Source organism: Paenochrobactrum sp. BZR 201-1 (assembly GCF_044987585.2).
Taxonomy (GTDB): Bacteria; Pseudomonadota; Alphaproteobacteria; order Rhizobiales; family Rhizobiaceae; genus Paenochrobactrum; species Paenochrobactrum pullorum.
In genome coordinates, this window is record NZ_JBJDRZ020000037.1 from 1 (window position 1) to 52,894 (window position 52,894).

At 47.3% G+C, this 52,894-nt stretch carries 51 protein-coding genes; 33 read left to right on the top strand and 18 right to left on the bottom strand.

The features are described from left to right. Positions 1 to 89: 89 nt before the first annotated feature. Together ACI0FR_RS15280 and ACI0FR_RS15285 are read right to left on the bottom strand one after the other, a co-directional pair. Entirely contained in the window at positions 90 to 650 is a 561-nt protein-coding gene (locus tag ACI0FR_RS15280; protein WP_404907103.1) for a TetR/AcrR family transcriptional regulator, read from the bottom strand. Between the two features lie 31 nt (positions 651 to 681). Next, positions 682 to 2,124: an NAD(P)/FAD-dependent oxidoreductase gene (locus ACI0FR_RS15285; protein WP_404907101.1), complete on the bottom strand. Its 1,443-nt coding sequence runs from the start codon at positions 2,122 to 2,124 to the stop codon at positions 682 to 684. Between the two features lie 545 nt (positions 2,125 to 2,669). Between ACI0FR_RS15285 and ACI0FR_RS15290 the strand changes: the two genes are divergently transcribed. The 3 genes from ACI0FR_RS15290 (at position 2,670) to ACI0FR_RS15300 (ending at position 8,029) form a co-directional block, all read left to right on the top strand. Next, positions 2,670 to 3,164, top strand: coding sequence for an RNA polymerase sigma factor (locus ACI0FR_RS15290; protein WP_374834097.1), 495 nt, complete (start codon positions 2,670 to 2,672; stop codon positions 3,162 to 3,164). 94 nt (positions 3,165 to 3,258) lie between these two features. Continuing rightward, entirely contained in the window at positions 3,259 to 4,221 is a 963-nt protein-coding gene (locus ACI0FR_RS15295) for a FecR family protein (protein WP_461667974.1), read from the top strand. 178 nt (positions 4,222 to 4,399) lie between these two features. Next, positions 4,400 to 8,029 (top strand): TonB-dependent receptor domain-containing protein, encoded by a 3,630-nt coding sequence (locus ACI0FR_RS15300; protein WP_404907098.1) that lies wholly within the window; start codon positions 4,400 to 4,402, stop codon positions 8,027 to 8,029. A gap of 92 nt (positions 8,030 to 8,121) precedes the next feature. Here the strand turns inward: ACI0FR_RS15300 and ACI0FR_RS15305 are convergent, their stop codons facing one another. The 3 genes from ACI0FR_RS15305 to ACI0FR_RS15315 all read right to left on the bottom strand — a co-directional run bounded on the left by ACI0FR_RS15305 (position 8,122) and on the right by ACI0FR_RS15315 (position 10,299). Further along, complete coding sequence (locus ACI0FR_RS15305; RefSeq protein WP_374834101.1) at positions 8,122 to 8,322, bottom strand: hypothetical protein; 201 nt, start codon at positions 8,320 to 8,322, stop codon at positions 8,122 to 8,124. 332 nt (positions 8,323 to 8,654) lie between these two features. Next, complete coding sequence (locus tag ACI0FR_RS15310) at positions 8,655 to 9,206, bottom strand: methylated-DNA--[protein]-cysteine S-methyltransferase (protein ID WP_374834103.1); 552 nt, start codon at positions 9,204 to 9,206, stop codon at positions 8,655 to 8,657. A gap of 187 nt (positions 9,207 to 9,393) precedes the next feature. Next, a complete protein-coding gene (locus ACI0FR_RS15315) occupies positions 9,394 to 10,299 on the bottom strand; it encodes a LysR family transcriptional regulator (RefSeq protein ID WP_374834105.1) in 906 nt (301 codons plus the stop codon). Between the two features lie 251 nt (positions 10,300 to 10,550). Between ACI0FR_RS15315 and ACI0FR_RS15320 the strand changes: the two genes are divergently transcribed. The 17 genes from ACI0FR_RS15320 (at position 10,551) to ACI0FR_RS15400 (ending at position 28,985) form a co-directional block, all read left to right on the top strand. Continuing rightward, complete coding sequence (locus ACI0FR_RS15320) at positions 10,551 to 11,741, top strand: ABC transporter substrate-binding protein (RefSeq protein WP_404907105.1); 1,191 nt, start codon at positions 10,551 to 10,553, stop codon at positions 11,739 to 11,741. Positions 11,742 to 11,755: 14 nt separating this feature from the next. Next, positions 11,756 to 12,538, top strand: coding sequence for an ABC transporter ATP-binding protein (locus ACI0FR_RS15325; RefSeq protein WP_374834107.1), 783 nt, complete (start codon positions 11,756 to 11,758; stop codon positions 12,536 to 12,538). 1 nt (position 12,539) lies between these two features. Next, positions 12,540 to 13,241, top strand: a complete 702-nt coding sequence (locus ACI0FR_RS15330) for an ABC transporter ATP-binding protein (RefSeq protein ID WP_374834109.1) — start codon at positions 12,540 to 12,542, stop codon at positions 13,239 to 13,241. A 1-nt stretch (position 13,242) separates the two neighbouring features. After that, complete coding sequence (locus ACI0FR_RS15335) at positions 13,243 to 14,130, top strand: branched-chain amino acid ABC transporter permease (protein ID WP_404907095.1); 888 nt, start codon at positions 13,243 to 13,245, stop codon at positions 14,128 to 14,130. 1 nt (position 14,131) lies between these two features. Then, positions 14,132 to 15,130: a branched-chain amino acid ABC transporter permease gene (locus tag ACI0FR_RS15340; RefSeq protein WP_404907093.1), complete on the top strand. Its 999-nt coding sequence runs from the start codon at positions 14,132 to 14,134 to the stop codon at positions 15,128 to 15,130. A 75-nt stretch (positions 15,131 to 15,205) separates the two neighbouring features. After that, positions 15,206 to 16,801: a GMC family oxidoreductase gene (locus ACI0FR_RS15345; protein ID WP_374834115.1), complete on the top strand. Its 1,596-nt coding sequence runs from the start codon at positions 15,206 to 15,208 to the stop codon at positions 16,799 to 16,801. A gap of 11 nt (positions 16,802 to 16,812) precedes the next feature. Beyond that, complete coding sequence (gene mmsB, locus ACI0FR_RS15350) at positions 16,813 to 17,700, top strand: 3-hydroxyisobutyrate dehydrogenase (RefSeq protein WP_404907090.1); 888 nt, start codon at positions 16,813 to 16,815, stop codon at positions 17,698 to 17,700. Further along, positions 17,693 to 19,672, top strand: coding sequence for an acetoacetate--CoA ligase (locus ACI0FR_RS15355; RefSeq protein WP_404907089.1), 1,980 nt, complete (start codon positions 17,693 to 17,695; stop codon positions 19,670 to 19,672). The genes mmsB and ACI0FR_RS15355 overlap by 8 nt, the downstream gene beginning before the upstream one ends. Positions 19,673 to 19,676: 4 nt before the next feature. Further along, on the top strand, positions 19,677 to 20,468 hold the full coding sequence (locus ACI0FR_RS15360; protein ID WP_404907087.1) for a 3-hydroxybutyrate dehydrogenase: 792 nt from the start codon (positions 19,677 to 19,679) through the stop codon (positions 20,466 to 20,468). 322 nt (positions 20,469 to 20,790) lie between these two features. Next, positions 20,791 to 21,999, top strand: coding sequence for an ABC transporter substrate-binding protein (locus ACI0FR_RS15365; RefSeq protein ID WP_404907085.1), 1,209 nt, complete (start codon positions 20,791 to 20,793; stop codon positions 21,997 to 21,999). Between the two features lie 75 nt (positions 22,000 to 22,074). Beyond that, complete coding sequence (locus tag ACI0FR_RS15370; protein WP_374834125.1) at positions 22,075 to 22,929, top strand: branched-chain amino acid ABC transporter permease; 855 nt, start codon at positions 22,075 to 22,077, stop codon at positions 22,927 to 22,929. A 3-nt stretch (positions 22,930 to 22,932) separates the two neighbouring features. Continuing rightward, complete coding sequence (locus tag ACI0FR_RS15375) at positions 22,933 to 23,910, top strand: branched-chain amino acid ABC transporter permease (protein ID WP_374834127.1); 978 nt, start codon at positions 22,933 to 22,935, stop codon at positions 23,908 to 23,910. Position 23,911: 1 nt separating this feature from the next. Further along, positions 23,912 to 24,706, top strand: a complete 795-nt coding sequence (locus ACI0FR_RS15380; protein ID WP_404907083.1) for an ABC transporter ATP-binding protein — start codon at positions 23,912 to 23,914, stop codon at positions 24,704 to 24,706. Further along, complete coding sequence (locus tag ACI0FR_RS15385; protein WP_374834131.1) at positions 24,703 to 25,410, top strand: ABC transporter ATP-binding protein; 708 nt, start codon at positions 24,703 to 24,705, stop codon at positions 25,408 to 25,410. The genes ACI0FR_RS15380 and ACI0FR_RS15385 overlap by 4 nt, the downstream gene beginning before the upstream one ends. Before the next feature lie 33 nt (positions 25,411 to 25,443). Continuing rightward, complete coding sequence (locus ACI0FR_RS15390; protein ID WP_404907081.1) at positions 25,444 to 26,700, top strand: M20 family metallo-hydrolase; 1,257 nt, start codon at positions 25,444 to 25,446, stop codon at positions 26,698 to 26,700. 9 nt (positions 26,701 to 26,709) lie between these two features. After that, positions 26,710 to 28,194: a M81 family metallopeptidase gene (locus tag ACI0FR_RS15395; protein ID WP_404907079.1), complete on the top strand. Its 1,485-nt coding sequence runs from the start codon at positions 26,710 to 26,712 to the stop codon at positions 28,192 to 28,194. A gap of 11 nt (positions 28,195 to 28,205) precedes the next feature. Beyond that, positions 28,206 to 28,985 (top strand): FadR/GntR family transcriptional regulator, encoded by a 780-nt coding sequence (locus ACI0FR_RS15400; RefSeq protein WP_374834137.1) that lies wholly within the window; start codon positions 28,206 to 28,208, stop codon positions 28,983 to 28,985. Positions 28,986 to 29,034: 49 nt separating this feature from the next. Here ACI0FR_RS15400 and ACI0FR_RS15405 read toward each other — a convergent pair whose 3' ends face one another. Then, positions 29,035 to 30,492, bottom strand: coding sequence for a metal-dependent hydrolase family protein (locus ACI0FR_RS15405; protein ID WP_404907077.1), 1,458 nt, complete (start codon positions 30,490 to 30,492; stop codon positions 29,035 to 29,037). Positions 30,493 to 30,707: 215 nt separating this feature from the next. Between ACI0FR_RS15405 and msrP the strand changes: the two genes are divergently transcribed. Together msrP and msrQ are read left to right on the top strand one after the other, a co-directional pair. After that, positions 30,708 to 31,655, top strand: coding sequence for a protein-methionine-sulfoxide reductase catalytic subunit MsrP (gene msrP, locus ACI0FR_RS15410; protein WP_404907075.1), 948 nt, complete (start codon positions 30,708 to 30,710; stop codon positions 31,653 to 31,655). Further along, positions 31,655 to 32,275: a protein-methionine-sulfoxide reductase heme-binding subunit MsrQ gene (gene msrQ, locus ACI0FR_RS15415; RefSeq protein ID WP_374834143.1), complete on the top strand. Its 621-nt coding sequence runs from the start codon at positions 31,655 to 31,657 to the stop codon at positions 32,273 to 32,275. The genes msrP and msrQ overlap by 1 nt, the downstream gene beginning before the upstream one ends. 15 nt (positions 32,276 to 32,290) lie before the next feature. Here msrQ and irrA read toward each other — a convergent pair whose 3' ends face one another. Beyond that, the gene (irrA, locus tag ACI0FR_RS15420) at positions 32,291 to 32,758 is read right to left on the bottom strand and encodes an iron response transcriptional regulator IrrA (protein WP_404907072.1); all 468 of its coding nucleotides are present in this window, start codon (positions 32,756 to 32,758) and stop codon (positions 32,291 to 32,293) included. A gap of 145 nt (positions 32,759 to 32,903) precedes the next feature. Then, a complete protein-coding gene (locus ACI0FR_RS15425; RefSeq protein WP_374834147.1) occupies positions 32,904 to 33,458 on the bottom strand; it encodes a GNAT family N-acetyltransferase in 555 nt (184 codons plus the stop codon). A gap of 129 nt (positions 33,459 to 33,587) precedes the next feature. Here ACI0FR_RS15425 and ACI0FR_RS15430 point away from each other — a divergent pair, with 129 nt between their 5' ends. From ACI0FR_RS15430 to ACI0FR_RS15455, 6 genes are all read left to right on the top strand, one after another. Beyond that, the gene (locus ACI0FR_RS15430) at positions 33,588 to 34,274 is read left to right on the top strand and encodes a TetR/AcrR family transcriptional regulator C-terminal domain-containing protein (RefSeq protein ID WP_374834149.1); all 687 of its coding nucleotides are present in this window, start codon (positions 33,588 to 33,590) and stop codon (positions 34,272 to 34,274) included. 59 nt (positions 34,275 to 34,333) lie between these two features. Further along, positions 34,334 to 34,648 carry an ArsR/SmtB family transcription factor gene (locus ACI0FR_RS15435; protein ID WP_374834151.1) on the top strand — a complete coding sequence of 105 codons (315 nt, stop codon included), beginning with the start codon at positions 34,334 to 34,336 and terminating at the stop codon, positions 34,646 to 34,648. Then, positions 34,645 to 35,001, top strand: a complete 357-nt coding sequence (locus ACI0FR_RS15440) for an SRPBCC family protein (protein WP_404907069.1) — start codon at positions 34,645 to 34,647, stop codon at positions 34,999 to 35,001. Before ACI0FR_RS15435 ends, ACI0FR_RS15440 begins: the two co-directional genes overlap by 4 nt. A gap of 42 nt (positions 35,002 to 35,043) precedes the next feature. Then, positions 35,044 to 35,646, top strand: a complete 603-nt coding sequence (locus ACI0FR_RS15445; protein WP_374834155.1) for an ATP-dependent Clp protease proteolytic subunit — start codon at positions 35,044 to 35,046, stop codon at positions 35,644 to 35,646. 364 nt (positions 35,647 to 36,010) lie between these two features. Next, a complete protein-coding gene (locus ACI0FR_RS15450; protein ID WP_404907067.1) occupies positions 36,011 to 36,322 on the top strand; it encodes a YjhX family toxin in 312 nt (103 codons plus the stop codon). Positions 36,323 to 36,429: 107 nt separating this feature from the next. Next, the gene (locus ACI0FR_RS15455) at positions 36,430 to 37,275 is read left to right on the top strand and encodes an alpha/beta fold hydrolase (RefSeq protein ID WP_404907065.1); all 846 of its coding nucleotides are present in this window, start codon (positions 36,430 to 36,432) and stop codon (positions 37,273 to 37,275) included. A gap of 156 nt (positions 37,276 to 37,431) precedes the next feature. On the opposite strand, the gene ACI0FR_RS15460 is transcribed toward ACI0FR_RS15455, so the two are convergent. From ACI0FR_RS15460 to ACI0FR_RS15485, 6 genes are all read right to left on the bottom strand, one after another. Further along, the gene (locus ACI0FR_RS15460) at positions 37,432 to 38,226 is read right to left on the bottom strand and encodes an SDR family NAD(P)-dependent oxidoreductase (protein ID WP_374834161.1); all 795 of its coding nucleotides are present in this window, start codon (positions 38,224 to 38,226) and stop codon (positions 37,432 to 37,434) included. Between the two features lies 1 nt (position 38,227). Then, positions 38,228 to 39,538 carry a TRAP transporter large permease gene (locus ACI0FR_RS15465; protein WP_374834163.1) on the bottom strand — a complete coding sequence of 437 codons (1,311 nt, stop codon included), beginning with the start codon at positions 39,536 to 39,538 and terminating at the stop codon, positions 38,228 to 38,230. Between the two features lie 61 nt (positions 39,539 to 39,599). After that, positions 39,600 to 40,127, bottom strand: a complete 528-nt coding sequence (locus tag ACI0FR_RS15470) for a TRAP transporter small permease (RefSeq protein WP_404907062.1) — start codon at positions 40,125 to 40,127, stop codon at positions 39,600 to 39,602. A 67-nt stretch (positions 40,128 to 40,194) separates the two neighbouring features. After that, entirely contained in the window at positions 40,195 to 41,283 is a 1,089-nt protein-coding gene (gene dctP, locus ACI0FR_RS15475; protein ID WP_374834167.1) for a TRAP transporter substrate-binding protein DctP, read from the bottom strand. Between the two features lie 55 nt (positions 41,284 to 41,338). Continuing rightward, complete coding sequence (locus ACI0FR_RS15480) at positions 41,339 to 42,856, bottom strand: class I adenylate-forming enzyme family protein (protein ID WP_404907060.1); 1,518 nt, start codon at positions 42,854 to 42,856, stop codon at positions 41,339 to 41,341. Between the two features lie 11 nt (positions 42,857 to 42,867). Next, positions 42,868 to 44,040 (bottom strand): acetyl-CoA acetyltransferase, encoded by a 1,173-nt coding sequence (locus tag ACI0FR_RS15485; RefSeq protein WP_374834171.1) that lies wholly within the window; start codon positions 44,038 to 44,040, stop codon positions 42,868 to 42,870. Positions 44,041 to 44,144: 104 nt separating this feature from the next. Between ACI0FR_RS15485 and ACI0FR_RS15490 the strand changes: the two genes are divergently transcribed. Continuing rightward, positions 44,145 to 44,720 carry a LuxR C-terminal-related transcriptional regulator gene (locus ACI0FR_RS15490; protein WP_404907058.1) on the top strand — a complete coding sequence of 192 codons (576 nt, stop codon included), beginning with the start codon at positions 44,145 to 44,147 and terminating at the stop codon, positions 44,718 to 44,720. Between the two features lie 49 nt (positions 44,721 to 44,769). Here ACI0FR_RS15490 and ACI0FR_RS15495 read toward each other — a convergent pair whose 3' ends face one another. From ACI0FR_RS15495 to ACI0FR_RS15510, 4 genes are all read right to left on the bottom strand, one after another. After that, positions 44,770 to 46,443, bottom strand: a complete 1,674-nt coding sequence (locus tag ACI0FR_RS15495; protein WP_404907056.1) for a dipeptide ABC transporter ATP-binding protein — start codon at positions 46,441 to 46,443, stop codon at positions 44,770 to 44,772. Next, a complete protein-coding gene (locus ACI0FR_RS15500; RefSeq protein ID WP_404907054.1) occupies positions 46,440 to 47,321 on the bottom strand; it encodes an ABC transporter permease in 882 nt (293 codons plus the stop codon). The genes ACI0FR_RS15495 and ACI0FR_RS15500 overlap by 4 nt, the downstream gene beginning before the upstream one ends. Next, positions 47,321 to 48,295, bottom strand: a complete 975-nt coding sequence (locus ACI0FR_RS15505; protein WP_374834179.1) for an ABC transporter permease — start codon at positions 48,293 to 48,295, stop codon at positions 47,321 to 47,323. Before ACI0FR_RS15505 ends, ACI0FR_RS15500 begins: the two co-directional genes overlap by 1 nt. A gap of 107 nt (positions 48,296 to 48,402) precedes the next feature. Further along, the gene (locus ACI0FR_RS15510) at positions 48,403 to 49,110 is read right to left on the bottom strand and encodes a creatininase family protein (protein ID WP_404907052.1); all 708 of its coding nucleotides are present in this window, start codon (positions 49,108 to 49,110) and stop codon (positions 48,403 to 48,405) included. 183 nt (positions 49,111 to 49,293) lie between these two features. Between ACI0FR_RS15510 and ACI0FR_RS15515 the strand changes: the two genes are divergently transcribed. The 4 genes from ACI0FR_RS15515 to ACI0FR_RS15530 all read left to right on the top strand — a co-directional run bounded on the left by ACI0FR_RS15515 (position 49,294) and on the right by ACI0FR_RS15530 (position 52,704). Beyond that, positions 49,294 to 49,872, top strand: coding sequence for a MarR family winged helix-turn-helix transcriptional regulator (locus tag ACI0FR_RS15515; RefSeq protein ID WP_374834183.1), 579 nt, complete (start codon positions 49,294 to 49,296; stop codon positions 49,870 to 49,872). A gap of 21 nt (positions 49,873 to 49,893) precedes the next feature. Further along, positions 49,894 to 51,471, top strand: coding sequence for an ABC transporter substrate-binding protein (locus ACI0FR_RS15520; protein ID WP_404907049.1), 1,578 nt, complete (start codon positions 49,894 to 49,896; stop codon positions 51,469 to 51,471). A 127-nt stretch (positions 51,472 to 51,598) separates the two neighbouring features. Then, positions 51,599 to 51,820, top strand: a complete 222-nt coding sequence (locus ACI0FR_RS15525) for a hypothetical protein (RefSeq protein ID WP_404907047.1) — start codon at positions 51,599 to 51,601, stop codon at positions 51,818 to 51,820. 188 nt (positions 51,821 to 52,008) lie between these two features. Beyond that, positions 52,009 to 52,704: an aspartate/glutamate racemase family protein gene (locus ACI0FR_RS15530; protein ID WP_404907045.1), complete on the top strand. Its 696-nt coding sequence runs from the start codon at positions 52,009 to 52,011 to the stop codon at positions 52,702 to 52,704. The last annotated feature ends 190 nt before the right edge of the window (positions 52,705 to 52,894 follow it).

Here is a 52,894-nt window from a genome sequence, read left to right on the forward strand (position 1 = left end):
TGCTCGCTCTAGCGTTTTGTTTTTACGCATGTCTTTATCCCAAAACCGGTGCCCACTTTTGGGAGACATGCTCTAGAGTACGGGTAATATCAACCCGCATTCTGCATCGCATTTTGAAGTGTTTCTTGCGCATGGCTGACTACAGAAATCCACTCTTGATGATTGCAGTCAACAAGGCCGAGTCCACGCAGAAAAAATAGCCCTTCAATTGCCAGAATGGCTTGTCGGATATCACGACCCTGCTTGGTATCGTTTTGAAAATACTTAAAAATAGCCCGATAAAATTCCCTGGCCGGCTCCGAGACTGTCGAAGCATTCGAGAGAGCTGTCATCAATAATGAGGCAGTGCGTAAATGGGTTTCTTCCTGACTTTGGATTTCGGCAATATAGGCTGTCAGCATAGATGCGTCAGAGCGATCTTTAGGATTGGATTTTGCCTTCCACGAGAGAATGAAGCGGTTTAACTCACGCGCCAGCGCCGCTTCAATCAACGCATCTTTCGTCGGAAAAGCATAAACAAGCCCGCCCTTGCTGACGCCGGCTCTTTCGGCGACAGCATCCAGTGTAAAGCCTCGTCCCATGCTTTCAGCAATGATTTCTTCTGCTGCATCAAGAACGCGATCTTTATCTATTTCTCTCGGGCGGGCCATAAATACATTTCTTTGTTATATCAGCTCCAAATCAGTGTCTGAACACAAATTCCGAGCCGTCAGTAAAGCGGTTCAGACGATAAATTGACGGATCAGCTGTGGTTTTTTCTCCGGCAATCATCTGTGCGATCATTTCGCCCGAAGCAGGTGCGGTGGTCAAGCCGTTTCCGGAAAAGCCTGTGATGACAAAAAGTCCGGGAATATCGGATGTTTCATCAATATATTGGGTGGAATCCGGTGTGGCATCAATCATACCGGCCCATTTTTCCCGAACAACAGCTTGTTCATATTGCGGATAGGCTTTGCGTAAACTGGCCAGAGCGCGATCCGTTTCCTCATTGTCAACGCGGGCTGAAAGCATGCGCACATCTTCAAAAGGTGTTATTTCATCGGCATTCCAACTGGATTTTAAGTGTAATGACGCGAATAAGTCACTTGAAGCACGGACATTGATCAATCCGCCAGCATTTTTAAGTGCTGGTAAAAAATCAAATAAATATCTGAAACTATCTTTTGTGATCGGTGAATTATTGCTTGAAACACCAACAGCGGTTTCACCATTGGCCATATGACGCCATGCAAAATCCGGACCGTAGCCCGCACCGGGCAATGCATTATCTATGCGGCCGAGACGTTGCATCGAAGAATTAATAGCAAGCTGCGGCAGCTTTATGCCCAGATTTCCGGCAAAAAGTGAAGACCATGCACCACCTGCAATTACGACTGCTTTGGTTTTGATATCGCCGTGTTCTGTATGAACGCCAGCCACCCGTCCGCCTTCGCGCTCGATTGTCCGTGCCGCAACCGGTGCAAAAATTTGTACACCTTCGCGCATCGCGTCTTTGGCAATACGAGAAACAGACCAGACCGGTTCGGCGGTACCGTCACTTGCTTGGTAAAGAGCGCCACGATATTTTTCAGAGGCGCCCGGAATTAACGCATCAAGTTCGCTGCCGGTTACCACGCGTGCATCCATTTGAGGTTGCACTTGCAATGCGCTTGTCAGCCATTCGCGGCTTGCATCAACTTCTTCATCTGAACCAAGAAGTGAATAATTACCTGATTGGCGAAAGCCAATATCTTCTCCAAAACGTGCTGCAAAGCCCTGCCAAATTTCTTTTGAACGGTTGCAGAGTTCTAATTTGCCCAAGTCCCAGCCATTGGAATAAATCCAGCCAAAGGCACGGCTTGATTGCTCACCTGCGATAACGCCTTTTTCAAGCACCACAGTGTTTAAACCGCGCTCATTCAAAAACAGGGCGGTAGACAATCCGGCTATGCCGCCACCTATAACAACAACATCGGCACTTGCCGGAATATCTGTTCTGGTGGCGACAGATTCTGCCAGCGGTATATCGGATGGTGCACGCCAGCCATCAGTAGAAGCAAACAGACTTCCACCCGCGCCGCCAAGCACAGCACCGCCTAAAAATAAGCCGCTGCTTTTGAGGAATTTTCTTCTGGATATCGACATAAATAACTCCTTGAGTGCGTCAAAGGGCACTTGGAAAAACGCTTAATATGAATGTTGCTCATATATGACTGACCAGTCGAAAATGCAATTATAAATATTTTTGCGACCTGAAACGTCAATTTTGATAAGTATTTTTAAAGTTTGATACGTTGAATTTATAGACTGAAACAGTAGATGGTTTAAATGTATTTTTATTTAACCAATTGAAAACAAATCGTTTTTTAAAGATCTTCGCAAGTGTCGTTGTGCTTTCTTATTTGCATTATCAAAAAAGTGTGACGTATCAGGCACAGCAGCAGCCGGAAAGAAATGAATGCTTTTTTCTTGTGTTGAAATGTCATCCGTTATCAGATTAAACATGATAAAATAGGTCAACAAATATTAAGTAATGGATGCTATTTCTTTGCAAAACAGGTGATTGGGCAAAACCGGATGGTGCGTGTAATTACATTCTTTCTTTCGGTCGTGTGGCGCGACTTTTCGTAATTTCTAATGCGCGGAGTTTGCTGTCATTTCATATTGAGATGAGTGTTTAAGGTGCAATGATGATTGTACGCAAGAGAGAGTTCGAGACACTTTATCTGGACGAACAACCCGGCTTGTTGCGTCGTGCTATGCGACGTCTGGGCTCTGCCGCTGTCGCAGCCGACTTGGTGCAGGATGTTTTTTTAAGGCTTTGGGAGCGCCGCTCTGAGCCATTGGTGGATGAAGCCGCTTATCTCAATAAATCTGTCAAACACGCTATCATTGATCATATTCGTGCCGAGCGCGTTCGTCAGGATCTATCTGTTAATATATTGCCTGAGCAATATGCTGCTCCGGTTGCAACCCCTTTGGATATCGTGGTTCCACGTGATGAAATGCGCCATATGGATGATGTTATCCGCGCATTGCCGGAGCGTACAAGACATATATTTTTACTCAATAAAGTACATGGTTGCAAATATAGTGAAATTGCCGAAGTGCTGGGCATATCACGTAGTGCCGTTGAAAAACATGTTGCCCGCGCGATGTTGGCTTGTCGTAACGTAAGAGAGTAATTTTCCGGGTGCCTTTGTGGCTGAATGGGTTTAAAAGACAAAATCCGGGTCAGCAGCCATCATTGAAAGCGAGAATATCTTGCCGCAAGCAGAATTGAAGCGGATAAATCAGGAAGCGATAGCTTGGTTTACTCGTATGAACGGTGAACCTTCACCGGCTGATCGGCGAAATTTTGAGAATTGGCACCAAGCCAGTCCGGCCCATGCCAGTGCTTATCAGGAAGTTGTGACAACATGGTCTTCGGCTGATATGCCGGGCGCTGAGGTGGCAGCAGAAGAAGCTGATCAGCTGAACCAGTATTTACTGGCAGTGCAAGCTGTGCGGGTGCGGCGCAACAGGCGCAATGTCTTGGCAGGAACAGCGGCCAGTCTTTTTGTTTTGTTCGCTGGTTTTCATATTTGGCTCGACCATCCGCATTTTTTACAAGATTTGAGCGCTGATTATGTGACCGCTCGTGCCGAGCGCCGCACAATTTTATTGTCTGATGGCAGTCAGGTAACCTTGGATGCTGACAGTGCATTGGCATTTAAAACAAGCGATGGATTGCGTCACGCACAGTTGTTGCGTGGTATGGCTTATTTCGATGTTAAGTCCTCTTCAACACCGTTCGAGGTGGAAGCCGCTGATGGCAAAACCCGCGTGACGGGAACTGCTTTCTCGGTTGAAGTTCACGAGCAGGATGTTGTCGTCAATCTGGAACGCGGTGCGGTCACTGTTTCATCGGCCTCACAAGATCAGCAGGCACATTTAACACCTGGTCAAAGTGTAAATTATAATAAAAATGGTGTAGGTTCTGTTCAATCTGTACTCATTGATGATGCATTGGCCTGGCGTGAAGGCCGCCTTATATTTGATAATTTCCGTTTGCAGGATGTGATCGAACAAATCGGACGATATCATAATGGCCGTATTGTTATGATTGGATCGTCGCTTGCTGAATATCGGGTGTCCGGCAATTTGCCGATTGATGACACAAAAGCCGCACTCGCCTCTTTACAAGCAACAGTTGGATTTAAAATTTACGAATTAGGCTCACGTCTCATGGTGATAAGATAATAAATATTTAATATAATCAATATGTTATAAAGTTGATGAAAAAATACATATTTTTTTGATGTGTACTTTGCCTCTCTCAAACGTGGAGACTTATGAGAGGCAATAGAATGCGAGCCATCCGCACACCTCTCGATTTATTTACACGAGAAGGGTTGCGTTGATGAAAAAGAGCTTTTGTATGAGGGGACGGCTAGGCCTCCTGCTGACCAGCACAATGTTGGGCGCAGGCCTCTTCATGGCAATGGATGCGGTGCCTGCAAATGCGCAGGCAAGCATACAGCAGCAATATAATTTTAATATTCCTGCCAAGCCGGTTCGTCAGGCTCTGAATGACATTTCGCGCATAACAGGAATTTCTGTTGTTTATAGTGATGCTGCGGCAGGAACTACAAGCGGCAAGGCCGTTTCAGGCTTGATGACACGTGAGGACGCGATCCGGACATTGTTGTCGGGCAGCGGTTACACTTATTCCTTCTCGAACGGCAATACAGTTACCATTCATAATAAGGCGCAACAAACCAGCGGCGCTACAATTTCAGAAGATGGTGTAACGGTTCTTGACACGATTGTGGTGACTGGCGACGAGGCCAATATTTATAGTCCTTATGAAACAGCGGGCGCAACCAGCTATATTACCTCACAGGAGATTGAGCGTTTTCGTGGCTCAAGTCCGGCTGATATGTTCCGTGGTACTGCAGGCGTCATGTCCGGTGAAGCGCGCAATGGCGCCGGTTCGATTGATGTCAATATTCGTGGCATGCAAGGGATGGGCCGCGTTGCCACCACGATTGATGGTGCTGAAAATGCTGTAACAGTTTATCAGGGCTATCAGGGCGTATCCAACCGCACCTTTGTCGATCCTGACTTTATTGGCGGCATTGATATTAATAAAGGCGCCGACAGTGCTTCATGGGGCAATGCTGGTTCGGTTGCCATGCGTACTGTTAGCGCAGAGGATATTGTCAAACCCGGCGATAGTTGGGGACTGCGCCTGAAAGGTGAAATCGGCAGCAATGCTTCATCGCCGAATGCAGGTGATAAAGCCGGTTATCTCTGGCCCTACGCGCCATGGGATCCAATGGGTGCGGTTCCGGTGGAATCGACTACCGGTATGGATCGCCCGTCCGCTTTGTCGCCAAGGCGTGCGTCAGGTAGTGTTATCGGCGCTTATCAGGGCGAGGACTTTGATCTTCTGGCTGGTTATGCCCGCCGCAAACAAGGCAATTATCATGCCGGTAAATATGGCCCGTCTGTTGATCCCGTCAACAAAGGCCGTCAGCAATATTGCCCTAACGGGGTGTGCAATCCGAATGGCACTACCTATTGGGACAATTATTATGAGAACGAAGGCCTTGTAAATTATCGCGGTGGTGAAGAGGTTCTCAACACCCAGCTGGAAACAGAATCCTGGCTTGCTAAATTGACGGCCCGTTTTGCAGATGATCACACAATTCAACTGGGATATACCGGTTTTCGCAGTGAAGCGGGTGACCGCCTTGCCTCGCGCTTAAATGGTAAAAACGGACAATCAGAACAGCAGGCACAAACCGCAGGCACCAGCCTTGATACGGTGACAGCACGTTATCGTTGGAACCCTGAAGATAATGATCTTTTTGATCTGAAAGGTAATCTCTACTGGTCTCATTTGGAACTGCGCAATCCGGTGCGTGGTGGTCGTGGATTAACGCCTGAGCAAATCGGTCTGCCATCCGGTTTCCGTGTTGGTTCAAATTCCGATATGTGGGGTGCTGATTTCAGCAACTTGTCCAGGTTTGCCACCGCTTATGGTGATATCGATTTGACCTATGGCTTGTCCTATCGCGGTGAGGATACACGCGCCAGCCGTCATACAGCAGTATTGGAAGCATGGAACTCAGCACGCGATGCGATACGTCATGAGGCAGCAGCCTATACAAAAGCGGCATGGAAGCCGGTTGATTGGGCAACAGTCAATGCAGGCCTGCGTTATTCGCATTTCTGGTCGAAGGATCGCTTCGATCCATATGAGCGCGATGATATTGCCACGCGGGTGTTAGGTTTCAAAACCAATGATGGCGGTTTCAGTCCGTCGGTCGGCCTGACATTGGAACCGTTCGATGGCACACAATTCTATGTCAATTATTCAAACACCATGCGTGCGCCAAGCGTTATTGAATCTGTATCCGCATTCAATAGTGTGACAGCCAATGCGGATGTAAAGCCGGAGCGCTCCAGCAACTGGGAAATCGGTACCAATCTGATGCGCGACGACATCTTCACCGATGATGATCGCGGAATGTTGAAGCTTGGTTATTTCAACTGGAATGTTAAAGATTATATTTCCCGTTCCATGAAAGCGAGCGGCCCTTTAAGTCTCAATATTGAAAACATCGACAGGGCGCGGTTCTCAGGTCTTGAACTTTCCGCACGCTATGAGGTTGATGGTTTTACAGCTGATCTTTCGGCCAATTATTTCCTTAATGTGGAATATTGCCGAACTTTGAATTCCTGCGAAAACAAATCGCTTTATGGTGACTATGCCACCAATCACGTGCAACCGGAATATACTATTGACCTGACCCTTTCACAGAAATTGCTGGAAGAGAGATTGACAGTTGGTGGTCGAATTTCACATATCGGGCCGCGTGCGATCGGCCATGGCGATGTAACTGCACAGGGTGCTTCCGAGTTCATCTCAATGGTCAATTGGAAACCATATACGCTTGTCGATGCTTTTGCAGAATATAAGGTCAGCGATAATCTGACCGCTGCCGTGCGTGTCGAAAACCTGTTTGACCGTTTCTATGTTGATCCTTTGGGGCTTGTGACACAACCAGGGCCTGGGCGTACATTTTATGCCAGCCTGACCGGTACACTGAGAGGAGATCAAACATTTAGCGGGTTAAACTCACCGCTTGCAGGTTTGTTTGGCAAATCCGGCAATTCAAATAATCAGGTTCAGGCTATTGACTGGACGGGGCTCTATGCGGGTTTCCATACAGGCGGATTGTTTGGTCATACAAAAGGCACGACCACAACGCTGGATGGTTCGGACAATAAAGCTGCCAATCGTGAATCTGCCGATCTGAAAATTGGGGGTGCTATGATCGGGATGCAGGCCGGTTATAATTGGCAGTTTGAAAATGGTGTCGTACTTGGCTTTGAAGGAGACTGGAGCAAAGTTTACAATGCTACCGCCTCCAGAAAGACCTTGGCACTTGATCCAGTTCTGGCGAAAAACGGTCATGTTAATGCCAGCACAAGCTATGATATTGACTGGACGGCGAGCCTGCGTCCAAAGCTTGGCTATGCATTCAATAATCGCTTCTTGGCCTATGCGACGGGTGGCCTTGCGCTGGCACGTGAAACCCAGTGGCGTGACCAATATGTATCAGATATGCAAGATGAGAGCCGGCCGTATGGTGAGAAGACCACTGTCGCTTCTACCGACAAAGCATCTACTACACGTCTTGGCTTTACGCTTGGTGGCGGCCTTGAATACGCTTTGAGCGATAATTGGTCGGTGAAAGCGGATTATGCTTATAGTCACTTCGGTAAAAACAGCTTCAAGTTTAAAACGGCAAGTGAGGGCACAGGACTTAACTATACCACCACTGAAGTGGTGGGATGGGAAGAAATACCGCCAATGTTTGCACCTGATGATCCAATGTGCTCCGAGGCCGGTTGGGAGTGGGCATGTGAACCGGAGAAGAGACCGATTAGAGAGACAACGGAACATACAGGTTCGTCCAATGTTAAAAACGGACGTAAAGCTTCCAATTCATTGGATATGCATACATTCAAAATCGGTTTGAACTATCGCTTCTGATATTCAAAAAACTTTTGTTCAAACGGGTTATGATTAGTTGAAAAACAAAAAAAGGCGGCATGGTAGCCGCCTTTTTTAATATTTTAGTTCAATTAAGCTGCGCTGAAAGAACCGGAGAAGTGACCGCACCAATCATTGGCGGTTACTACTGGCCACAAACCACGGGAGTTGGCTTCTGGCTGTGATACAGGTGGGTTGAAACGGCAAAGACCGGCGCTTTCAACCACTTTTTCAGTATTTGCAACGTGATCTTCATAAAAAGAACAAGCTTTACATGATGCAGAGTTTGACATGAGATATTCCTTTTATTGCTTAATAAGTATTCGAATTAAAGTTGAGACTGCCACTCAATGTTTTAGAATTATTCTAAATAATGAGCTTGTTTGCAAGTGTTTTTTATCGTCTGCGACAGTTTGGAACAATTCTAATGACGGGAAAACGGTGTTTAAAAACATGATGTTATGACACATGTTTAGTGAAGATGTGGAAATTATTACTATTTTTCGCCTGACTATAAATTGGAGTTTTACACTCCAAAATTATAAGCGCTAAAATTCTTATTGCTTAATCTATCGCTATTATAAACTGGTATGGCAGCAATGGACTTTGATAAATCCAATAAGCATTAATCTAAAAATGAAAACAAAGTCGGCGACTCGTCTATGGGCACGGCTTTTTCGTGGGTGAGCAGCCATTTTTTGCGTGTTAAACCGCCTGCATATCCTGTTAACGTACCATTACTGCCGATAACGCGGTGACAAGGCACAAACAAACTGACAGGATTGAGACCATTGGCAAGCCCGACAGCACGAGCGGCATTGGGCGTACCGAGTTTGGCGGCCAGTTCGCCATAGCTCCATGTTTTACCAACAGGAATTGTCCGTAAAGCTGCCCAGACACGTTGCTGAAACGGGGTGCCGCCACAATCGACCTCAACATCTTCAATGGCGTTAAGATCGCCATGCAGATAGTTTTCAATGTGGGTGTCAACGAAATGTTTGTCTTGGCTTATGGTTAAGGTCACATCATCACCGAAGCGGCGCTTTAATAATCGTGTCAGACGTGCGTCTGCGGGGCCAAAATCAAGCGCCACCAGAATGTCGTTTCGGGTCACATAATAAAGCGGGTCAAGCACGGTGCCTGTTTGGAGATGATGCAATATCAGTTCGTTACTCATGGCGTCCTCAATGGTTTTTCTGCTTTTATCATCATAAATCAGCATGATTAAAGTGACGCTTTGATTCTAAATAACAGCTTATAAAATTAGTAATTGTTACTGTTTGCGACTATGGGCAGGTCAAAAATTCTTATTTTAGCTCATCAATAAGTATAATATTTGCCTTTTAAGCAGCGCCCCAAAGCCGTCATCTGCGCCGGTTGAAAAAGTCTTTATTGGAGCGCATTGAATGTAAGATAAAATTCATAATTGAATCAACCCGCTGCGCATTGGCTATATCATTGTGACAAGTTAACCAATAGCCTCTTTTGAGCTCTACTTCATCAGGCAAAACAATTTCCAGCTCCGGAAAACCTTGCGCGATAAAGTAGGGCAGGACACATAAACCACGATTGCAAAGGGCAGCTTTTAATTGTGCGCTGATGCTGGTTGACTGAAAGTTGGGACGCAAACCGGGCAAGACATCGCGCATGTAATCCAACCCCGGAGAAAAGACGAGATCCTGCACATAACCAATGAAAAAATGCTGCAACAAGTGCTTTTTCTGGGTAATAGGCGGGTGTTTTCTCAAATAAGCGCGTGTGGCATAAATATGCAACGTATAATCAATAATTTTCTTGTTAATGTAAGGCCCGGCCTTTGGCGGATCAAGCGTAATCGCAACGTCAGCCTCTTTGCGCGAAAGAGCCATAATCTGTTGAATTGTAAGGAGTTCTACTGCAATATGCGGGTGCATTTCAGCAAATGCGGCAAGTTTCTCGACGAAGAAAAAGTTGGAAATTCCTTCTGGCGCACTCAGGCGTACGAGGCCGCGTAATTGGCTGACACTGTCGGAAATTTGTGCTTGTAAACGCTCCGCCTCTGCTTCGATTGTTTCGGCTGTATCAACTAATCTGCGTCCGATGGTGGTCAGCTCATAACCGCGGGGATTACGCTCGAATAATTTGGCTTTTAAAGCAAATTCAAGTTGTTCAATGCGTCGGGAAACCGTGACATGAGTTGTGCGTAAATTACGTGCGGCAGCCGATAATTGACCGGTGCGTGCAACGGCCAGAAAATATTGCAGGTCGTTCCAAGAAAACGCAGTCGTCATGTTTTAATCTTTCCTCCCCAGTGACAGGTTCTGTACAAAAATGAACAGAACCTGTTCGCATTCTGATCAGAGCCGGCTCTTGTGTCAACGCACCATTTGCTCAAACTTAAGTCGTCTGGCACCGCTGAACGGGAGTGGTCATATTAAGATTTTACAAAGCTAAGCTCGGCCTTGGTTTTTTTAAAAAGCTTATAGGCGAGTTGCCATTTTTATCTCTGGGAGGAGAAAATATGAAAACTGCAAAAATTTTTATGTCGGCCATGATGGCTTTGGCTGCAAGCACCAGTGTTTATGCTGCTGATATTTCAGACGGCAAGGTCAAAATTGGCATTTTGAATGACCAATCCGGCGTCTATGCAAGCTTTGGCGGTAAATATTCTTATGAGGCGGCCAAAATGGCTGCGGAAGATTTTGGCGGTACGGTTTTGGGCGCGCCGATTGAAGTTGTGACGGCTGACCACCAAAATAAAACTGACGTTGCTTCTAACATTGCCCGCCAATGGTATGATACCGAAGGTGTTGACGCGATCATGGAGCTGACGTCGTCTTCTGTTGGTCTGGCCGTTCAGGCTCTGAGTAAAGAGAAGAAGAAAATCACTATCAATACTGCCGCCGCGACCAATGAACTGACCGGCGCGCAGTGCAGCCCTTACGGTTTCCATTGGGCATTTGACACCAACTCACTGGCTTATGGTACCGGTGGCGCCTTGGTTCAACAAGGTGGTGACAGCTGGTTCTTCCTCACAGCTGATTATGCATTTGGTTATTCGCTGGAGAACAGCACCTCTGAATTCGTGAAAGAAAAAGGTGGTACTGTCTTAGGTGCAGTTCGCCATCCACTTTCAACGGCTGATTATTCATCCTTCCTTTTGCAGGCGCAAGCCTCTGGCGCTAAAGTTATCGGTCTTGCCAATGCCGGCCTTGATACATCCAACGCTATTAAACAGGCTGCAGAATTTGGCATCACTGCCGGTGGACAGCGTCTGGCCGGTCTACTTTTCACTATCGCAGAAGTTCATGGTCTTGGCCTTGAAGCCGCACAAGGATTGACCTTGACTGAAAGCTTCTATTGGGATCGTGATGATGAATCGCGTGAATTCGGCAAGCGTTTTCTTGAGCGTACCGGTGCGATGCCGAACATGGTGCATGCCGGTACTTATTCCGCAGTTCTGAGCTATCTCAAAGCGATTGAAAAAGCTGGTACTGATGATGCGGATGCAGTAGCGAAAGCGATGAAAGAACTGCCGGTTAATGACGTTTTTGCCAAGAACGGCCGCGTTGCAGAAAATGGCCGCATGATCAGCGATCTCTATCTGCTGGAAGTGAAAAAGCCTGCTGATAGCAAAGGTGCATGGGATTATTATAATGTTCTGGCCACAATCCCTGGCGAAGAAGCTTATCTCGATCCGGCAAAAAGCGGCTGCTCCTTGGTATCGAAATAAGTGAGGTTGCTTTGATGATGAATGCAGCTTTGGATAAACATGAGAGCCCCCGTATTGTGCTTTCAGCCAAAGGCCTGACTAAGGTTTTCGGTGACTTTGCGGCGGTCAAAAATGTTGATCTTAATGTGGAACATGCCCGCGTACATGCATTGATCGGACCTAATGGTGCCGGAAAAACCACTGTTTTCAACCTGCTGACGAAGTTTCTTCAGCCCAGCAGCGGAACCATTGTTTTTGACGGCATAGATATTACCAACGCGCGACCTGACAAGGTCGCGCGTATGGGGCTTGTCCGTTCATTCCAGATTTCGGCCGTTTTTCCACATTTGACATTGCTGGAAAATGTGCGCGTTGCACTGCAGCGCCCTAATAAACTGGCAACGCAGTTCTGGCGCCCTTTGTCTTCGCTTAACAGTCTTAATCAACGCGCAGAAGAGCTCTTGTCATTGGTTGGCTTAACCAACGAAACCAATACTTTGGCGGCCGATCTTTCTTACGGGCGCAAGCGCGTTTTGGAAATTGCCACCACTTTGGCGCTCGATCCGAAAGTGTTGCTTCTGGATGAGCCGATGGCGGGTATGGGTGGCGAGGATGTCGAGCATGTCGCAAACCTCATTCGTGAAGTGGCGAAAACGCGCGCAGTTTTGATGGTGGAGCATAATCTGAAAGTCGTGGCGGATATCGGGCATAATATTACCGTGTTGCAGCGCGGGGAAATTCTGGCTGAAGGCAATTACGCGGAAGTGTCGGCAGACCCGCGCGTTCGCACAGCCTATATGGGAACGGAGGAAGACTAAAATGGCAGCACTCCTCGAAGTTTCCGGCCTTGAGGCATGGTATGGCGAAAGTCAGGCGCTTTATGGTGTTGATCTCCATGTCAATGAAGGCGAAATGATCACAATTCTTGGTCGTAATGGTGTGGGTAAAACCACCACTTTGCGTACCATTATGGGCATTATTCGCAAGCGTAAGGGTGTGATTAAACTGGGCGGCAAGGATTTAATGTCCGTGCCTTTGCATCGCACTGCCCGTTACGGTATGGGATTTGTGCCGGAAGAACGCGGAATTTTTGCAACCCTGACAGTTGAAGAAAACTTGAAGCTTCCTCCTGTTGTTGCCAGCGGCGGCATGAGCCTGGACGAGATTTACGAGCTTTTCCCAAATCTTTTGGAACGTCGCAACAGTCCCGGCACCAAATTGTCGGGTGGTGAGCAGCAAATGCTGGCAATGGCACGCATTTTGCGCACAGGTGTCAAACTTTTGTTGCTGGATGAGCCGACAGAAGGACTTGCTCCGGTGATTGTACAGCGCATTGGCGAAGTACTTTTGAAACTTAAAGAGCGTGGCATGACTGTGGTGCTGGTGGAGCAAAATTTCCGTTTTGCGCGCAAAATCGCCGATCGCTTTTATTTGATGGATCACGGCCAGATGGTCAGTGATTTTCCGGTTCATGAGTTGTCTGATCGTATGGACGAACTCAATAAAGTGCTGGGGGTTTGATATGACAATGATCTTCGGCGTACCTATTCAGGCATTGCTGGGCCAGTTGCTGGTCGGGCTGATCAATGGTTCTTTTTACGCGCTCTTGTCGCTTGGGCTGGCGGTTATTTTCGGCCTTTTGCGGGTGATCAACTTTGCACATGGCGCGCAATATATGCTCGGTGCATTCGTGGCCTATTTGGGTCTGCAATATTTCGGCATGAATTTTTGGGTGGCATTGGTCGTCACGCCAATTGTTGTCGGTTTGTTTGGCGCATTTGTTGAGCGCTTTATGCTCTCACGCCTTTATGATCTCGACCATCTCTATGGGCTATTGTTTACTTTCGGTTTGGCACTTGCGGTGGAAGGTACTTTCCGCTGGCTCTATGGTGCAGCAGGACAGCCTTATTCTGTGCCACCGCAACTTGCAGGCGGCACGAATTTAGGCTTTATGTTCTTGCCGAATTATCGCGCCTTTGTGGTCGTGGCATCTATTGTCGTCTGTATCGCTACATGGGCATTGATCGAAAAAACGCGCCTTGGCTCTTATTTGCGTGCAGCTACAGAAAACCCGACCCTCGTGCAGGTTTTTGGTATTAACGTGCCGGTATTGCTGACGCTGACTTATGCCCTCGGTGCCGGTCTTGCAGGCTTCACCGGTGTGCTTGCCGCACCAATTTATCAGGTTTCGCCATTGATGGGCACCAACCTGATCATCGTGGTGTTTGCAGTCGTGGTTGTCGGCGGTATGGGTTCCATTATGGGTGCAATTGTCACCGGCTTTATGCTGGGTGTCGCAGAAGGGCTAACGAAGGTTTTTTATCCGGAAGCTTCCAATATTGTGATCTTCGTGATCATGGCGATTGTTCTTCTTATCCGCCCTGCGGGTCTGTTCGGAAAGGACGCCTGATATGTCTAACACTCTTGATGCAACATCGGTGCAGCAACACGCAAAACAGGCATCATTCAGTCCGGTAAAAACACTGTTGATCCTCATTGGTCTGGCGCTTTTTCTGGTCGCACCAATGTTTGTCTACCCGATCTTTCTGATGAAGCTTTTAACCTTTGCGATGTTTGCCTGTGCATTCAATCTGCTGCTCGGTTATACGGGGCTCTTGTCTTTCGGTCATGCGGCTTTCTTTGGTGGTGCTGCTTATTTCACCGGTTATGCGGTGAAGGAGTGGGGCATTACACCGGAGCTGGGCCTTGTCGTCGGCATGACGGGGGCGGCCATTCTAGGGCTTGTGATCGGCTTTTTCGCAATCCGGCGTCAGGGCATTTATTTTGCGATGATTACGCTGGCATTGTCGCAAATGTTTTACTTCTTCTGTCTGCAAGCGCCCTTTACCCGTGGTGAAGACGGTTTGCAGGGTATACCGCGCGGCTTTTTGTTCGGGCTCCTCGATCTCAATGTTCAGCTCAACATGTATTACACCGTGCTGGGGATTTTCATCTTGGCTGTTTTCGTGATCTGGCGCTTTATCAACTCGCCCTTCGGCATGATATTGAAATCGATCCGCGAGAATGAGCAGCGCGCTATTTCGCTCGGCTATAATGTGCAGATGTATAAGCTTGGCGCTTTCGTGATGTCGGCCACATTGGCAGGTCTTGCAGGTGGTCTTAAAGCTCTGGTGTTCCAGTTTGCAACGCTTACCGATGTGACATGGCAGATGTCGGGTGAAGTGATCCTGATGACATTGCTTGGCGGCATCGGCACGATGACCGGGCCGATCTTCGGAGCAGGACTTGTTGTGACATTGCAAAACTATCTGGCAACATCCGACATACCGGTGACGATTATCACGGGCGTCGTGTTTATGGCCTGTGTGTTGGTATTCCGTCGTGGTTTGGTGGGCGAGTTCTACGCATCAAGGCTTGGTCGGATGCTTGGTTTTGAACACCGCAAGTAAGTTTTAAATTGCTGAAACAGAATATCTCCGCCCGCGTCTTGGCTGACGCGGGACAGGGGAGGTGTGGAGAAAATTATGGGCGAATATGACTATATCGTCATCGGAGCGGGTAGCGCGGGTTGCGTTCTTGCCAACCGCCTGTCCGAAAATCCCGAAAACCGCGTATTGCTGTTGGAAGCGGGCGGCAATGATAATTATCACTGGGTGCATATTCCTGTCGGTTATCTCTATTGTATCAACAATCCACGCACGGATTGGTGCTTTAAGACTGCTGCCGAACCAAATCTGAATGGTCGCTCGCTGCTCTATCCGCGCGGCAAAGTACTGGGTGGCTGCTCCTCCATCAATGGCATGATCTATATGCGCGGGCAGGCGATGGATTATGATATTTGGCGCCAGCTTGGCTGCGAAGGCTGGGCATGGGATGATGTGCTGCCTTATTTTATGAAGTCTGAAGATCATTATCGCGGCAAAAGCAGCCATCATGGTTCAGGCGGTGAATGGCGTGTCGAGAAAGCGCGTGTGCGTTGGGATGTATTGGACGCGTTTCAAAAAGCGGCCGGTGAAATTGGTATTCCGGCAACGGATGATTTCAACCGCGGCGACAATGAAGGGGCTGGCTATTTTGATGTCAATCAGCGTTCCGGTTGGCGTTGGAATACGGCAAAAGCTTTTTTGCGCCCGGTTAAAAACCGTAAGAACCTGACTATTCTAACCAAAGCGCAGGTCAAGCGTTTGGTGCTGAAAGATGGGGCGGTTATGGGGGTCGAGTTTCACCATCAAGGCAGCTTGAAAACTGAGACTGCACGTAAGGAAGTTATTCTTTCTGCCGGTGCGATTGGTTCGCCACAAATTCTCGAACTTTCCGGCATTGGCAATGGTGCAGTTTTGCAAAAAGCTGGTGTTGACACCAAAGTAGAAGTTAAAAATGTCGGCGAAAACCTGCAAGACCATTTGCAATTGCGCATGGTTTATAAGGTTTCCGGCGTTCAGACGCTCAATGAAAAGGCTTCCTCGCTGATCGGTAAAGCCAAGATCGGGCTGGAATATGCAATGAAACGCTCGGGGCCGATGTCGATGGCACCAAGTCAGTTGGGCGTTTTCACCAAATCATCGCCTGAAAAACAAACCGCTGATTTGGAATATCATGTCCAGCCGGTTTCGCTGGATAAATTTGGCGATCCGGTTCACACATTTCCGGCCATTACTGCGAGCGTTTGTAATTTGCGCCCTGAAAGCCGTGGATCGGTGCATATCAGCAGCCCTGACTTTAAAGTGCAGCCGGATATTCGCCCTAATTATCTTTCCACCGATGAAGACCGGAAAGTTGCGGTGAGCGCCATTAAACTGACGCGTGAAATCGTGAAGCAACCGTCTTTTGCAAAGTTTAAACCGCAAGAATATCTGCCCGGAATTGCTGCGCAAACGGATGAGGAACTGGTGAAAGCCGCAGGGAATATCGGCACGACGATTTTCCATCCGGTCGGCACTTTGCGCATGGGCAGCGATGAGGAAAGCGTCGTGGATGCCCGTTTGCGTTTCCGCAAGCTCAAAGGTTTGCGCGTGGTCGATGCCTCCGTCATGCCACGCATAACGTCTGGAAACACAAACTCTCCAACCATCATGATCGCGGAAAAAGCCGCCGACATGATCCTTGCTGATAACCGTTAAAGGAATTCAGAATGTCTAAAATTGCTTTTATCGGCCTTGGTAATATGGGATTGCCAATGGCACTCAATCTGACCAAAGCAAATCATGATGTGGTTGGTTTTGATCTTTCTGAAGTAAGCTGTAAAGAGGCTGAAAAGCTCGGCATTAAAATTGCGAACTCCGCTGAACAGGCTGTATTATCCGCCGATGTGGTCATCACGATGTTGCCAAAGGGCGAGCATGTTTTATCGGTTTATCAATCGGTAAAATCATCATTGCAATCCAATGCTTTGTTGATTGATTGCTCAACCATTGATGTTGCAAGCGCTAACAAAGCCCATGCACTGGCAGCTGAAGATGAGCATTTATCGGTCGATGCGCCGGTATCGGGCGGCACCGGTGGTGCGCAACAAGGAACACTAACTTTCATGTGCGGCGGTACGGATAAAGCTTTCGCACTGGCAGAACCGATTTTAAAAGCGATGGGCAAAAAGATTGTTCATTGCGGAGATAATGGTGCGGGACAAGCCGCAAAAATCTGCAACAATATGATCCTCGGTATTTCGATGATTGCGGTTTCAGAAGCTTTTGCCTTGGGCGAAAAACTTGGCCTTTCGCATCAAGCGCTGTTTGATGTGGCATCCACGTCATCGGGCCAATGCTGGGCGCTGACCTCTTATTGTCCAGTTCCAGGTCCCGTGCCGACTTCTCCTGCCAATAATGATTATATTCCAGGTTTCGCAGCAGGATTGATGCTTAAAGATTTGCTGCTTTCGCAAGAAGCAGCTCACCAAGTTGAAGCCTCAACGCCACTTGGTGCCAATGCGGCTGAACTTTATCAGCGCTTTACAAATGACGGTAATGGCGCACAAGATTTTTCAGGCATCATCAAAATGCTGAGAGGGCATGCTGATGAATGAAGCAGGTGATAATCGGATTGTTTGGCAGCCTTCGAAAAAGCGTATTGAGGCTTCATCGCTTTTTAATTTCGCACAAAAAACGCATGATCAGCATGGCTGTGAGCCGGATGATTATCAAGGGCTGCTTGATTGGTCGATGACAGAGCCGGAAGCATTTTATAATGCGCTCTGGGACGAGTTGGAGATTATCGGCGATAAGGGTGAGCGTGCCATTGCCCCATCTTATAATATCAAGGATGTATGTTTTTTTCCGGAAAGCCGTTTGAATTATGCGGAAAATCTCTTGCGCGAACCAGATGAGCGGCTGGCCATTATTGCACATCGTGATGATGGCACAAGACGCGAGATTTCCCGCAAAGAACTTTACGATAAAGTGTCAAGTCTGGCGCAAGCCTTGCGAAAAATGGGGGTTGTCAAAGGTGATCGTGTCGGGGCGATTGTTACCCATGATATTGAAGCGATCATCGGTTATCTGGCCACCAGCAGTTTAGGGGCTATCTGGTCATCCTGTTCACCGGATTTTGGCCCCGCCAGTGCATCTGATCGCCTAAGCCAAATTACGCCAAAAGTTCTGATTGCGGTTGCGTCTTATCAATATGCAAGCAAAACAATTGATGTGCTACCGACAATTCGTGAAGTCTGCGCAACTGCCAAACCGGAACAGCTCATTTTAATCACTGAGCAAATGCCTGAATTATTTCACGGCGTAACGACACATCAGTTTGATGCTCTGTTGCAGCAATATAGTCCGCGTAAAATTGATTTTGTGCCGATGCCGTTTAATGCGCCTTTGGCTATTTTATATTCCTCAGGTACAACGGGCGTGCCGAAATGCATTACCCACTCTGCCGGTGGCTTGCTGTTGCAGCATCTGAAAGAGCTGAAACTGCAAAGCGATATTCGCGCCAATGAGCGCTTTTTCTATTTCACCACCTGCGGCTGGATGATGTGGAACTGGCAGGTGTCGGCTTTGGCTTTGGGGGCAACGCTCGTCACCTATGATGGCAATCCGGCCTATCCGACGCAATCACGGCTGATTGATCTGATTGATGCGGAGAAGATTGCAACATTTGGCACATCGGCGAAATTCATTGATGCCTGCAACAATGCTGGTCTCACTCCGCTTGAGAGCCATGATCTTTTATCATTGAAAACCATTCTTTCAACGGGTTCCACACTCATTCCGTCTGCTTTTGATTATATTTATCAAAAGTGGAAAGGCGATGTGCATCTGGCTTCGATTTCTGGTGGCACTGATATTTGTGCTTGTTTTCTAGGTGGCAATCCGCTGCAACCCGTGTGGCGCGGTGAATTGCAAGGTGCAATGCTGGGTATGGATCTCGACGTGGTTGATGAGGAGGGGAGAAGTCTTCCTCGTCCTGCAATGGCGCAAGAGAACGGACAAGCCGGTGAACTCGTATGTCGCAAAGCGCATTTATCAATGCCGGTGAAATTCTGGGGCGATGAGGACGGCTCCCGCTATCATGCGGCTTACTTTGAGCGTTTTTCTGGTCTTTGGGCACATGGAGATTTTGCTGAAAAGCGTTTTTCTGGTGGTTACATCATTCATGGTCGCTCCGACACAACCCTTAATCCGGGTGGGGTGCGCATTGGAACATCTGAAATTTATCGTCAGGTGGAAACTATTGATGTGGTTGAAGAGGCGGTAACAGTTGGTCAGGATATTCATGGTGACCAGCGCATTGTCTTGTTTGTGAGGTTGAAGCCTGATGAGGCTTTAACGGATGAACTGCGTCAGACAATTCGTACGCGCATTCGCTCTGGTGCCAGTCCGCGTCACGTGCCAGCAAAAATTATTGCAATAGAGGCTATTCCACATACGCGCTCCGGAAAAATTTCTGAAATTGCCGTGCGCGATACCATCCACGGGCGTGCAGTGAAAAATCTGGACGCGCTGATGAACCCTGAAGCACTTGAGCTTTATAAAAATATTGCTGAACTGAAAGACTGAGAATATGGCCGATCATCAAGAACCTAAAATTGCGCTTATTACCGGCTCTACCAGTGGAATTGGTTTGGCGATTGCCAAGCGATATTGTGAAGTTGGTTTTCAGGTGGCGATGCATGGGGTGGAAACACCTGAACAAGCGCAGCCTGCACTTGAAGCTGCGGGGAAAGCGGCAAGGCATCAGCCGGTTTATTTTCAGGCGGATTTGAGTGATGATGCACAAAGCGCTGGCCTTGCACCAGCAGTTATTCAACAGTTTGGGCGCATTGATATTCTGGTCAATAATGCGGGCATTCAAAAAGTACAGCCGATAGAAGAATTTGATTATGCGGATTTCAACCGCATTATACAGATCTCGCTTGATAGTAGTTTTCACACTATTCATGCGGCCTTGCCATTGATGAAAAAGGCAGGTTGGGGACGTATCATCAACATTGCCTCAGCGCATGGCTTACGTGCCTCTGTTAATAAAGCACCTTATGTGGCAACCAAACATGCGGTGGTTGGTTTGACCAAAGCGGTCGCGCTGGAAGCCGCAGAATATGGTATTACCTGCAATGCGATCTGTCCGGGTTTCGTGCTGACACCTTTGGTTGAAAAACAAGTGCGTGATCAGGCCAACGCGCACGGTCTTAGTGAAGAAGAAGCCACTCGTAATGTGATTTTGGCAGGACAGCCAACCAAGCAGTTTGTTGGTACCGATGAAATAGCGGAAATGGCTTTTTATCTTTGCGGTGATTGGGCACGCTCCATTACAGGAACTACAATTTCCATTGATGGCGGTTGGACAGCCAAATAGGTGGTTTAAGCGAAAAGTTAAAAAAATCTGGCGCAGTCTTATTCGAATATCATATAAATCTAATATTTATATAACTGCGCCAGCATTATTTTAGTATTTATTAAAATGAAAAGAATCTCATTTAAATAGAAATAAATAACACATAAAATTTATCGTATGACCCGTCAAAATTATACGATTTTAATTGAATAAAGGTAGTTTATTCAATTACTTACGCCGATTGTGCAACCTCTGATTTCTCCCTATAGACAGCCTGTATAATCTATGCGTATAGTTATAACGATCTCTACTAAAGAGATGCTATAAAAGGGAACAATTTGGTATGATATCAAGACGTCAATTCTTGACCTATTCTGCTTTGGCTGGAACCACACTGGCTATGCCAGGTCTTATTCGCAGCGCATGGGCAGCGACGGATACATTAAATATTGGTATTCCTGTGCCTATTTCCGGTCCTTTTGCGGCTAACGGAAAATACGCTTCAATGGGCGCTATTATTGCGTCAGAAGAGGCAGAAAAGAAGCACGGTATCAAAGTTAAAACATTCGATATGGACACAGAAGGCAAACCTGCCACTGCTGTTCGTAAAATGCAGGATGCGATCGAGCAAAATGGGATCAAACTGTTTGCCGGTGGTATTTTGTCTTCTGAATCACTTGCCATGGGCAAAGAGGCTACGAAGGCGAAAGCAACTTTCTTTACCACAGCCGGCGCGGATGAACTGACAGGCGTGGATTGCAATGCCGGTACTTATCGCTGGAGCGTGCCGACATTTGGTGCGATTGAACAGACGGTGCGTCCGATCATCGAACAAATGCCGGAAGTGAAGCGTTGGTACACCATCACCCCACAATATGTGTTTGGTGACGGTCTGCTTAATGCAGCTAAAAACGTCTTTAAAGAAAAAGGCGCGGAGCATGTCGGCAACAGCTATCATTCTCTGACAGAAAAAGAATTCAGTGGTTATCTGACCAATGCGATTGCGGCCAAACCGGATGCATTGCTGATTTTGAATTTCGGTGCGCAATCTTCTGATACATTGCGCCAAGCCATCAGCTTCGGCCTTAAAGATCGTATGAAAATTGTGGTCGCATGGGCGTCCGGTCTTGAGCAATTTGAAGGTTTGGGCCCTGATTTAAGCGAAGATGTTTATTTCGGCGCACAATATTGGCATGGTGTGGATGCACCTGCCAATAATGAATTGGCTGCTCTGACCCAGGCCAAATATGGCGAGACACCGAACTATTCGCTGGCCGGCTCATATTTGATGACCAAATTGTTGATCGATGCAGCTGTGCAGGCTGGCAGCACCGATGGTGAAGCCATTGCAAAAGTGTTGAACGATATGAAATATGCCGGTCTTACCGGTGAAGAACTTATTCGTGGCGGCGATCATCAGGTCATCAAAGATTATTACCTTCTGAAAGGTAAAGCCAAATCCGCAATGAAGGATAAGGTTGATTATGCTGATGTTGTGTCAGCGGGTAAATCATTCCTCGACCCGGAAGCTGCCGGTTGCAAAATGGGCTGATGCCTTTTGCAAGATTAATAAGGTGCGGGCAGATATATTGCCCGCCCGGCTTTATTCATTATCAGGAGAATTCTGGTGATTTATTTATTCCAGATGCTGAACGGCATCGGGCTGGGGATGCTTTACTTCCTGCTCGCCGTCGGACTTAGCGTTATTTTCGGACTATTGCAGTTTGTAAACTTTGCCCATGGTGCATTTTATCTGTTGGGCGCTTATCTGGCTTATGATCTGGTTGAACGCGGTTTCAGTTTCTGGGTAGCAATGCCCGTTGCAACAGTGATTGTGGCAGCACTGGCAGCAATAACTGAAGCATTATTGCTGCGCCGTATTTATAAACTGCCACATACATTCCATATTCTGGTGACTGTTGGAATGGCGCTAGCCATTCAGGAATTTGTCATCATTATTTGGGGACCTTTGGGCGGCAGTGTTTCTGCACCGGCTGCATTAAGCGGTGTCTTCATCTGGGGTGATTTTATTTACCCGCAATATCGTATTTTTGTGATTGTCTTTACAGCTATTCTCGCGGCCCTGTTGTGGTGGTTGCTTGAGGGTACACGCCTTGGCGCGATCGTACGCGCCGGTTCGGAATCCTCCGATAATATGGCGCTGCTTGGTTATAATACATTGCGCATCAATACCGCTATTTTTGCACTCGGTGCTGGTCTTGCCGGGCTTGCCGGTGCGCTTGTGGCTCCAATTCGCGGTGTTGAACCGTTCATGGGTATTGATGCTCTTGGCATCGCCTTCGTTGTGGTCGTGATTGGCGGTATGGGCAGTTATACCGGTGCCTTGGTTGCCGGTATTCTGGTTGGCGTGTTGCAAAGTTTGATGGCTACGATATGGCCGGAAGGTGCGCGTCTGATCATTTATGTCGGTATGGCACTGGTTATTATTTCAATGCCGCGCGGCCTGTTCGGGAGAGCATAAATCATGAAAACCCTGAACAATCCTTATTTTCAGTTTTTACTTGCCGTTGCGGCTGTTCTGATCATGCCGATCTTTATGAAATCCGGTATTCTCGCAACGGAAATCCTGATTTTTGCGCTTGCTGTAACAGCTTGTAACTTGCTGCTTGGCTATACCGGCCTTTTATCCTTCGGGCAGGGGATTTTCTTTGGTTCCGGTAGTTATATCGCCGGTATCCTGCTCACCCGCACCGGCCTTCCGGTAGGCGTTATGTTGCCGATAGCAATAGTGAGTGGTGCAGCCTTGGCCACTTTGGTCGGTTGGTTTGCCATTCGCAGACAAGGTGTTTACTTTGTAATGCTGACGCTCGCCTTCTCACAGTTGTTTTTCTTCCTCGCTTATACTTTCAGCGATATTACCGGTGGTGATAACGGTCTTCTGGATGTACCGCGCCCAAGCTTTGGCGGAACTGTGCTTTCATCGACATGGTCATATTACACCTATGTCGCGATTATCTTCCTCGTGGTTTTTGCTCTTCTTTTACGTGCAATTCAATCCACTTTCGGCCGTACGCTGATTGCCATTCGTGAAAACGAAGAACGCGCCATTGCGGTTGGTTTCCCGATCAAAGCGTTTAAAGTGGCAGCTTTTGCCATCTCCGGCGCGGTCACTGCATTGGCAGGCGCATTGCATGCGATGTTGATTGGTGTCGCACCACTGACAAGCATTGAACACCACACCAGCGAAATGATCCTGATTATGACCATTATCGGCGGCAGTACCAGTCTGATTGCTTCCGTTATTGGTGCCGCAAGCTATCTGCTCTTGGCTGATTGGCTTTCGGTGATCTGGCCGCGCTGGCTGCTGTTGTTGGGATTGGCACTGATCGTTGTTTCGCTTTTTGCACAAAAAGGTCTCTGGGGTCTGTTGGAAAAATTAGTGGCGGCACTCACTTCAAAAGAGGAAAGCGCAAAAAAAACAGATGCAGGCGAGGAGAAGTGACATGAGTGCAATGCATCAACCAAACTCTGCCACTCAAGTAGCTCTTGAAACAAAAGGCGTTGGCATCACTTACGGTAAATTCGTGGCTCTGGCGGATGTTGATCTGTCGATCAAAGCCAATAGTGTGCATTCGATCATCGGCCCAAATGGTGCTGGTAAAACGACCCTCTTTCATGCTCTGACCGGACGTGTGAAGGCCTCTTCAGGCTCAATCCATCTTTACGGAAAAGATATTACGCCAGCATCTGCCGAAGAGCGCGTACAGCTTGGCGTTGCCCGTTCTTTTCAGGTGACCAGTCTTTTCCCGACGCTGGATGTCTATGAAAATTTGCGTCTTGCAGCGCAGGGCAAAACGCCTTGGGCTGCGCTGGCACCATGGCGCAGTGCCGATAGCAATGTGGAAACACGCGAAACCGCAGAATATGTGATGGAGCGTTTGAACCTCACTCATGTGCGTTCGCGTGCGGCTGGTGAACTTTCCCACGGCCAGCAAAGGCGTTTGGAAGTCGGCATGGCAATGGCCTCCAAGCCGCTTGTTATCCTGATGGACGAACCGACATCCGGCATGGGGATTGATGATATTGAAGATATGAAGCGGCTGATCAAAGATTTAGGCCGCGATCATACTGTGCTGTTTATCGAGCATAATATGGGCATTGTAATGAATATCAGCGATACCGTGACGGTAATGAGGGCAGGGCGCAAACTGGTTGAAGGCCCACCGGCATTTGTGCGCGACGATCCGGAAGTGCAACGTGCTTATCTTGGCAATATGATCACGGGAGATATCGCATGAGTGCTTTTCTTCAGGTAGATAATATTCATAGTTACTACGGCAAAAGCCACATCATTCAAGGCGTCTCGCTGGAAGTGAATGAGGGGGAAATTGTCACGCTTCTTGGCCGCAATGGTGCTGGTAAAAGCTCGACGCTGAAATCGATCAGTGGCTTGCTGACACCAGCCAAAGGCAAGATCACGCTGGGCGGAAAAAACATGGCAGGCTTGCCTGCCTATAAGGTTTCGCAGCAAGGCTTGGCATTGGTGCCGGAAGATCGCGGCATTTTCAGCATGCTGAGCGTTGAAGAAAATCTTCAGATTTCCCAGCGTAAAAATTCACCCTGGTCGATGGCCGATATTTATCAGATTTTCCCGCGCCTTGAGGAGCGTCGGAAAAATGGTGGCAGTCAGCTGTCGGGTGGTGAGCAGCAGATGCTCTCGATTGCGCGTGCGCTGCTCAATAATCCCAAGCTCTTGATGCTGGATGAGCCGGTCGAAGGTTTGGCACCTGTCATCGTTGAGGAAATCGTCAGCCAGATCCAGAAAATCCGTGCTGCAGGCGTACCTATTTTGCTTGTTGAACAGAATTTGGCGGTTTGTACGGCATTGGCCGACCGCCACTATATTCTGGAGCTGGGACGTATTGTTTATCACGGAACTGCACAGGAATTTATTGCCGATACCGATGCACGCGACCGCTATTTAGGTGTGAAAGCGAATTAACATGCCGTGTTTGCCGAAGGAGGCACACTTTCTATGTCTAATATGATTGTCGATGAAAACCGCTTATGGAACAGCCTGATGGAAACCGCCAAAATGGGCGGTCTTCCAAATGGCGGTGTAGCACGATTAACGCTCACCGAGCATGATAAAAATGTCCGAGATTGGCTGACAGCCCAATGTGAAAAACTTGGCATGAGCGTTAAAGTTGACGAAGTTGGTAATATGTTTGCACTACGTGAAGGGCGTAATAATACACTTGCTCCTATCGCGATGGGCAGCCATCTGGATACGCAGCCGACCGGCGGCAAATTCGATGGTATCTTGGGTGTTTTGGGTGGTTTGGAAGTTCTGCGCACATTGGATCAGAGTGGCTATGTCACCGAAGCGCCATTAATGTTGGTCAACTGGACCAATGAAGAAGGTTCCAGATTTTCGCCTGCCATGCTTGGTTCTGGGGTGTATGCTGGTGTTTACAGCCGTGATTATGCCGATAATCGTGAAGATGTTGAAGGCGTGAAGTTTGGCAACGCTTTGGATGATATTGGCTATCGTGGCGAAGCAACAAAGCAAGAAACAGCATTTGGAGCTATGTTTGAACTCCACATCGAGCAAGGGCCTATTCTGGAGGCAGAAGAAAAGCTGATCGGTGTTGTTCAGGGCGTGCAGGGCATGCGTTGGTATGAAGGCCGCCTGTTTGGTTGTGCGGCTCATACCGGCTCTACCCCGATGTCCATGCGTCGCAATGCTTTGCTCGGTGTTTCGCGTTTGATTTCTTATATTGATGATCTGGCACACACCCATGCACCGCATGCAGTGGGTACCATCGGCTTTATGGAAATTACGCCAAATTCAACCAATGTTATTCCGGGCGAGGTGCATTTCACCGTCGATATTCGCCATCCGGATGATGCGGTACTCGATGAAATGGAAGCTCGTATATTTGAAATGTTTGAAACGCAGAAAGAACAGATCGGTCTGACCGGCTCGCTGAAATGTATTTCAAAAACTGATGCGGTTGTATTCGATGCTGATTGTATTGAAGCGGTTCGTCGTGCGGCTGACAAGCATGGTTATGGCAATATGGATCTCATTTCTGGCGCTGGACATGATGCAGCGCATACGGCGACAATCGTGCCGACGACTATGATTTTCGTGCCGAGCGAGGGCGGTTTGAGCCACAATGAAGCCGAAGCTACCAGTTCGTCGGAATGCACTGCCGGTGTACAAGTGCTGCTTGATGCTGTGCTTTATTATGACCGCAAGGTTGCAGAACAGCAGAGTGCAGTTTGAGGATAAATAATGCGCATTTTGATTGCTCGTCTTAACCACGAGACCAATAGTTTTTCTCCCGTAGTTACAAATTTACAGTCCTTCAATCCGCATTATGGTGATGACGCTGCAAAGTTTGCCGATGGCTCTAATACGGCATTGGGTGCCTTCTATGCTTATGCTTTGGGCAAAAATGCAGAGATTATCGTGCCATTGGCGGCAACGGCCAATCCAAGCGGCCCGGTTGAAGACGAAGCGTTTGAACGCCTCGCCGCTGCCATCACTGATGGGGTTACCAAGGGGTGCGATCTTATTCTGCTTGATCTGCATGGTGCGATGGTCACGCGCTCATTTGATGACGGTGAAGGGGAGTTGTTACGCCGTGTGAGAGCTATTGCACCAACTACTCCAATCGGTGTGGCGCTCGATCTGCATGGTAATATTACGCAGGATATTTTGGATAATTGCGATTGCATCGTTGGTTTTAAAACCTATCCGCATATCGATATGTATGCGACAGGCAAGCACGTCACCCGTATCATCGACAAGATATTCGATGATGGTTTGCAGCCGAAACAGGCGTTTAACCATCCACCAATGCTTGCCGCGACATTGCGTATGAATACCAATGAAGATTGTGCTATGACGGATATCATAAATTTGGCAAAGGAGATCGAAAAGCGCGAAGGCATCCATGCGGTTTCAGTTTTTGGTGGTTTCCCGATTGCCGACTTGAAAGAAACCGGCCTTTCAATCGTTGTGGTGGCAGATAGTGATGCTCTGGCTAAGAATGTTGCCGCTGAAGTGGCACAAGTGGCATGGCAACGTCGTGACGATTTTTTGTATACCGAAACGCCGCTGGAAATATCTGTGAGCGAAGCAAAGGCTGAGCGTCAGAAACACAACAAAGGTTATGTGCTGATGCTCGATCATGGTGATAATTGCATGTCCGGCGGCACTTGCGATAATATGGATGTGTTGCAGACGTCCATTCAGGCAGGGCTGAAAAATATAATTGCTGGTCCTTTTAGCGATCCTGAGGTAGTCGAGCAATTATTTGCAGCCGGTGTCGGGGCCGAAGTGACCATTGAACTTGGCAATAAGATCGTCGCAGATGATTTTGTTGCACCTCAACCACCACTTAAATTAACCGGTACAGTAACCGCGCTAAGTGACGGTGATTATGTCGTTTCTGGCCCGATCTATACCGGTCAATTGTGCCATATGGGACGTGCTGTTGCATTTAAGACCAATGCAGCAATTATTCTGATTACAGAAATGCCGCACGAGCCTTGGGATTTAGGCGTTTTCAACTGCGCCAATATTGACCCTTTGCAATGCGATTACCTGATATTAAAGTCGCGCATGTATTGCCGTCCGGTATTCGAACCTCAGGCTCTGGCTGTTGTTGAATGTGCGAGCGGTGGCGTAACAAGTTCTAATTACCAATTGTTTTCGTTTAAGAAATTAGCAAGGCCGATTTATCCGTTAGATAATGAGAGCGTCTGGCAGTGACAGGATGAAATATGGATCAAGTGTCAGGCAAAAATGATAAGACGGTTAAGTTCAAGCGAATTAAACTTTCTGATCAGATAGCCGAAGATTTACGACGCACAATCGCGCGTGAAAAAATGGTTCCCGGTGATCGCTTGCCGCACGAAAAAGCATTAATGGAGCATTACGGTTGTGCCAAAGGCACGATCAGAGAAGCGCTGAAAGCTTTGGAAGTTGAAGGCTTGATTGCCATGCAATCCGGCCCCAACGGGGGGCCGGAAATTCAACCGGCATCGCTTGAAATTGCTATTCAGCAATTGCGTCAATATATGCATTTTCAGACACTGACTTTTCAAAATGTTTATGAAGTTCGCAAATCCATTGAAGTGGCACTGGCGCTGAGCGTTGTCGGCAAATTGACGGATGCAGATTATCGCAAACTGGAAAAGAATATTGCGATTTGCGTGGAAGCCAACCGTGACGGCGATCGCGCTGTCGGGCGCACGGCGGAAACGGAGTTCCATGATATACTGTGTGATGCTTCCGACAATCCACTGTTGATTTTCATCTGCCGTTTTCTCAACAGTCTGTTGCGTGATCTGGTGAGTTTTCGCTCGCCAAGCCTTACCGAGCATGAGCAGTTTGGTGATCATAATGTGGAAAGCCATATTGCACTGGTTGAAGCTTTCAAGCGGCAGGACAGAGATGCTGTTGTGCATATTATGAAAGAACATATGTGTTGTGCCGAAGATTTTATGTGCCGGCTCGATGCTGCTTTTAACAGCGATTTGCTGAGCCGTACCTCGGGATAAAACAAAAAAAAGCCGCGATTTACACGGCTTTTTTAAAGTTTTGAACGAACTAAGTATTTAGTTCGTTTTTATAAACCTGACCATCTTTCATAATCAGTTTGAAGTTTTTGTCCGGATCGGCAATGAGATTGATGTCTTCCAGCGGGTTGCCGTCCACCAGCAGCATATCCGCAGCCGCACCGGCTTCAATCACACCGACAGGCAATGCATAAGGGTTGCGCGGGCCTGACATTGCCAATAATTGCGCATTGGTATGGGTTGCCATTTTCAAGACATCGGCATTATCAAACCAGCGGGCAATTTTTGCTAGTTGTTTGCCTTGGGTGAGAGTTCCTTTTGGGTTGAACAGAATATCTGTTCCCCATGCCATTTTTACATTATATTTTTGTCCCAGATCAAAAGCGCGCATTGTGCCTTGAGCCACCATTTTTTGTTGGTCGCGTTGAATTTGGGTTGGATACACATTGGAATCTTCATCAGCCAAAAACGGCTGTAAGCTCCACCATGCACCGGCATCAGCAATTTGTTTGACGGTTTCTTCATCTGCAAGCTGGCCATGCTCAATCGACTTCACTCCACAAGCAAGCGCACGCTGGATACCAGCAGATGTGTAGACATGAGAGCACACATAAGTACCCCAATCGGAGGCTGCAGCAACGGCTGCGCGGATTTCGGCTTCCGTGAACTGGATTGAATCAAAAGGGTCATAGGTCGAGGCAACACCACCACCAACCAAAATTTTAATCTGACTGGCCCCCAGCATTAATTGCTCGCGCACACGACGCAGTACTTCTGCCTCACCATCTGCAATAGCCGCAATGCCGGCTGCTTCTGAAAGGCTTAAATCATTGCTGCTATGGCGCGGAACGTCGGTGCGCAAACGGAAATCGCCGTGGCCGGATGTTTGCGAAATCATCGCGCCGGACGGATAAATACGCGGGCCTACGATGCGGCCTTCATCGATCGCACGTTTCAGCGCAAAAGAAGGGCCACCAACATCTCGAATGGTGGTGAAGCCGCGCATCAATGTTCTTTGCGCTTCTTGCGCTGCAACCAGATGGATGTAAGCCACATCAGATGTCATCGCGACCATCTGCGGAATGGCTGCCAGAATACTGTGCCAATGGGCATCAATCATGCCGGGCATGAGAACACGATTGCCGCCGTCAATTATTTTTGCATTCTCAATACTTTCATTGGCAGCAATGAAATTTTCAATACGATTTTTGACGATAAGGAGGCTTTTGCCTTCGATAAGTTTGGCATCTCGACCATTAAAGATACGGATATTCTTTAGCACCGTTGGCTGGTCCACATTTTCTGCGGCTAAGGCAGAACTGCTGCCAACTCCAACGGCTGCCATAGTTGCCATAAGACCATGCAAAACAGAACATCTTGAGATCGACTGGCTAACTCGATCGGTCAATTCCATGATGATATTACTGTGGCACAGACAACCAAAGCCATGGGCATAATTTTGATAACGCGCACCTAATCCGACAATCATAGGAAACCTCAACCTTTTGAATGATCTGTTATTTTTGTAGCATAAGATCGTCGGGCTGGAATATGTAATTTCAAAATATTTTTAATATACGGCAAGCAACTAGCCATGATATATTTTCGTTTTATGATGAAGATGGGTTTTTGACCTAATTTGTTCAAAATTGTAACTTAAAATACTTATTGTTTAATATTTATCAATTGCTTTGGGAAATACAAATGGCAACTTATCATCCGCCTAAAATTCCGTCATCTCAGATAACACCACAGCGTGTTTATAATCAGCGCCGGGAGTTTTTAAAACTGGCGGCAATTGGTTTAACATCACTCAGCGGTACGATGAATGCCGGAGCGGCAGCACTTAATACGATTGCCAGCGCGTATAAAACAGACGAAAAGCTTACAGCTTTCAAGGATGTTACTACTTATAATAATTTTTACGAATTTGGCATGGCCAAGGATGATCCATCAAAACTTTCCGGCAATTTCAAGCCGCTACCGTGGACGTTGACAATTGATGGAATGGTTAAAAAGCCGGTCCAATTTGATCTCGATAGCTTGATGAAAGAACTGACCATCGAAAACCGTATCTACCGGATGCGCTGTGTTGAGGCGTGGTCGATGGTTATTCCGTGGGATGGTTTTCCTTTGTCTGCATTACTCAAAAAGGTTGAGCCATTGGGTAGAGCAAAATATGTGCAATTTGAAACGGTTGTTCGTCCTGATGAAATGCCGGGGCAAAAAGGTTTTTTTCAAGCACTCGACTGGCCATATGTGGAGGGCTTGCGTCTCGATGAAGCTATGCATCCGCTGACATTGCTGGCAGTTGGTCTTTATGGCGAAACATTGCTAAATCAAAATGGCGCACCGCTTCGTCTTGTCGTGCCATGGAAATACGGTTTTAAAGGTATTAAATCGATTACGCGGATCACATTAACAGATCAGGAACCTAAAAATACCTGGCAGATTGCCAATCCGCTGGAATATGGTTTTTACGCCAATGTTAATCCAAACGTCGATCATCCGCGCTGGAGCCAAGCAACGGAACGCAGAATTGGCGAAGGTGGTTTTTTTAGCTCCAATCGCCGGCCGACACTTCCCTTTAATGGTTATGCCGATGAGGTGGCAGGTCTTTATGCGGGCATGGATTTGAAAGCGCATTTTTGATGCGACAGATATCTTTTCATAGCGTTAAAAAATACCAGCCGGTTGTTAATTTGGCGATTTACTTGATGGGAATGATACCAGCGATCTGGTATTTTTATTTAGGGGCAGTCAATCAGCTGGGGGCTGATCCAGTCAAGACCTTTGAACAAGCGCTTGGTCTTTGGGCTTTACGATTTTTAATTTTGACTTTGGTAATATCGCCGCTGCGTGATGTGGTTGGTTGGAATTTTGTTCGTTACCGCCGCGCTCTTGGCTTGTTGAGTTTTTATTATGCTCTCATGCATCTGGCAGTCTATCTGCTGCTTGATCAGGCAATGGATTTTTCAACTTTATGGGATGATGTGATGAAACGGCCATTCATCATGTTCGGCATGATCTCGTTCATTCTGCTCGTGCCATTAGCACTGACATCCAACAATTTTGCCATCCGCAAAATGGGGCGCAAATGGTTGTGGTTACACCGGCTGATTTATGTCGTTGCAATATTGGTGTTATTGCACTTTTCTTTATCAGCTAAAGTGCTGAGCCTTAATCATTATTTTTACATCAGCCTGATCATCTTGTTATTATTATATCGTATTCGTCGACTTTTCATAAAAAAACGCCGCAATATGCAATAAATTTAATGAAATTGCTTATTGCTTGGGCTTGAGATGGATGACAATATCCACTTTTGCAATCTCATAACCAGCCGGTGCTTCCGGCAGACGATTAATAATCGTATCGCCGGCAGGTGCATCGACAATGCGGTCTTCATCCTGCACATAAAAATGATGGTGATCACCGGTATCCGTATCAAAATAGACCCGTTCACTGCCTGTACAGATGCGGCGCAACAAACCTGCCTCACTAAAGTGATGAAGCGTATTGTAGATTGTCGCTAGGGATAAATTTTGGCCTGTTGTTTGAATCTCCTGAAATAAATCATCTGCTGTGATGTGGCGGTGTGTAGCGCCGAAAAGCAATTTACCAATATTCAGGCGCTGCTTTGTCGGGCGTAAACCCACTTTTCTGAGGCGTGCAGAAATTTCCAGCGCACGCAAATCTTCTGTTTTATCTGATGATAAAAATCGTTTGCGGGTTTCCTCAGGTATGAAAAGCATGTGATAATCCGATATTTTGCAATTGAGTGATCGGCTTTGATTTTTAAAAATACAAAGCTAATCACCACAATAGGCGAAAATAAATTTTGGTCAATATATTTGCAATTGATTTGCACCTGCATTTGATTAAATGGCTATATCAGGATTATAGTTTTAAAATAAATTTAAGAACGAGCTCTGTCTTGCCGGAAGGGGCAGTTTCCGCCTCAGGCAAACCAGTTTGTAGAAAACGGGCTTTATATAAAACATGCGCCGATGCCGGATTGTCTATTACAGTTCTGGCTCGCAATTGTTGAAATCCTAATGCGCGAGCATAGTCCGTTGCCAACATCAATGCCTGATAAGCAATATTGCGACCTCTGAAATCAGGCCCGACCCAATAACCAATTTCGGCATCTTGATCGGTAAAATCAAACAAGACCAGACTACCGACAAATCGATCAGTTTCAGCGTCAGCAATTGTTAAGACTGCCAGTTCCCCACTGCGCAAGCCATCAGCGATAGCGCCAACAATCATTTCGCTCATAATAGCGGGTGTGTAATGTTCAAGCGGTAAATGGCCAAATTGTTTAACCGCAGCATCCGCAGTGCCGGCGGCATAAGCGTGAGCATCATCTTGTTTCATTGCGCGTAAAATAACCTGCCCATTGCTGACTGGTAAATGCTCTAACAAAGATGTTTGGGGTGTATTGCGTGTCATACCGAGCTTTTGCCTTTTTGATTATTTAGTTTACTCAATCAGTATCAAACGTAATTCGCTTGACTCGAACAGTGTTCGATAAATAAACATATACACGGCAAAAAAGTCAAGCAGCAGGGAAGTAACGATATGACGGAACAATCAGGTAAAGTGAAAACAGGGCAATCTGTCTGGTTAAAACCAGCTAAACCTGTGCGCGATGTTCCCGCCTTATCAAAAGAGCGTATTCTGGATGCCGCCCTGGAAATTCTTAATAAGGAAGGACTGGCAGGGCTAACGATGCGCAAGCTAGCCCGAAATTTGAATGCAGGCGCGGCTTCACTTTATTGGTATGTAGAAACCCGTGATGAAGTGCTGGAACTTGCACTTGATGCAGTATTAGGCGATATTGGCTATCCACCCGAAAGCGAGGATTGGCAAGCCACATTGATTGCCTATATGCATGAATGGCGGCGCGTTTTATTGCGCCATCACTGGGCACCCGCATTGATCGGTTTTCGCCCTTTTATTGGGCCTAATGCCTTGGAACGCTCTGAATATTTACGACGAACTTTGATGCATTCAGGTCTTGATACAGTGGAAGTCATTCAGGCAGGCTATGCATTATCGAATTTTATGATCGGCTCGGTGGTCACCCAAATTGCATGGCAAAGCGGAGGCGGGGATAATACACACCCGCAGATCAAAGAATTCATGCAGGCTCAAGCGCAAAAATATCCGCTGCTTGCATCGCAAATGGCCTATGATTTAGGCGACTGGGATGCCAGCTATATCAAAGGATTAAACTGGATTATTCGCGCTCTTGTTAAGGCATAAAACCTAATGTTCAAAATAATTGCTTGCGAATCGCATAAGTATTCACTTATGTATTACGTATGACTGAAAACGATATTTTTAAAGCACTTGCTGATCCGACACGCCGTGCAGTTTTTGAAAAGCTGGCGAACGGACATATGAATGCCAGCTCTTTAAGAGAGGGGATGGCTATCAGCCAGCCAGCTATGTCGCAACATTTGGCAGTATTGCGCAGTGCCGGCTTGGTTCGTGAAGAAAAAGTCGGGCGTTATGTTAATTATGAGGTTAATCCGGATGGGTTGGCGCTTATAGCGCAATGGTTTGATAAATACCGTACTTATTGGCCGACACGAATTGATGATCTGAAGCTGTTGCTGAAGGATATGGATCAATGAGCGAGAAAAACGTTGCAGATAAAAGCAAGACCCTTGTTTTTGAATATGAGCTGGAAGCAACACCGCAAAAACTATGGCGGGCACTGACTATCGCTGAGTTTCGTGCCAAATGGCTGCCCGAGTTGGCGCAACAGCAAGCCGAGCCAGGCTCGCTCATCCCGCAGAAACAGATTTGTTATAAAATACGTGAGAAAACGCCACCGTTTCTGGAATCGCATATTACATTTCGCATCTCCGTTAGAGACGATGGTAAAGCTTTATTGACGATTATTCATGAACTGACAGATACATGCGTCCGCCCGATGTCTCAGCCAGCTAACAATAATCAATCACCATTGATGATGGCTGCCTAAAGGCATTCTTTTCAATAAAAAAGTGAATAACGGAGGTCGTCGATGCACGAAACTCTTCAACTCGTCCCTATGGTAATTGAACAATCAGAAAAAGGAGAGCGCTCTTTTGATATTTACTCCCGCTTGTTGCGTGAGCGGATTATCTTTTTGAATGGCGAAGTTAATGACACGATTTCTGCGCTTGTTTGCGCGCAATTATTGCTGCTTGAAGCGGAGAGTCAGAAAAAGCCGATACATCTATATATCAATTCTCCGGGTGGTTCTATGACCAGTGGCCTGGCCATTTACGATACAATGCAGTTTATCCATGCACCGGTGCATACATTATGTATGGGCACAGCCCGATCCATGGGATCATTTTTATTAATGGCCGGTGAGACTGGGCACCGCTATGCTCTACCCAATGCCAGTTTGCATGTGCATCAACCATTAGGCGGATTTCAAGGTCAGGCATCGGATATTTTTATTCAGGCTGAGGAAATGCGTAAAACCAAACATAAAGTAATCGATTTTTACGCCAGCCATTGTGGTCGCTCTTATCAAGAGGTTGAGCGCAAACTGGATCGTGACTGCTTTATGGATGCGAAAGAAGCACTTGAATGGGGCTTAATTGATCATATTTTGCAGAAAAATACACCTGTTTAAGGTGAAAAACATAAAAATGAGGTGCTTTTCGAAGGTTAAATTGACTTTTTGAAGCGCTGCATCTAAATATAGAACACAAATTGCTCAGGAGATTTATGCGCAGAAGCTAAGAAATTGGATCGCGTCAAGCGGCTGATAAACGGGAAGTTACTTCGCCGTGCTTTTGTGCTGTGCTCTATAAAGCTCTCAATCATTATGTCTGTTTCAGAGTTTTGGTCCACTCGATCAAAATATCAATATTCTGCTGCAAGCTGATGATTTATTGGCACAGAGTGCCTGCTTACACTGATCCCACATTTTAAAAATATGCAAAAACGCGGCTTTTATAAGCCTTTCACCGTTTCTGCATCTCTGCATTTTTCAAATGGCACCTGCATATATTTTTTTAAAAAACAGGTGTTTGGGTGATATGATGAATATATCAAAATTGGAGCCCAAGGTGCTCGAAATGCTGTCACGTGGCGGCAGGGTTGTGTTGGAAAAAGATGAACGTAATAAAGTGATCGATGCCGATTTTATTACACGTGAAGGCTGGTTTATGGATGGTGTCGGTTTGCCACAATTCATCAATTTACGAGCCAAAAAATTGATCCGCTCAACACAAGGCAGTGACTATTACATCTCTCGTGATGGCATAGTTAGCCTGCAAACTTCCCGACAACAGGCGAAGAAGTGAGCTCAATCTCGCTCATATCTGCTTTTTCTGCTAAAAACTGCTTGCGCTTTCGCCAAAACAAAGTGCAAGCAGCGTTTTTTAGTCTTTAACATATTGGTCTTTTAACAATGAACTCATTGAAACTGGCAGATAATCGTCAATTGGTATGGCATGAGTGGGGCGCAGTTGATGGCCGTGTTGTCATTTTTTGCCCGGGCGCCGGAATGGCCGGTCGTTTCGTTTTTGGTGAGCGAGATGCAGAAGAACTCAATTTAAGAATGATCTCTGTTGATCGTGCAGGATTGGGTGGTTCAGATGCTGATCCGCAGAAAACCCTTGCAAGCTGGACACAAGATATTGAGCAATTGCTCAATCATTTAGAGGCGGAAGCACCGCTTGCCATAGGCTTTTCACAAGGTGCAGTTTTTGCTTATGCATTGGCGGCAGTCAATCTTGTTGAAGCGCTCACGATTGTTTCAGGGCAGGATGAATTGTCTCATCCTGCAGTTATAAAGCAATTGCCGGATTCTGTTGCTGTGATGGTCGAACGTGCAAACTCTGATAAATTGGCATTGGAAACAGAAATTGCACAATTTGCGACTGCTGAATGGCTCTGGCAGATGATTGAAACTATGAGCGCCGAGCAAGACCGTGCTTATTATACACAAGGAGATTTCGCTCCGCATTATCGCGCTGCACTCGATGCTGGTTTTGTTCAAGGTGCAGCGGGTTATGCCCGTGATACTATTTTGGCAATGGCACCATGGCCATTTAAACTTGAGGAAATTAATTGTCCGGTGCAATTATGGTATGGTCTGGCTGATACCAGTCCTGTGCACTCTCCGGATTTTGGCGAGACACTGAGCAAGCGGCTTCCTTGCGTTAAACTTAATCAAATTGAAAGCAGCGGAAGTGCAGTTTTATGGACACAGTCGCGTGAGATATTGATGCAGTTAGCGGCGGGAAAATATTAATATTTGAGAAGTTTGCTTTGTCATGCTCTCCTTCATTATAAAAGTAAGTAATTTGCTCTTTGACAAGTGATAAAAATGCTTTGAAAACTATCTCTTATTAAAAATTGGTCATAAAAGGGGAAATGCTCCCCTTTTTATGCTTGATTTTAAGCTTAATCAATTCGCTGATTTTAACTCAAGACTTCCAGTTTGTGTCATACCGGAAGCCAGATAACCACCATCGACAGCAAGAATATGACCATTGACGTATTTGGCTTGAGGGGACGCCAGATAACAAACAGCTGCGGCAATATCATCTACTTCTCCCAAATGACCGGAAGGGATCATTGGTAGCAATTTTGCTCTTGTTTCATCCGTATAAGCAGCTTCTGTCATCGCAGTCACAATAGCGCCCGGTGCAATTGCGTTGGCTGTGATTCCATAAGCGCCAAGTTCCAGAGCAAACTGGCGTGTGAGGCCGGAAATGGCGGCTTTTGAAGTGCCATAGGCCACGCGCCCCACACCTGCGCGGCTACCGCTAATCGATGCCATATTAATGATGCGGCCATAGCGCTTCTTGACCATGTCACGGGCTGCACGTTGCGAACATAAAAATGTGCCCGTCAGGTTTATAGCCATTAAGCGGTTCCATGCATCAAGCGGAAAATCAAGAAGCGGCTGTACCACTAAAATTCCGGCGCAATTAACCAGAATATGGCAACTGCCACGCCAATGGGCGGTTTGCGTGAATGCATTCTCGACTGATTGCGGGTCGGAAACATCAAGCTTGATACCAAGCGCTTTTTGGCCTTGTGCATGAATAAGGGCAACTGTTTCGTCAATGCCTTCCTGATTGAGATCGGCGACAACGACAGATGCACCTCTATCAGCTAATTGAAGTGCGCAGGCGCGCCCGATGCCGGAACCTCCACCTGTCACCAATGCTACGTCATTGATTTCATTATTATCCATTTCAGCGCCCCATCATTGTGTCTGGTAGCCATGTCACGATGATAGGGAATAAGAAGATGAGCACAACTGTGAAGAGCTCCATAATTACAAACCAAAATGATCCTTTAAAGACATCCGACAGTGATGTTTCGCGGTCGATGCCAGCTATCACAAAGCAATTGAGCCCGACTGGGGGTGTGATGAGGCCGATTTCACACATTTTGACGCTGAGAATACCGAACCAGATCGGATCAAAACCAAGCTGAACCACTGTCGGGAACATGATCGGCAGCGTGATCACCATCATCGAGAAAGCATCCAGAAACATGCCAAGCGGGATGTAAACCAACAACAGCAGTGCAATCACGGCATATGGTGGAATATCACTGCTGACCACAAAACTGGCGATCGCATGGGGTAACTGGATAAGTGTTAGAAAATAACTAAAAATACCTGCACCAATCATGGTGAAAAGGATCATGACGGTAGTGGCTGAGGTTGAGCGGAAGCTTTCAACCAATTCACTACGCAAATGACCAGAGCGGTGAGCAAGCAACATCAAAAATGCGGCTATTGCACCTATCGCTCCTGCTTCCGTTGGAGTGACGATGCCTAAGTAAATACCACCCAGTACAACAATAAACAGAACCAGCACCTGCCACGCTTCCACGGTTCCGCGGATACGTTCACCCCAAGGTGTTGCCGGTACACGTGCTGCCTGGTTCATGCCGGTGCGGCCGATAATGCTGATGCCGATCATAAAGACAACAGTTGTCAAAATACCCGGAATAAAACCTGCAATCAGCATTTTACCGGCTGAAACTTCGGTTAATGCTGCATAGAAAATCAGCAGAACACTTGGTGGGATCAAGACGCCAAGAACACCACCAGCGGCAACACTACCGGCTGCAAGACGTGGATCATAGCCGGCCTTTTTCATTTCCGGAATGGCAACGGCGCCAACGGTGGCAGCAGTTGCAACACTTGAACCAGAGGTGCAGGCAAAACCGGCACTGGTTAAAATACCAGCCATCGCTAAACCACCGGGTAAATGCCCGACCCATTTATTTGCAACACGAAATAAGCGTTTGCCGACCTGCGCATGATGGGCAAAAGCGCCCATAAGAATAAAGAGTGGAATAACGGTGAGCGTATAAGAAGCCGACTGAGTAAAAGAGAATGATTTCAGGCGATTAAGCAAAAATGGCAGATCTTCAATCATGACAATGCCTAAAGCACCAGAGAGCGCAAGCGCTGCAAAAACCGGTGTGCCAATCGCCATCAATACAAAGATCATTGTAACCGCAATTGTTGCGACTAATGTTGTATCCATTGGTAAATTCCGTTTTGACTAGTCAACCAATTGTTGACCTTAAAATATGCGGGCAGGGCTTTTACAAAAGCTGACTGGCGGTGACTGCAGGCAGTTGACGGTGCGGATCGCGCCCTGTCAAAACCAGTAAGGCATGGAGAAGTGTTTGCACAACTGCCAGCCACAAGCCGATGGCTACTGCGATTTTTGTCCACCAAATTGGAACCTGAAAATATCCCCAGCGAAACTCACGGATCGAAAAAGAATAGATTGCCTCAAGTGTGGCGGGATAAGCCAGCATCAGGAGTGCGAGCGCTGCCAAAAGCCATGCAAGCGTTGTTGAAAGACGCTGCCATGTCGGGTTGAATTTATCCGTCAGCATGGTCACTCTGATATGGGCGTCATCACTTTGTGCCCAACCAAGCCCCATGAAGACAACCATCACCATCGACATTTCCGACATTTCGAAAAGGCCGGGCACCGGTTTTCCTGTTAAAGTCCGAAGCACAACATCAAGCGTGATGCCAAACATCATGAAGGACAGAAAGCCGAGCGCTATCCAGCCGGTAATATTGGTTAATCGATTTATAAATTGATGGAGCTTAATCATCCGCATCCCCTCCCGGAAGCGGTCGCCGGAAATAATAACGTATTACCGGCGACATAAAGCAGTCTGATTATTTCAAAGACTGTGCAATTTCGTATGGACGCAGCATTTTGCCTTGTGGCGCATGTTTTTCGATTGCTGCATCTATAAGTTTTTGCATGGCCTCACCGTCGATACCGGCAGGCTTAGCCACAGTTTCTACCCATGCATCCACTTCTGCCGGTTGTACCAAAGCTTTCGCACGTACTTTTTCTTCATCGGATAATGTGTATAGTTTTCCACCTTCAGCGGTTACTTTTTTGACATAATCAAGCAGCACTTTGTCGTAAATTTCGGTGAATTTACCGGCGTAGAGTTCATCTGCCAAATCGGTAGCAACTTTTTGCACGTCAGGTGAAAGACTATTCCATACGTCTATATTCATGACAGTTGTGGCGGGCGCATGTGGACCATCACCAATATCATAGAAATTTGGAGCCACTTCATGCAGCTTGTAGGCAACAGCGGTGACAAAGTCGAAACCGTAAACACCATCAAGAACACCGCGTTCCAATGCCTGATAAACATCGGGTGCAGCCATTGGCACCGCGATGCCGCCTAGGCGTTCGATCACGTCGGTTGCAATACCGTAACCACGGATTTTCTTGCCTTTGATATCGTCAATGGAATTGATCGGATTACGCATGACAAGCGGGGCATAGTTCCAGTTTGTCCAATAGAGAACTTTTGCACGGTGGCGTTTTTCCCACTCATCACGCAGAGGCTCGAATTGTTCATAAACATCGCGGCAGACGAGCTGCAGACTATCGGCACGATCCATGCGGAAATACCATTCAAGACCGCGGGTTACCGGTAATTCAACCTGATAATAGCCCGGAGAAATAAGCGACATTTCAGATGTTTTGTCACGGACCGCAGCAAGGTGCTCACCCACTTTGTTGAGACTGCCTGCCCAATAGCGGCGAATGGAAACCTCACCATTGGTACGTGTTTCCAGCTCTTTCAAAAACCATTCATCAACCCATGAAGGGCCAGCTGTTTCTGAAATGTAACTATCGAATTTCAGCGATGTTTTGGCAAATGCTGAACTTGCCAATGAAGGCACCAAGCCTGTGCCTGCCAAAGCCGCGGACATTTTAAGAAAATGACGTCTATCCATTGTATTTCCTCCCGTTATTATTTGGCTATGGTTCCTCTGCCATAACCGACTGCTTTCAATTATTTTCTAATGCTAGTTGGCGCAATTCTGTTTTCAGTACCTTGCCATAGCTATTTTTGGGTAACTCTTTAACAAAAAGATATTTTTTAGGTTTCTTGAATGATGCCATCTGCGATTGGCACCATTGATCGAGCAGTGATTTTTCAGCTGCTCTGTCTTCACGCATGACAATATAAGCCACAATGTTCTCGCCCCATTCAGGGTCTGGAACACCAATCACTGCGACTTCAAAAACATCTGGATGTTGCAACAGAGTTTCTTCCACTTCGCGTGGATAAATATTGGTGCCGCCGGAAATAATTACGTCTTTGGAGCGATCGGTGAGATGCAAGAAACCATCTTCATCAAAATGGCCGAGGTCGCCTGTCATGAGCCAGCCATTGTTTAATGTACTGGCTGTTGCATCAGGATTATTCCAATAGCCTTGCATGACGGTTTGACCAAAAACCGCAATTTCACCGGTAGAGCCATGCGGTAATGACTTGCCATTATCATCACGAATTTCGACTTTGACGCATGCCTGCGCGGTGCCAACGGATGCGCGTCGTGAGCGCCAATTGGCATGACTTTGATCTTTAACCAGATCGCGTGACAAAGCGGTAATGGTCATCGGGCTTTCACCCTGACCATAAATCTGCACAAACCGATCACCGAAATAATCGAGTGCTTCGTCAATATCGGCAGCATACATCGGGCCGCCGCCATAAATAATGGTGCGGATACCTTCGCCTTGATAATCAACCGTCTTTGAATGTGCGATCAGCCGTTTCACCATCGTGGGGGCAGCAAAAAACACCAAATTTTTCTGGGTTTTTGCCAGATTAATGATTTCAGCTGAATCAAATCCCTTGGATACCGGTATCAAGTGGCGGGCGCCTGCACGCATGAAAATCATGTTATATAGGCCGGCACCATGAGACATGGGCGCTGCATATAAAGCCGTGTCACTACCAAAAACCTGATCGACATCAAGGCTGTAACACAGGCTCATATGGATCAGATTGTTATGGCTGAGCATCACGCCTTTAGGGCGTCCCGTAGTGCCGGAAGTGTAAAACAGCCAAGCAATTTCATTGCTGTCGCAATCAGCCGGTTTATCTTTGTGTGAAGCTGAAACAGCCTGATTATATTCAGCACCGGCAATTTTGATGATTGTTTGCAGGCAAGGCGCATCTTCAAAACTGCAATCTGTATCAGTGAAGATAGTTTTTGCACCAGAATCTGCAATGATCCATGCTGCTTCTTTGGCATGAAGCTTATGGTTGATGGGTACAATAACCGCCCCCAACCACCAGATTGCATGCATGATTTCCAGATATTCCGGACAGTTTTGCGCAAAAAGCGCTACTCTGTCGCCACGGATCACGCCGTGATGATGATACAGCCAATGCGCCAATGAAGCCGTGCGCGTTAAGAGCGCGTCATAAGTTGCAAAGCACTCATCACCTGAGAGAATTGCTTCACGGTTTGGCCATGAACGGGCAGTTTGATAAAGCCAATATGCAATGTTCATTTCAATAATACTCAGGCGCGGTCTGCATGAAGAATGGTGGCGTAATTGGCAACGGCTGCGCCGCCCATATTGAACAATAGTCCCCACTCAGCACCCTTGCGCTGAATGTCGCCAGCTTGCTGTGTTAACTGGCGGAAGCCGAGCGCGTGCATGGAAACGCCGGTCGCGCCGACCGGATGGCCTTTTGCTTTCAAGCCACCGGAAAGATTAACCGGTAGTGCACCATCTGCAAAAACAGTGCCGTTTTTGATGGCGTCTCCACCGCGACCGGCTTCTGCCAGCCCCATGGCTTCATAGGTCAGTAATTCGGCGATAGTGAAACAGTCATGTACTTCGGCAAAATTGATGTCTGATACGCTGACGCCTGCCTGTCTATAAGCCTGCATCATTGCAAGCTGCGGGCCTTCGAATTTGAGGAAATCACGGCTCGACATCGGCAGAAAATCACTGACATGCTCGGCAGCGGCAATGCGGACACGGCGCTTCATATCAGCTGCCGCATCGGCAACAGACAAGATAATGGCCGCCGCACCATCGGTGACAAGCGAACAGTCAGTGAGCCTCAAGGGAGGGGCAATCAACGGGTTTTTATCGCTGACAGTGTTGCAGGCTTCAAAGCCCAAATCGCGTTGCATTTGTGCCAGCGGATTTTTCATCGCATTATGATGATTTTTGGCGGCAATATGTGCCATTGCAGTGAGCGGATCACCATAGCGTTCGGTATAAGCGCGCGCGGCAACACCAAAAACCTGCGGGAAGCTGAGGGCGGCTTCTGCTGCATCATTTTGATAACCGGCACCAGCCAGTGCGGTTGTGACGTCAGCGGTGGTGCGATGAGTCATTTTCTCGGCACCCACCACCAGAACATGACGCGCTTTGCCGCTTAAAATGGCATTAATACCAGCATGAATGGCCGCCGCACCGGAAGCGCAGGCATTTTCACAACGTGCTGCCGGTGTAAAACGTAATGCCGGATCTGCTTGATGAATGAGAGAGGATGCAAAGCCGTCGCTGACGAGGCCGGAATTGAAATGGCCTAAATAAACGGCATCAATTTCACTGGCCGGAAGGGCTGCTTCATGAAGCGCCTCACGCGTGGCCTGCACGATCAGTTGTTCCAGATTTTCTGTCAGTTTACCAAATTTGGTGTGACCAGAACCGGTGATATAAATAGTCTTATCCATAACTGCTTCTCCTCATCCCTTTTAAAGAAAAGCGAAATAGACAGGCTTCGTCTATTCGTAGTACTACGTAGAACTATACGTATTTCATTTGTGAGGAGGAAATTATGAATTACAATGACTTAACATCGGAACAGCTTACTGAAATTGCTTTTCAGAATGCACCGATTGCGATTTTGGTTTTAAGTAACCGGCAAATCAAAGCCTGTAACAAAGAAGTTTCCGAACTGTTTGGCTGGCAGGAAAGAGAGCTTATCGGGCAGTCAATCCGTGTGCTTTATCCATCAAAATTTGACTATGAGGCAACGGGGGAACGTTGGCTTCGCTGGCTTAAAAGTCGTCCTCGTTACGCCGATGAGCGTTTCATGCAATATCGTGGCGGCGAGGTGTTTTGGGCACGCGCACGCGGGCGCACATTAACACCGGAAAAGCCGTTTGAATTGATGGTTTGGACATTTGAACGACTGACCGCAGAGGTAAGTCCGGCATCGGATTTAACCCCGCGTGAACGCGAAGTGGCGCAGCATATCGTGAATGGGGCTTCGTCTAAAGATATTGGCGTGATGCTTGGTATTTCACATCGCACTGTAGAAGTGCATCGTGCAGCGGTGATGCGTAAATTGAATGCCAGCAATACGGCGCAATTAATCTCTAAAATTTTTGTGCGTGATGGAGATCATTAAAAATGTGGCTGATGATGTCAGCCACATTTTAACTTTCGAAAGAATTGGTTTAAGCCAGCTTCGGTATCGCGTTGAGAAGCATTTTTGTATAAGGCTCCTTTGGTGCCTCAAAAAGCTCTTCCGCCATCCCTTCTTCAACAATCTTGCCGTGATGCATAACGATGATGCGGTCACACAAGTGGCGGACAACCGAGAGATCATGACTGATGAAAAGTAGCGTCAGATTGAGCTCTTTACGCAATCGCAATAATAAATTGAGAATTTGTGCCTGAATGGAAACATCAAGCGAGGCCACCGGTTCGTCACAAACGATTACTTCCGGTTTCATCGCTAATGCACGTGCAATAGCGATACGCTGACGCTGACCGCCGGAAAACTGATGCGGAAAACGATCGGCAAAAGCCGGATCAAGGCTGACCGCCTTTAGCCAATGCGCAACATAATCACGAGCATTGGCAGAGGTTGTCAAACCATGCGCAATCGGCCCTTCAGCGATTGATTGCCCGACAGTGCGACGCGGATCAAGGGACGCAAACGGATCCTGGAAGATCATCTGCACTTTGGTGGTGAGCTTGTTACCGCTATCCGACATAACCGGCTGACCGGCAAGCCGGATTTCGCCAGCTGTCGGCTCATAAATGCCGCAAACCATCCGGCCAAGAGTGGATTTTCCGGAGCCGGATTCTCCAACCAAGCCTAAAGCTTCACCGCGTGCGATGGAAAAGTTGACATTGTTGACAGCCAAAACTGGCTTTTTAGGTTTTATGACACCGATTTTTTGCCCTAATTTTCCCCAAATATCTGTCTTACGCTCGAAACGTTTAACGGCATTTTTGACGGTTACATAATTTGGATCATCCACGATTACACGTGCTGTATCCGAAAGTGCAGCAATTTCTTCATCTGTAGCTTTGCCAAGCATCTGCCCCGGCTTGGAACGCGATGGCAAGGCATCCAGCAAACCTTGTGTATAGGGATGGCTAGGCGCTTTCAAAACTTCTGTTGCGGGACCAGTTTCGATAATTTTACCCGATTTCATCACCGCAATGCGCTGCGAAATAGAGGCAACTGTTGCCAGATCATGGCTGATCCAGATCATCGAAATGCCAAGCTCTTTGACGAGCGCTTTCACTTCGGTAAGAATTTCAGCCTGTACCGAAACATCCAGTGCTGTGGTGGGTTCATCCGCGATCACGACTTTGGGATTGTGCAATAGCGCAATCGCAATGGCCACGCGCTGACGCATCCCACCGGAAAATTGATGCGGATAAAAATCCACCTTGTGTTCGGGATCAACAATGCGTACGCGGCGCAACGCTTCTACACATCGGATGCGAGCTTGACTATCGGAGATCGTTTCATGCGCCCGCAATGCCAGTGTCATTTGATCAAGCACTGTCAGGACAGGGTTCAGCGTCATCATAGGGTCTTGGAAAACCATCGAGATTTCACGACCGCGCAATTTACGCAAATCATTCTCGTTTAAACCGACAAGCTCGCGGCCTTCCAGCTTGATGGAGCCTTGTTTAATATGACCTGGCTTATCAATCAGGCCGATCAGTGAGAAGCCGGTGATGGATTTTCCGGAGCCGGATTCACCAACAAGACCTAAAATTTCACCGCGGTCGAGGTAGAAAGAAACACCATCGACAGATTTAATTGTACCGTTGCGGGTTTCAAAATATGTGTGAAGGTCGGTGACTTCAAGAAGATGTGTCGTCATTTGTTCAACCTCGGATTCAGCTGGTCACGAATTTGATCACCAACAAGATTGATGGCCATGATCAGGACAATCAGTGCAAGACCCGGATAGATCGAAATCCAGTAGCGACCGGACAATAAATATTGGAAGCCATTGGCAATCAACATACCGAGTGATGGTTCTGTCGGTGGCAAGCCAACGCCTAAGAATGAAAGGGTTGCTTCCAATGAAATGGCTGATGCGACTTGAACCGTTGCCACCACAATCAAGGGCGGCAAGGCGTTGGGCAAGATGTGACGGGTGACGATAAACCAACCGCTCATCGGCACAGAAAGGGCAGCTTCTACATAGTCTTTGTTGCGCTCTGCTGCCGCCGCGCCATGAGCGGTGCGGACAAAATAGGCATATTGCGAAAAGACAAGTGCGATAATCAACTGGCTTTTGCCTTGTCCGAGCAGTGCCGCAACCACGAAGGCCAGCAAAACTGCTGGGAAGGAAAGTTGCAAGTCGATGACGCGCATGATGAAGCTCTCAAATCGCCCGCCGATATAAGCAGCACTGGAACCAACCAATGCACCAATGGTAAAAGCGATGGCACCTGCTAAAAGTCCCATTTGCAAAGAAATGCGCAATCCATAAAGAATAGCCGAGAAAAGATCACGTCCTTGACCGTCGGTGCCCAAAAGATGGACATAGCCACCTTGGCCGACATAGCCCGGTGCGCGTCTGCCATCCCGCAATACGAGGCTTGAAAGATCGTAAGGATCTTGGGGTGCGATAAGAGGCGCAAAAACAGCCAGTAAGATGATCACAATCACTACGAATGCAGCAACAAGCGGCACTGGATGGCGTTTGAATTCTGACCAGAATTGCAATGATCTGCTATTGAGCAAAGCCATTATTTACCGCCTCCCTGACGCATACGCGGATCAAGCAGGGCATAAGAGAGATCCACAATCAGATTAATCGTGATAAACAACAGTGACACAAGCATGAGATAAGCCACCATAACGGGACGATCAAGCGAGGTGATGCTGTCGATGATGAGTTTGCCTAAACCCGGCCAAGAGTAAATGGTTTCAGTCACCACAGCAAAGGCGACAGTCGAGCCAAGCTCCAAACCGAACACGGTAACAAGGGGAATAGAAATCAAACGTAGAACGTGACGACGCAGAATGGTTCGCTCGGTAATACCGGCAGCACGGGCAAATTTGATTGTATCTGTCAGCATGATTTCACGTGTGCCGGAGGCGGCCAAACGGATCATCAATGCCAACTTGAACATTGACAAATTTATAGCTGGGAGTGCCAGATGATGAAGACCATTCAAGGTTAAAAAGCTTAGTGGTACACCGAAAACTGATACGGTTTCTCCGCGACCACCAGCCGGCATAATACCAAGCTGCACTGCAAAAACCATAATAAGCATAAGGCCGATCCAGAATGTCGGTACCGAAAAGCCCAAAATGGACAAAGCCATAATGGTTTTTGAACCCCAGCTGTCTGGTTTATATCCGGCGTAGATACCAAGCGGAATACCGATCAGGCTTGCCATGAAAACGGCGGTGAGAGCCAGTTCGGCAGTTGCCGGCAGGCGCGATGCAATCAGTTCTGCAACCGGCATATTATAGACAAAAGAACGGCCTAAATCGCCATGCAACAGATTGTTCATGAATTGCAAATATTGTTGCCAAACCGGTAGATCTAGGCCGTATTGCGCGATAACGCGATCACGAATTTCCTGTGTTGCATCCGGCGAAATCAGCACATCAACCGGATTGCCGATGACGAAAACGCCCATAAAAACCAATAATGACATGACAAGCATAATCAGGACAGCTTGCCACAAACGTCTGACAATAAATGCAATCATCAGCAATGCTCCCCAAGCGGATAATCTATAGCTTTGCTATTTTTTCCGCTTTGTTTCTTTTAATTTTCAGGCGAAGTGTACCCGCCTGAAAACTATGATAAAATTTATTAGTGCCAGCCGTTTTCCAGCTCAAAACGGGTTTCGCGTACGGCCACATCCCAAATAGCCAGCATGTCTTCATCAGGACGAACAAACAGCCCCTGATAATTGCCTTCGGTTGCTTCCAGCATGGCGCGTTTGCGCCCGGCATCGACACGTGCCATGCCTGCATAGTCGGCGCGTTCTACTGCATGGTCCGGCTGCTCGACGCCCTCAAGGCGCGTCCAAGGGAAGTTTTCCATCCATGAAGCGTGTGAAGCACGATTATCGATTTCGAGTACTTTTCCCATGGTCTTTGGTGCCCGCCACCAATCATGCATTTTCACGCTGGCATCACGGTTGCGGTTTAGCCATTCTGACACAACGGTGCCAGCTGGTGTGTTGCCGCCGTGACCGTTGACGATCAGAATGCGACGGAAGCCGGAGCGATAAATGCTATCGAGAATATCTTCTATAACGCCGATGTAAGTGCGCAAGCTGAATGACACTGTGCCCGGAAAATCTTCAAAGCTTGAAGCAAGGCCGTAAGGTACAACTGGAAAGACCGGAACGCCGAGTGGCTCTGCTGCATCAAGGGACACTTTTTCAGCCAGAATCATATCTGTTCCGAGGCTCAAACGGGCATGTTGCTCGACACTACCGATTGGCAAAATACAGCGGTCGTCATGCTTGACACGCTCTTCAACCTGAGCCCAGTTCATGGCGTTGATATGCATATAAAAATCCTCTCTTCCCATAGGTTACCGAGTCTTTGTAGCGGGTTCCCTAAAACCTCATATTCGTAATTTATTACACAAACAAGTTCCAATTGGAACAAAAATTACGTTTGACATTCTATAAACTAGCATTATCTTGTTCTATATGGAACTTAATGACTAAAAGTCATATTGGGAGGGGCGATGGAAAAGCGGGTGGAGATCGCTCTTTTAGAGGGGCGGGCAGGGCGCAGCGAGGCGCGTGACGACAGGCTTAGCGAGAGCGATATTCTGCATACAAAATTGTGGAAAAATCCGTGCTGGCTTTCGTTTCGGATCAATTATTTAGCACTGCATTACAACAACCCTGTTTATGGGATGATCGGAACTGACCACGATCTGTTGCGGCCGGAATTTGTGGTGCTTTATTCGCTTTTTTTACGCGATAAAACGACCCTTTCAGAGGTTGTTGCAGGCTCCGGCTTTCCAAAAAACACCCTTAGTCGTGCAACTAAGAAACTAACCAAGCTGAAGCTGGTGAGTCGTGAAGAAGATGCGAGCGATTTACGTCGCGTCGTCTTGTGTCTGACAGATGCAGGGCGAAACATTGTGGAAGCCAAGATGGCGCCCATGCTGGAACGCGAACGCCTGATGCTTGAAAAATTAAGTCCTGCCGAGCGCATGATGCTCTCGGATTTACTTGCCAAACTTGTCATCGCCTCACGCGAATGGCCGGAAACAATCACGTCAGATGCCACTGAATGTGATGACTATCTCGAATAAATATCAAATTGGGAACCTAAAATGAAACACACATTGCGCGCATTTATGCTTGGCTCCACATTGCTGTTTAGCGCTGGCCAGCTTTTCGCAGCCGACCTCGTTATGGCGATCAAGTCGGGGCCGGCTTCAATGGATCCGCATTTCACGGCCACGGCTGCGAATGCTGAAGCAACCAAACATATCTTTGATACGCTGATCCGTTCAGGTGACAATCTGGAGCTGGAACCTTCATTGGCGCTGAGCTGGGAGGCGCTTGACGATACCACTTGGGAATTTAAGCTGCGTGATGGTGTTAAATTCCATGATGGTTCTGATTTCACCGCTGATGACGTGAAGTTCTCTATTGAGCGTATTCCGCATGTCACTGGTCCTAATCCGGCAACTATTTTTGTGCGTCGTGTGAAGGAGGTTGAAGTTGTTGATCCGCTGACCGTGCGTGTGACCACAAATTCTGCCGCGCCGACCCTGCCAAATGATTTCATTCGTTTGTTTATTACGTCACATAAAGCAGCAGCTGATTATTCAACGCAAGAAACAGCGGCGGAAGGTTTCAATAGCGGTAAAGCAACAATTGGTACCGGCCCATATAAGTTTGTTTCATGGGCACCAACACAGGATCTGGTGGTTGAACGCTTTGATGGCTATTGGGGCGAAAAACAACCTTGGGATCGTGTCATCCGCAAGGAAATTCCTAATGATGCCGCCCGTGTTGCGCAGTTAAAAGCAGGACAGGTAGATTTGATTTCCAAGGTTCCGGCTTCTGACGTGCCGGTATTAGAACAGGATTCATCGCTTACTGTCACCAAACATGAAAGTATTTATATCAGCTATCTGGAATTCGATTTCCGTGAAAACAGTCCGATGGTCTGGGATAAGAGCGGCAAGAAACTGGATAAGAATCCATTGCTTGACCCACGTGTACGTGAGGCCTTTGATCTGGCCGTTGATCGTGAAACCATTGTAGAGTTCGCGCTTGAAGGAATGGCTGCTGTGCCAACACAGCTGGTGACATCAAATATCTTTGGCTATGATAAGTCGATCCAGGCACCGGAATATAATGTTAAGCGGGCAAAAGAGTTGTTGGCTGAAGCTGGCTATCCGGATGGTTTCAAGATCACGTTAAGCTATGCCAATGACCGTATGCCGAATGAATTGGGGCCGACCATTGCTCAGATGTTGGCTGCAATTGGTATCACTGCCGAGGTGAACGGTGTTCCTGCCGCTGTGTTCAACCCTGCCAAAACCCGTGGTGAATATTCACTCTATATGGCCAGCTGGGGTACATTGACTGGGGAGGCAAACTACATGCTTTCCTCATTGATGCATTCCAATGAGCCCGAAAAATCACTGGGTGCTTTCAACGTTCGCGGCTATGCCAATCCGGAAATGGACAAGCTGATTGAAGATGCGGCTGCTGCAATGGATGCGGATGAGCGTCGTACATTGCTTGAAAAGGCTAACAATCTGGTGGCGACCGACCGTCCTGATCTGCCGCTGGCAATTCTGCTCAATGCATGGGCTATGAAAAAAGGCAAGGTTACTTTGACACCGCGTGCGGATGAAGACACGCTGGCGATGAATATCAAGCCGGTGCAATAAGCTGGGTTAACCTGAAATAGCCCGCTTAAAGCGGGCTATTTTTTAATTAAATAGCTAACTCATAACTGGAATATTATTCTTGGTTGAAAAAGGTATTCTGTCTCTGTTTTAAAAAAAAGGGATTTTTATGCGTAATACATTATCTTCTATATTGCTGTCGATCACAATTGTTACTGGATTTGGAATGGGCGTGGCCAACGCAGGTAACTGGTGCGATGCTGCGATTGAAGAGGCGGCCAAGCCACCATCCGCAAATCCGGGTGCAGGTAATCCATTTCAAAATGGCAATGCAGGAGCAACATTGGGGAATGCGCTCGGGCAACTCCTTTTTTGCTTTTTAGACTGGTAATTAATGTTTTTGAAATTGAATTTACTACGCATTTAACTTGATGCAATGGCGTGAAATGCGCCAATGCATTCACTATTATATAAAAATAATTCCTTCCGGCTCTTTTTTTAAAGAAAAACAACCTATCTAGTAATGCCAAACTTTCCAAGTAATAATTGTTAAAAATCATTAAAATGGGAATTGGCACATTGCAAAAAATTATCGGTCTGATTGGCGGTATGAGTTGGGAAAGTTCAGCTGAATATTATCGTATTATCAATGAACTGGTCAGAAAGCGGTTTGGTGGTTTGCGGTCCGCTCAGTGCTTGATGTGGTCGTTTGATTTTGCAGAAATTGAAGCTTTGCAACGTGCAGGGCGCTGGGATGACGCCACCCAAGAAATGATCCAGGCTGCGCAGCGTTTGGAGCGTGGTGGGGCTGATTTCATTCTTATTTGTACCAATACAATGCACCGGATGGCGGACGATGTTCAGGCATCCATTAATATTCCTCTTTTGCATATTGCTGACCCAACTGCAGAGCGCATGAAGGCTGCAGGTCTAAGTAAAGTGGGGTTGCTCGGAACCGCTTTCACTATGGAGCAGGACTTTTACAAAGGACGCCTTATCAATAAACATGGCTTTGATGTCTTGGTGCCTGATGATAAAGATCGCAAATCCGTGCATCAGATTATTTATGATGAGCTGGTGCAGGGGATTGTGAAGGAAAGCTCCCGTCAGGCTTATCGAGAGATTATTGGTCGTTTGGTGGCGCGTGGTGCGCAAGCGATTATTTTAGGCTGTACAGAAATTATGTTGCTTATCAAGCAAAGCGACAGTCCTGTACCTGTTTACGATACGACTACGATCCATGCACAGGCGGCAGTTGAGCAAGCATTGAGTTGATTGGATAAACGAACGAAGATAATACTGTGGCGTGCAGAATAGGCAATGGATCTAAAGCTTCAACTTGTTGATCAGAGACTTTGAATGCTCTCCTGAATTATTAATGATGGATATAATGGACTTGATGTGGTGGACGGCCTCCTGATCCGCTTTTGTGCGATAGTGTGGTTGTTTTTAAAAGCCACCAAGG

Bases quoted from the DNA above. Each gene is read 5' to 3' on its own strand.
- ACI0FR_RS15280 (WP_404907103.1), bottom strand. From the start codon at position 650: ATGGCCCGCCCGAGAGAAATAGATAAAGATCGCGTTCTTGATGCAGCA.
- ACI0FR_RS15285 (WP_404907101.1), bottom strand. From the start codon at position 2,124: ATGTCGATATCCAGAAGAAAATTCCTCAAAAGCAGCGGCTTATTTTTA.
- ACI0FR_RS15290 (WP_374834097.1), top strand. From the start codon at position 2,670: ATGATTGTACGCAAGAGAGAGTTCGAGACACTTTATCTGGACGAACAA.
- ACI0FR_RS15300 (WP_404907098.1), top strand. From the start codon at position 4,400: ATGAGGGGACGGCTAGGCCTCCTGCTGACCAGCACAATGTTGGGCGCA.
- ACI0FR_RS15305 (WP_374834101.1), bottom strand. From the start codon at position 8,322: ATGTCAAACTCTGCATCATGTAAAGCTTGTTCTTTTTATGAAGATCAC.
- ACI0FR_RS15310 (WP_374834103.1), bottom strand. From the start codon at position 9,206: ATGAGTAACGAACTGATATTGCATCATCTCCAAACAGGCACCGTGCTT.
- ACI0FR_RS15315 (WP_374834105.1), bottom strand. From the start codon at position 10,299: ATGACGACTGCGTTTTCTTGGAACGACCTGCAATATTTTCTGGCCGTT.
- ACI0FR_RS15320 (WP_404907105.1), top strand. From the start codon at position 10,551: ATGTCGGCCATGATGGCTTTGGCTGCAAGCACCAGTGTTTATGCTGCT.
- ACI0FR_RS15325 (WP_374834107.1), top strand. From the start codon at position 11,756: ATGATGAATGCAGCTTTGGATAAACATGAGAGCCCCCGTATTGTGCTT.
- ACI0FR_RS15330 (WP_374834109.1), top strand. From the start codon at position 12,540: ATGGCAGCACTCCTCGAAGTTTCCGGCCTTGAGGCATGGTATGGCGAA.
- ACI0FR_RS15335 (WP_404907095.1), top strand. From the start codon at position 13,243: ATGACAATGATCTTCGGCGTACCTATTCAGGCATTGCTGGGCCAGTTG.
- ACI0FR_RS15340 (WP_404907093.1), top strand. From the start codon at position 14,132: ATGTCTAACACTCTTGATGCAACATCGGTGCAGCAACACGCAAAACAG.
- ACI0FR_RS15345 (WP_374834115.1), top strand. From the start codon at position 15,206: ATGGGCGAATATGACTATATCGTCATCGGAGCGGGTAGCGCGGGTTGC.
- mmsB (WP_404907090.1), top strand. From the start codon at position 16,813: ATGTCTAAAATTGCTTTTATCGGCCTTGGTAATATGGGATTGCCAATG.
- ACI0FR_RS15355 (WP_404907089.1), top strand. From the start codon at position 17,693: ATGAATGAAGCAGGTGATAATCGGATTGTTTGGCAGCCTTCGAAAAAG.
- ACI0FR_RS15360 (WP_404907087.1), top strand. From the start codon at position 19,677: ATGGCCGATCATCAAGAACCTAAAATTGCGCTTATTACCGGCTCTACC.
- ACI0FR_RS15365 (WP_404907085.1), top strand. From the start codon at position 20,791: ATGATATCAAGACGTCAATTCTTGACCTATTCTGCTTTGGCTGGAACC.
- ACI0FR_RS15375 (WP_374834127.1), top strand. From the start codon at position 22,933: ATGAAAACCCTGAACAATCCTTATTTTCAGTTTTTACTTGCCGTTGCG.
- ACI0FR_RS15380 (WP_404907083.1), top strand. From the start codon at position 23,912: ATGAGTGCAATGCATCAACCAAACTCTGCCACTCAAGTAGCTCTTGAA.
- ACI0FR_RS15385 (WP_374834131.1), top strand. From the start codon at position 24,703: ATGAGTGCTTTTCTTCAGGTAGATAATATTCATAGTTACTACGGCAAA.
- ACI0FR_RS15390 (WP_404907081.1), top strand. From the start codon at position 25,444: ATGTCTAATATGATTGTCGATGAAAACCGCTTATGGAACAGCCTGATG.
- ACI0FR_RS15395 (WP_404907079.1), top strand. From the start codon at position 26,710: ATGCGCATTTTGATTGCTCGTCTTAACCACGAGACCAATAGTTTTTCT.
- ACI0FR_RS15400 (WP_374834137.1), top strand. From the start codon at position 28,206: ATGGATCAAGTGTCAGGCAAAAATGATAAGACGGTTAAGTTCAAGCGA.
- ACI0FR_RS15405 (WP_404907077.1), bottom strand. From the start codon at position 30,492: ATGATTGTCGGATTAGGTGCGCGTTATCAAAATTATGCCCATGGCTTT.
- msrP (WP_404907075.1), top strand. From the start codon at position 30,708: ATGGCAACTTATCATCCGCCTAAAATTCCGTCATCTCAGATAACACCA.
- msrQ (WP_374834143.1), top strand. From the start codon at position 31,655: ATGCGACAGATATCTTTTCATAGCGTTAAAAAATACCAGCCGGTTGTT.
- irrA (WP_404907072.1), bottom strand. From the start codon at position 32,758: ATGCTTTTCATACCTGAGGAAACCCGCAAACGATTTTTATCATCAGAT.
- ACI0FR_RS15425 (WP_374834147.1), bottom strand. From the start codon at position 33,458: ATGACACGCAATACACCCCAAACATCTTTGTTAGAGCATTTACCAGTC.
- ACI0FR_RS15430 (WP_374834149.1), top strand. From the start codon at position 33,588: ATGACGGAACAATCAGGTAAAGTGAAAACAGGGCAATCTGTCTGGTTA.
- ACI0FR_RS15435 (WP_374834151.1), top strand. From the start codon at position 34,334: ATGACTGAAAACGATATTTTTAAAGCACTTGCTGATCCGACACGCCGT.
- ACI0FR_RS15440 (WP_404907069.1), top strand. From the start codon at position 34,645: ATGAGCGAGAAAAACGTTGCAGATAAAAGCAAGACCCTTGTTTTTGAA.
- ACI0FR_RS15445 (WP_374834155.1), top strand. From the start codon at position 35,044: ATGCACGAAACTCTTCAACTCGTCCCTATGGTAATTGAACAATCAGAA.
- ACI0FR_RS15450 (WP_404907067.1), top strand. From the start codon at position 36,011: ATGGCACCTGCATATATTTTTTTAAAAAACAGGTGTTTGGGTGATATG.
- ACI0FR_RS15455 (WP_404907065.1), top strand. From the start codon at position 36,430: ATGAACTCATTGAAACTGGCAGATAATCGTCAATTGGTATGGCATGAG.
- ACI0FR_RS15460 (WP_374834161.1), bottom strand. From the start codon at position 38,226: ATGGATAATAATGAAATCAATGACGTAGCATTGGTGACAGGTGGAGGT.
- ACI0FR_RS15465 (WP_374834163.1), bottom strand. From the start codon at position 39,538: ATGGATACAACATTAGTCGCAACAATTGCGGTTACAATGATCTTTGTA.
- ACI0FR_RS15470 (WP_404907062.1), bottom strand. From the start codon at position 40,127: ATGATTAAGCTCCATCAATTTATAAATCGATTAACCAATATTACCGGC.
- dctP (WP_374834167.1), bottom strand. From the start codon at position 41,283: ATGGATAGACGTCATTTTCTTAAAATGTCCGCGGCTTTGGCAGGCACA.
- ACI0FR_RS15480 (WP_404907060.1), bottom strand. From the start codon at position 42,856: ATGAACATTGCATATTGGCTTTATCAAACTGCCCGTTCATGGCCAAAC.
- ACI0FR_RS15485 (WP_374834171.1), bottom strand. From the start codon at position 44,040: ATGGATAAGACTATTTATATCACCGGTTCTGGTCACACCAAATTTGGT.
- ACI0FR_RS15490 (WP_404907058.1), top strand. From the start codon at position 44,145: ATGAATTACAATGACTTAACATCGGAACAGCTTACTGAAATTGCTTTT.
- ACI0FR_RS15495 (WP_404907056.1), bottom strand. From the start codon at position 46,443: ATGACGACACATCTTCTTGAAGTCACCGACCTTCACACATATTTTGAA.
- ACI0FR_RS15500 (WP_404907054.1), bottom strand. From the start codon at position 47,321: ATGGCTTTGCTCAATAGCAGATCATTGCAATTCTGGTCAGAATTCAAA.
- ACI0FR_RS15505 (WP_374834179.1), bottom strand. From the start codon at position 48,295: ATGATTGCATTTATTGTCAGACGTTTGTGGCAAGCTGTCCTGATTATG.
- ACI0FR_RS15510 (WP_404907052.1), bottom strand. From the start codon at position 49,110: ATGCATATCAACGCCATGAACTGGGCTCAGGTTGAAGAGCGTGTCAAG.
- ACI0FR_RS15515 (WP_374834183.1), top strand. From the start codon at position 49,294: ATGGAAAAGCGGGTGGAGATCGCTCTTTTAGAGGGGCGGGCAGGGCGC.
- ACI0FR_RS15520 (WP_404907049.1), top strand. From the start codon at position 49,894: ATGAAACACACATTGCGCGCATTTATGCTTGGCTCCACATTGCTGTTT.
- ACI0FR_RS15525 (WP_404907047.1), top strand. From the start codon at position 51,599: ATGCGTAATACATTATCTTCTATATTGCTGTCGATCACAATTGTTACT.